The organism is Limisphaerales bacterium (assembly GCA_014382585.1).
Lineage (GTDB): Bacteria > Verrucomicrobiota > Verrucomicrobiia > Limisphaerales > UBA1100 > JACNJL01.
In genome coordinates this window covers 57,672-115,342 of sequence record JACNJL010000035.1, presented here as the reverse complement: position 1 = coordinate 115,342, position 57,671 = coordinate 57,672, and the positions used below count along the sequence as shown (strand labels likewise).

General features: G+C 58.0%; 47 protein-coding genes (2 of these 47 cut by a window edge). 23 read left to right on the top strand and 24 right to left on the bottom strand.

The features are described from left to right. From H8E27_06575 to H8E27_06550, 6 genes are all read right to left on the bottom strand, one after another. On the bottom strand, window positions 1-1,171 hold the 5' portion of the coding sequence (locus tag H8E27_06575) for a hypothetical protein (protein ID MBC8325274.1). 728 nt of this gene lie to the left of the window's left edge; 1,171 of the gene's 1,899 nt are visible here — the first part of the coding sequence; its start codon is at window positions 1,169-1,171; the stop codon falls past the left edge of the window. Continuing rightward, complete coding sequence (locus tag H8E27_06570; GenBank protein MBC8325273.1) at window positions 1,168-2,667, bottom strand: sulfatase; 1,500 nt, start codon at window positions 2,665-2,667, stop codon at window positions 1,168-1,170. Before H8E27_06570 ends, H8E27_06575 begins: the two co-directional genes overlap by 4 nt. A 6-nt stretch (window positions 2,668-2,673) precedes the next feature. After that, window positions 2,674-3,126 carry a transporter gene (locus H8E27_06565; protein ID MBC8325272.1) on the bottom strand — a complete coding sequence of 151 codons (453 nt, stop codon included), beginning with the start codon at window positions 3,124-3,126 and terminating at the stop codon, window positions 2,674-2,676. A 55-nt stretch (window positions 3,127-3,181) separates the two neighbouring features. Next, window positions 3,182-5,971, bottom strand: a complete 2,790-nt coding sequence (gene rapA / locus H8E27_06560; GenBank protein MBC8325271.1) for an RNA polymerase-associated protein RapA — start codon at window positions 5,969-5,971, stop codon at window positions 3,182-3,184. Continuing rightward, on the bottom strand, window positions 5,968-7,224 hold the full coding sequence (locus H8E27_06555; GenBank protein ID MBC8325270.1) for an MFS transporter: 1,257 nt from the start codon (window positions 7,222-7,224) through the stop codon (window positions 5,968-5,970). Before H8E27_06555 ends, rapA begins: the two co-directional genes overlap by 4 nt. 100 nt (window positions 7,225-7,324) lie before the next feature. Continuing rightward, on the bottom strand, window positions 7,325-7,636 hold the full coding sequence (locus H8E27_06550) for a DUF3817 domain-containing protein (protein ID MBC8325269.1): 312 nt from the start codon (window positions 7,634-7,636) through the stop codon (window positions 7,325-7,327). A 78-nt stretch (window positions 7,637-7,714) separates the two neighbouring features. Here H8E27_06550 and H8E27_06545 point away from each other — a divergent pair, with 78 nt between their 5' ends. Continuing rightward, window positions 7,715-9,226 carry a sulfatase-like hydrolase/transferase gene (locus H8E27_06545; protein ID MBC8325268.1) on the top strand — a complete coding sequence of 504 codons (1,512 nt, stop codon included), beginning with the start codon at window positions 7,715-7,717 and terminating at the stop codon, window positions 9,224-9,226. An 86-nt stretch (window positions 9,227-9,312) separates the two neighbouring features. Here the strand turns inward: H8E27_06545 and H8E27_06540 are convergent, their stop codons facing one another. From H8E27_06540 to H8E27_06510, 7 genes are all read right to left on the bottom strand, one after another. Continuing rightward, window positions 9,313-10,749 carry a hypothetical protein gene (locus tag H8E27_06540; GenBank protein MBC8325267.1) on the bottom strand — a complete coding sequence of 479 codons (1,437 nt, stop codon included), beginning with the start codon at window positions 10,747-10,749 and terminating at the stop codon, window positions 9,313-9,315. Between the two features lie 107 nt (window positions 10,750-10,856). Further along, window positions 10,857-13,094, bottom strand: a complete 2,238-nt coding sequence (locus H8E27_06535) for a c-type cytochrome (protein ID MBC8325266.1) — start codon at window positions 13,092-13,094, stop codon at window positions 10,857-10,859. A gap of 118 nt (window positions 13,095-13,212) precedes the next feature. Continuing rightward, entirely contained in the window at window positions 13,213-13,797 is a 585-nt protein-coding gene (locus H8E27_06530; protein ID MBC8325265.1) for a DJ-1/PfpI family protein, read from the bottom strand. A gap of 12 nt (window positions 13,798-13,809) precedes the next feature. After that, window positions 13,810-14,748, bottom strand: a complete 939-nt coding sequence (locus H8E27_06525) for a sugar phosphate isomerase/epimerase (protein ID MBC8325264.1) — start codon at window positions 14,746-14,748, stop codon at window positions 13,810-13,812. Beyond that, window positions 14,745-15,494: a phytanoyl-CoA dioxygenase family protein gene (locus H8E27_06520; GenBank protein ID MBC8325263.1), complete on the bottom strand. Its 750-nt coding sequence runs from the start codon at window positions 15,492-15,494 to the stop codon at window positions 14,745-14,747. Before H8E27_06520 ends, H8E27_06525 begins: the two co-directional genes overlap by 4 nt. A 1-nt stretch (window position 15,495) precedes the next feature. Beyond that, on the bottom strand, window positions 15,496-16,644 hold the full coding sequence (locus H8E27_06515; GenBank protein ID MBC8325262.1) for a VCBS repeat-containing protein: 1,149 nt from the start codon (window positions 16,642-16,644) through the stop codon (window positions 15,496-15,498). Beyond that, on the bottom strand, window positions 16,645-18,072 hold the full coding sequence (locus H8E27_06510) for a sulfatase (GenBank protein MBC8325261.1): 1,428 nt from the start codon (window positions 18,070-18,072) through the stop codon (window positions 16,645-16,647). 118 nt (window positions 18,073-18,190) lie between these two features. Here H8E27_06510 and H8E27_06505 point away from each other — a divergent pair, with 118 nt between their 5' ends. After that, window positions 18,191-19,357: a fatty acid desaturase gene (locus H8E27_06505; protein MBC8325260.1), complete on the top strand. Its 1,167-nt coding sequence runs from the start codon at window positions 18,191-18,193 to the stop codon at window positions 19,355-19,357. On the opposite strand, the gene H8E27_06500 is transcribed toward H8E27_06505, so the two are convergent. Next, complete coding sequence (locus tag H8E27_06500; GenBank protein MBC8325259.1) at window positions 19,358-22,207, bottom strand: DEAD/DEAH box helicase family protein; 2,850 nt, start codon at window positions 22,205-22,207, stop codon at window positions 19,358-19,360. Between the two features lie 111 nt (window positions 22,208-22,318). On the opposite strand from H8E27_06500, the gene H8E27_06495 reads away from it, so the two are divergent. Then, complete coding sequence (locus H8E27_06495; protein MBC8325258.1) at window positions 22,319-22,837, top strand: hypothetical protein; 519 nt, start codon at window positions 22,319-22,321, stop codon at window positions 22,835-22,837. A 6-nt stretch (window positions 22,838-22,843) separates the two neighbouring features. Here H8E27_06495 and H8E27_06490 read toward each other — a convergent pair whose 3' ends face one another. Continuing rightward, the gene (locus H8E27_06490; protein ID MBC8325257.1) at window positions 22,844-22,990 is read right to left on the bottom strand and encodes a hypothetical protein; all 147 of its coding nucleotides are present in this window, start codon (window positions 22,988-22,990) and stop codon (window positions 22,844-22,846) included. Window positions 22,991-23,064: 74 nt separating this feature from the next. Beyond that, the gene (locus H8E27_06485) at window positions 23,065-23,472 is read right to left on the bottom strand and encodes a hypothetical protein (GenBank protein MBC8325256.1); all 408 of its coding nucleotides are present in this window, start codon (window positions 23,470-23,472) and stop codon (window positions 23,065-23,067) included. A 155-nt stretch (window positions 23,473-23,627) separates the two neighbouring features. Here H8E27_06485 and solA point away from each other — a divergent pair, with 155 nt between their 5' ends. The 7 genes from solA to H8E27_06450 all read left to right on the top strand — a co-directional run bounded on the left by solA (window position 23,628) and on the right by H8E27_06450 (window position 31,439). Beyond that, window positions 23,628-24,764, top strand: coding sequence for an N-methyl-L-tryptophan oxidase (solA, locus tag H8E27_06480; protein ID MBC8325255.1), 1,137 nt, complete (start codon window positions 23,628-23,630; stop codon window positions 24,762-24,764). Between the two features lie 9 nt (window positions 24,765-24,773). Next, complete coding sequence (locus H8E27_06475) at window positions 24,774-25,877, top strand: mandelate racemase/muconate lactonizing enzyme family protein (protein MBC8325254.1); 1,104 nt, start codon at window positions 24,774-24,776, stop codon at window positions 25,875-25,877. Window positions 25,878-25,996: 119 nt separating this feature from the next. Next, window positions 25,997-27,958 carry a DUF1553 domain-containing protein gene (locus tag H8E27_06470; protein MBC8325253.1) on the top strand — a complete coding sequence of 654 codons (1,962 nt, stop codon included), beginning with the start codon at window positions 25,997-25,999 and terminating at the stop codon, window positions 27,956-27,958. 100 nt (window positions 27,959-28,058) lie between these two features. Then, entirely contained in the window at window positions 28,059-29,366 is a 1,308-nt protein-coding gene (locus H8E27_06465; GenBank protein ID MBC8325252.1) for a DUF1501 domain-containing protein, read from the top strand. A 9-nt stretch (window positions 29,367-29,375) separates the two neighbouring features. Further along, window positions 29,376-30,413, top strand: coding sequence for a hypothetical protein (locus H8E27_06460; protein MBC8325251.1), 1,038 nt, complete (start codon window positions 29,376-29,378; stop codon window positions 30,411-30,413). 374 nt (window positions 30,414-30,787) lie between these two features. Continuing rightward, on the top strand, window positions 30,788-31,219 hold the full coding sequence (locus tag H8E27_06455) for a hypothetical protein (GenBank protein MBC8325250.1): 432 nt from the start codon (window positions 30,788-30,790) through the stop codon (window positions 31,217-31,219). Window positions 31,220-31,262: 43 nt separating this feature from the next. Further along, on the top strand, window positions 31,263-31,439 hold the full coding sequence (locus H8E27_06450; GenBank protein MBC8325249.1) for a hypothetical protein: 177 nt from the start codon (window positions 31,263-31,265) through the stop codon (window positions 31,437-31,439). A 39-nt stretch (window positions 31,440-31,478) separates the two neighbouring features. Here H8E27_06450 and H8E27_06445 read toward each other — a convergent pair whose 3' ends face one another. Beyond that, window positions 31,479-32,660 (bottom strand): Gfo/Idh/MocA family oxidoreductase, encoded by a 1,182-nt coding sequence (locus H8E27_06445; GenBank protein ID MBC8325248.1) that lies wholly within the window; start codon window positions 32,658-32,660, stop codon window positions 31,479-31,481. 103 nt (window positions 32,661-32,763) lie between these two features. Between H8E27_06445 and H8E27_06440 the strand changes: the two genes are divergently transcribed. Together H8E27_06440 and H8E27_06435 are read left to right on the top strand one after the other, a co-directional pair. Further along, window positions 32,764-33,699 carry a PmoA family protein gene (locus tag H8E27_06440; GenBank protein MBC8325247.1) on the top strand — a complete coding sequence of 312 codons (936 nt, stop codon included), beginning with the start codon at window positions 32,764-32,766 and terminating at the stop codon, window positions 33,697-33,699. A 154-nt stretch (window positions 33,700-33,853) separates the two neighbouring features. Further along, window positions 33,854-35,164, top strand: coding sequence for a DNA polymerase IV (locus H8E27_06435; GenBank protein ID MBC8325246.1), 1,311 nt, complete (start codon window positions 33,854-33,856; stop codon window positions 35,162-35,164). On the opposite strand, the gene H8E27_06430 is transcribed toward H8E27_06435, so the two are convergent. The 4 genes from H8E27_06430 to H8E27_06415 form a co-directional block, all read right to left on the bottom strand. Further along, on the bottom strand, window positions 35,161-36,054 hold the full coding sequence (locus tag H8E27_06430; GenBank protein ID MBC8325245.1) for an amidohydrolase: 894 nt from the start codon (window positions 36,052-36,054) through the stop codon (window positions 35,161-35,163). The genes H8E27_06435 and H8E27_06430 overlap by 4 nt on opposite strands. A 69-nt stretch (window positions 36,055-36,123) precedes the next feature. Further along, complete coding sequence (locus H8E27_06425; GenBank protein ID MBC8325244.1) at window positions 36,124-37,443, bottom strand: hypothetical protein; 1,320 nt, start codon at window positions 37,441-37,443, stop codon at window positions 36,124-36,126. A 15-nt stretch (window positions 37,444-37,458) separates the two neighbouring features. Further along, entirely contained in the window at window positions 37,459-37,734 is a 276-nt protein-coding gene (locus tag H8E27_06420; protein ID MBC8325243.1) for a PQQ-binding-like beta-propeller repeat protein, read from the bottom strand. Next, window positions 37,709-39,364, bottom strand: coding sequence for a hypothetical protein (locus H8E27_06415; protein MBC8325242.1), 1,656 nt, complete (start codon window positions 39,362-39,364; stop codon window positions 37,709-37,711). The genes H8E27_06420 and H8E27_06415 overlap by 26 nt, the downstream gene beginning before the upstream one ends. Before the next feature lie 83 nt (window positions 39,365-39,447). On the opposite strand from H8E27_06415, the gene H8E27_06410 reads away from it, so the two are divergent. The 7 genes from H8E27_06410 (at window position 39,448) to H8E27_06380 (ending at window position 48,979) form a co-directional block, all read left to right on the top strand. Continuing rightward, window positions 39,448-40,341 carry a sugar phosphate isomerase/epimerase gene (locus tag H8E27_06410; protein ID MBC8325241.1) on the top strand — a complete coding sequence of 298 codons (894 nt, stop codon included), beginning with the start codon at window positions 39,448-39,450 and terminating at the stop codon, window positions 40,339-40,341. Beyond that, the gene (locus H8E27_06405; GenBank protein MBC8325240.1) at window positions 40,341-40,787 is read left to right on the top strand and encodes a D-tyrosyl-tRNA(Tyr) deacylase; all 447 of its coding nucleotides are present in this window, start codon (window positions 40,341-40,343) and stop codon (window positions 40,785-40,787) included. Before H8E27_06410 ends, H8E27_06405 begins: the two co-directional genes overlap by 1 nt. 24 nt (window positions 40,788-40,811) lie before the next feature. Continuing rightward, window positions 40,812-41,189, top strand: a complete 378-nt coding sequence (locus H8E27_06400; protein MBC8325239.1) for a sel1 repeat family protein — start codon at window positions 40,812-40,814, stop codon at window positions 41,187-41,189. Window positions 41,190-41,264: 75 nt separating this feature from the next. Next, the gene (locus H8E27_06395) at window positions 41,265-42,074 is read left to right on the top strand and encodes a sel1 repeat family protein (protein ID MBC8325238.1); all 810 of its coding nucleotides are present in this window, start codon (window positions 41,265-41,267) and stop codon (window positions 42,072-42,074) included. Between the two features lie 65 nt (window positions 42,075-42,139). Next, window positions 42,140-42,688, top strand: coding sequence for a hypothetical protein (locus H8E27_06390; GenBank protein MBC8325237.1), 549 nt, complete (start codon window positions 42,140-42,142; stop codon window positions 42,686-42,688). Window positions 42,689-42,730: 42 nt separating this feature from the next. Next, entirely contained in the window at window positions 42,731-44,083 is a 1,353-nt protein-coding gene (locus tag H8E27_06385) for a hypothetical protein (GenBank protein ID MBC8325236.1), read from the top strand. Window positions 44,084-44,179: 96 nt separating this feature from the next. Beyond that, window positions 44,180-48,979 (top strand): c-type cytochrome, encoded by a 4,800-nt coding sequence (locus tag H8E27_06380; GenBank protein ID MBC8325235.1) that lies wholly within the window; start codon window positions 44,180-44,182, stop codon window positions 48,977-48,979. Window positions 48,980-49,035: 56 nt separating this feature from the next. Here H8E27_06380 and H8E27_06375 read toward each other — a convergent pair whose 3' ends face one another. The 3 genes from H8E27_06375 to H8E27_06365 all read right to left on the bottom strand — a co-directional run bounded on the left by H8E27_06375 (window position 49,036) and on the right by H8E27_06365 (window position 51,573). Continuing rightward, the gene (locus H8E27_06375; GenBank protein ID MBC8325234.1) at window positions 49,036-50,550 is read right to left on the bottom strand and encodes a sulfatase; all 1,515 of its coding nucleotides are present in this window, start codon (window positions 50,548-50,550) and stop codon (window positions 49,036-49,038) included. Window positions 50,551-50,631: 81 nt separating this feature from the next. Then, window positions 50,632-51,216, bottom strand: coding sequence for a hypothetical protein (locus H8E27_06370; protein MBC8325233.1), 585 nt, complete (start codon window positions 51,214-51,216; stop codon window positions 50,632-50,634). A gap of 72 nt (window positions 51,217-51,288) precedes the next feature. Continuing rightward, window positions 51,289-51,573 carry a nicotinamide mononucleotide transporter gene (locus H8E27_06365; GenBank protein ID MBC8325232.1) on the bottom strand — a complete coding sequence of 95 codons (285 nt, stop codon included), beginning with the start codon at window positions 51,571-51,573 and terminating at the stop codon, window positions 51,289-51,291. A gap of 292 nt (window positions 51,574-51,865) precedes the next feature. Between H8E27_06365 and H8E27_06360 the strand changes: the two genes are divergently transcribed. From H8E27_06360 to H8E27_06345, 4 genes are all read left to right on the top strand, one after another. Then, window positions 51,866-53,260, top strand: a complete 1,395-nt coding sequence (locus H8E27_06360; GenBank protein ID MBC8325231.1) for a DUF1501 domain-containing protein — start codon at window positions 51,866-51,868, stop codon at window positions 53,258-53,260. Between the two features lie 359 nt (window positions 53,261-53,619). Continuing rightward, window positions 53,620-54,984 carry a Gfo/Idh/MocA family oxidoreductase gene (locus tag H8E27_06355; protein ID MBC8325230.1) on the top strand — a complete coding sequence of 455 codons (1,365 nt, stop codon included), beginning with the start codon at window positions 53,620-53,622 and terminating at the stop codon, window positions 54,982-54,984. Beyond that, window positions 54,984-55,682, top strand: a complete 699-nt coding sequence (locus tag H8E27_06350; GenBank protein MBC8325229.1) for a hypothetical protein — start codon at window positions 54,984-54,986, stop codon at window positions 55,680-55,682. Before H8E27_06355 ends, H8E27_06350 begins: the two co-directional genes overlap by 1 nt. Window positions 55,683-55,920: 238 nt before the next feature. After that, window positions 55,921-57,671, top strand: the 5' portion of a protein-coding gene (locus H8E27_06345; GenBank protein ID MBC8325228.1) for a sel1 repeat family protein. It continues 25 nt past the right edge of the window; only the first 1,751 of its 1,776 coding nucleotides appear in the window; it begins with the start codon at window positions 55,921-55,923; its stop codon lies off the right edge, out of view.

The window sequence follows — 57,671 nt, the reverse complement described above, 5'->3', positions numbered from 1 at the left end:
GCACGTACACGGAGCCGTCGGGCGCGTAGCTGAGTTCGATGCCGCGAAACCATTTGTCGGAGGTGAACATGAAATCCGCCGCGTGTTTGCCCACGTAACCGGCGCCTTGCCGATGCAGCGAATCCTGATTCATGCGCAGGCCGTGCAGGTTGAGAGTGAACACGTTGCCGCGGTATTTGGCCGGCCAATTGTCGCCCAGATAAATCATCATGCCAGTGTGCGCGTGCCCGCCGCCGGCCTTGTCCGTGCCGGAGGTCATGCCGGTTTTCTTGAGGTCACTCCATTTTTCCTTACCGACATCAAAGTGAAAATGATCGGCGGTCTGCTGGATCAACTCGTAGAGGTGCTTGTCAAAATGATTGCCGTACATGCGTTGGAAGCGTGCGCCGGGCACGGCGTGCCAGAGGTGGCCGATGACGGTGTTGATGAAGAAGAGCTGGCCGTGCTCATCCCAATCGTGCCCCCACGGATTGGTGGTGCCGTGGCAGACGACCTCGAAGGATTTGCGGGTGGGATGATAGCGCCAAATGCCACACTGGATGTGGGTGCGCTTGGCTTCGGGAGTGCCGGGGCGGCCGACCTTGGAGCCGGGGCCAAGGATGCCGTGCCGGCCGTACAACCAGCCATCGGGCCCCCAGCGGAGGCCGTTGACGATGTTGTGACGCACTTTGTCGGTGTCGAATCCATCCAGGATCACCTCCGGTTCGCCGTCCGGTTGATCGTCGCCGTTTCGGTCAGCCAAAAACAAAATGTTCGGTGCGCACGCCGCCCACACGCCGCCGAAGCCCAGCTCGATACTGGTCAACTGACTGGCGCCGTCCCAAAAAATTTTGCGTTTATCAAACACGCCATCCTGATTGGTATCTTCCAGAATGATGATGCGATCCTTGAGTTTCTTTTCAAAATTCGTTTCGCGCTCGGCATAGGTATAACACTCGGCAACCCACAAGCGGCCGCGGGTGTCCCACGCCATATCGATGGGCTGCTGCACCATCGGTTCGGCCGCGGCGAGCTGCACGTGAAAGCCCTTGGGCACGGCGATCGCCTTGAGTGCCTCGGCAGGTTTGAGGAAGGGGATGGTGAGTTCCTGCGTGTTAAAAGGCGCAGGGGCTTTGTCGTCGGCACACAGGGCAGCGGCGAAGAACAGGGCGGGGAGAATGCGGCGAATCATGGGGTGCGCTTCTTGGGTTTGTTTTTGTTTGGTTTGTTTCGGGGCGGCTTGTTGCGCCGGCGTTCGCCGGCTTCCTTTTCCAGTTGCTGCACGTAGGCCTCAACGAATTGGCGGTCTTGGCGTTTGCGGAAGGCTTCGAGCATGGGATCGTTGGATTTCACCAATGCGGCTTCAAGCGTGGCACAGAGTTGTTTTAACTCAGCCTGATGCCGCGGGGAATCGATCAGGTTATGCAGGCAATCGGGATCCTTGATGACGTCGTACAGTTCCTCGGGCACGCGATGTTTGTAAAGATCCAGGCGGGCGGCGAGTTTGTTGTCCGTCTTGGCCAAGGCCGCCAACCGGCGAAAGGTGGCCGTGCCGGTGGTGGCGGTGGCAAATACACGTTCTCCGTTGGACCACGGGTTGAAGAGGTACAGGTAACGCTTGGTTTGAATGGCGCGCATGGGATCGCGCGAGCGGCCGGAATTTTCGTTGTACTCCTTGATGATATAGTCGCGGCCGTCCTGTGGATCCCCCTTGAGCAGCGGCAGATAGGAACGGCCATCAAGACGCTTGGGGTGTTGGATGCCGGTGATGTCCAGCACGGTGGGCAGGAAATCGACCACCGAAATCATGTGCTGCTTGTCCACGCTGCCGGGTTGAGTGACGCCGGGCCAGCGCACCATCCACGGTGTGCGCGTGCTGTGATGGTACAGCTGCGTCTTGGCAAAGGGCAGCGGCATGCCGTGGTCGGACATGAACATCACCACGGTATTGTCCGCCTCGCCGCTGGCCTCGAGCGCCCGGAGTACCGCCCCCACGGCATCGTCGGCCCGGCGCACGCTGGTGTAATACAGCGCCAGTTCCTCGCGCACCTGCGGGTCATCAAACAGGAAACCGGGAATCGGCACCTCGTCGGCCGTGTAAATGCGAGAAGGTTGATGAGGGTCATTCGGGCCTTTCCAGAACGGCTTGTGCGGATCGGAAATGTTGACCACCAGACAAAACGGCTTCTTCGCCGCCTTGGCCTGCGCGATGCCGACGGCCGTGGCAGTGCCGTAGGATTTCACATCTTTGAGATGCGCCTTGGTGCCGTCGGGCAGCGTATCGAGATTGGCGTCCCACGCGTAGGGTTGGTAAGGCGACGAATGGCTCACCTTGCCGCGGATGCCGGTGAAGTAGCCGCCGGCTTTCATGAGATCCACGAGGTGCGGCCAGCCGGGATTTTTCACCTGATAAAAACCCTCGATCTTGTTGTTGTGCGAGTGCAGGCCGGAAAACATTACGTTGCGGCAGGGCATGCAGTTGCCCACGGTGGTGTGCGCGTGGGCAAAGCGCAGCGACTGCGTGGCGAGCCGGTCCATGTGCGGCGTGGTGCCGGGCAATTTGCAGCCGTACACGCCGACCGAATCACAGCTCATGTCGTCGACCGTGAGGAGCAAAATGTTGGGGCGCTCGGCCGCGGGCAATGCCACGGCCCATATAGCCGCGAGGCCAAGGAGAAGTCGTTTCATGATCGTTTACTGATCGGGCGTGCGCACGCCGACGGTGAGGAGGAGGTTGGCCCACAGCGCCTGATCGGCGGTTTGGATGGTGAGCACCAGATCAGGGCCGCGCACGGCTTCATAAAAATCCCATTTCGGGATCGGCTCAAATTTCATGTCCAAACCGGCTTCGTCGATGAGTTGCTCGTACTCGGCCCAGACCGGTGGCGGTCCGAACTTCGCGTAGGGATCGTCCTCGGGAATGCCCATCGTATTGGCCGCCTCGATCGGTACGGCACTGAGCAGGGCTTCCATTACCTGGGCGCAGGTCACCACGCCGGGCATGAGGTTGAGCGAAACAAGTTCGGCATTCGGCCCTAACGTGGAGGAGGCCGGGTAATTGCCGTCGGCAATGAGAATCTTGGAGTGATGACCGGCCGCGCCGATGATGCCGTTGATGTCCGGATGAATGAGTTTTTGGTGGAGCAACATGGTTGGTGGGATTGAACCGCGAAGACGCCAAGACGCCAAGGTTTTTTAGCGATTAGCCCCGAATGGCCTTGGGGTCGCCTTTCCAAATTAGCCGAACGGCATCGAGGCGCACGCGGGATTGGGAGAGCGCGGTGGTGAGCTCGGCGAGTTGGATACGGGTGAGGGCAATTTCCTCGGGGCGCACATGGTCGTTCACTGCGCGTAGGTGGGTGAGGCGGTCGAGCTCGGATTGCAACTGCTGAGTCATCGCGGCGGTGGCCACGGCGGTGATGGTTTGGGCTTCAGCTTCGGCGAATTTCTCTGCGGCATCAATCATCGCGGGGATGGTTTTGCGGCCAAGGGTGGGGTGATCCAACAGCTTGTACGGCGTGCCTTTTGCCAGCACGGGCAACTCAAGATCGAGCGATTCGTTTTTGTGGTTCACCAAAATTCGAACGGGCGTGGGCGGCAGGAAACGATCGGCGTGCAGCCGCGCGGGCGCGAGCACTTCGAGAACGAAGATGGTTTCGAGCAGGAGAGTTTTGTCCTCCTCATCGATCCACACGCCAAAGCTGCAGTTGCCCTGCTCGCTGCTGAGCAGCAAATCCACCGCGCCAGAAACCATCGGGTGATCGCTGGAAAGCAAACTCACATCTTCCCGCCCCAGTGCGTGGCTGCGGGCGAAGGTGCCCACGAGGCCTTCCTTGGGCAGCTCCGGAAAGCTGTCGGTCGTCACGCCGCGGCCATCGAGTAAGTACGTACGGTTGCCGAGATCTTCAACGTGCACGCCGAAGTGATCGAAGATGCGCATCATAAATCCTTCGAGTGTTTCGTCGGTGTCGGTTGCGCGGATGGCATCGACGAGGGCATTGGCCGAATGCGGTCGATGGGAATTTAATTCCAACAACCGATCGCGCCCGCGTTCGAGTTGTTCGGCGAGCGTGCGATGTTCGGCAGCGGTTTGGGTGATGAGTGAATCGAGTTTTTTTGAGTCGGAAAAATCCGCCGCCAACGCCAGCACTTTGTCACCGAATTGTTGCAGCAATTGATTTGCGCCGTGCAGGTTGCTTTCGAACGCCTCGAGCCCCTCGTGATACCAACGCGCGAGCACTTCCTGCGGACTGCCTTCAAGGTACGGCGTGTGGATGTGGATGGTCTGTGTTTGGCCGATGCGATCGAGCCGGCCGATGCGTTGCTCGAGCAGTTCCGGATTCAGTGGTAAATCAAACAGCACGAGGTGATGGACAAATTGAAAATTGCGACCTTCGCTGCCGATCTCCGAGCAAATCAGCAGCCGCGCGCCGTCTTCTTCGGCAAACCACGCCGCGTTGCGGTCGCGTTGCACCAGGTTTAGGCCTTCGTGAAACACCGCCGTCTTCACCGGCACCTGGCGGCTCACGGCTTTTTCGATGGCGAGCGCCTTTTCGCGAGAGCGGCAAATGAGCAGCACTTTGTCTTCGCCCAATTCGTGAAGCAACCGCCCGAGCCACGCGATGCGCGGATCGTAATTGAGATTGTATTTTTCGATGGGCTCGCCGGCGTCCGTGTCGCTGGCGAATTCACGCGCCGCGTGTGCCATCCAATCCACCGCATCACGGTCGGGCACCAACGGCGCGAGATGCGCCACGCGGCCGGGAAAGCCGCTCATCGCCGCGCGTGCATTGCGGAAAATCACGCGGCCCGGCCCGTGCCGGTCGAGCAGTGCTGTTAACAATGCATCCGCATCCATCGTTGAATCCAAGTCCGGCATTGCATCGAGCGATTGCTTTTGGGCATCCGTCAACGGCTCGCCCGCGTGCAGCGCATTGGCGATGGGGGCGATGTCGGTGAAGTGTTCCGCCTCGGCTTGGTACGCGGCGAAATCCGAATAGCGATCGGGATCCAGCAAACGCAGCCGCGCGAAATGACTTTCCTGCCCCAGCTGTTCCGGCGTGGCCGTGAGCAGCAGCAGGCCTTCGGCTTGTTGGCCGATGGCTTCGACGAGTTGATATTCGTTGCTCGCATTTTCTTCGCTCCATTCGAGGTGATGCGCTTCATCGACCACCAACAAATCCCAACCGGCTTCTTTTGCCTGCGCGGCGCGTTCGGGATAGGCCGCCAGAAAATCGATGCTGCAAAGAATCACTTGATCATCGAGAAATGGATTAGCCTCCGGCTGCGTTTTCGCGATGGACGCGCAGCGGGCTTCATCAAAAATGTGAACCCACACATTGAACTTGCGCAGCATCTCCACAAACCACTGATGCACTAGCGATTCCGGCACCAAAATGAGCACGCGCGATGCGCGGCCGGTGACGAGTTGCCGATGCAAAATCAAGCCCGCCTCAATCGTCTTGCCCAGCCCAACCTCATCGGAAAGCAACACGCGCGGTGCAAGGCGCTCGCCCACCTCCTGCGCGATGAAAAGTTGATGCGGGATTAAATCAATGCGCCCGCCAAGAAACCCGCGCTCCGGCGCTTTCCGAAAGCGATGCATCATCTCCAACGCGCGCCGTCGCAGGGCGAACACGCTCGTCGCATCCGTGTGTCCGCCGCGCAACCGCTCCATCGGTCCGTGCACGCTAATGAGATCGTTTAGCTGCACCTCCGCCATTTCCCAGCCATTACCAAAATAGGTGAGCACATCGTCCGCCTCGCGAACCCCCTCGATCACACGTTGATTGCCCTCGTGATCTTCAATGCTTTCCCCCGCCCGAAAACTCACCCGCCGCAGCGGCGCATTTTCCACCGTATAAACCCGCACCTCACCGGTGGCGGGAAACACCACTTGCACGCGGCCCTCGCCCGACTGCATCACCGTGCCCAGCCCCAGTTCCGGTTCGGGCTCACTGACCCAACGTTGTCCTTCGCGAAAGCGGTTCATGCGGTATCGTTCAAATGTCGTTGTGGATTGTCGGCGCGCAGGCTTAACAGCGCCAGCGCCGTTGGGATAAAGATACTTGCGATAAGAATCAACCGATAACTGCCCGTGAAATGGTGGCAGGCACCAAACAGAAGCGGTCCGAGTCCGCTGCCGATGACCATGCTGGACATGTTCACGCCGCTGATCGCGCCCAAATGTTTGCGGCCATAAAAGCGTGGGAAAACGATGCCGGTGAGGCTGATAAAGCCGCCGCTGGCGATGCCATTGCCGATCACATACGCGGGCACGCCGCCGGGTTGGTTGAGAAACAACATGCCCAGCACGGCTGAGAGGCAACCGAGATTCATAATGATCAGCAATGTTTTAATGCGTAGTCGAGTGTTGATCGCGCCGAAAATGAGGTTGGTGGAAACGCTGACGGCTGCGATGGGCACGAACAGCGACAAAATACGTTCGCGGTCAAATTGGAATTCCTGCCCCAACGAGAGGATGTGAAACGTGAACGCGGTGGCGAACAATCCGTAAAATGAAAACGTGAAGTTGAATACCCAAAACGAATAATCACGCACGGCTTCGTCCCGCGTGAATTCGCGGTGGATTTGCATGTCCGGATTGTGGTGAGGCTTGGCGGCAACTTTACCGTTGTCCATTTTCAAACCGTCATCTTCCGGTCGGTCACGAAAGAGCAACCAGGCGATCGGCGCCATCACCGCCAACGTCGCCGCACCCATCAGCATCCAGGCGCCATCGTGACCGTGCCGTTGAATGAGCCAATCTAATCCGCGCGGGGCAAGCGAGTAAGTGAACGAAACGAGAATACCGCTGATGGCCAGCGCCAGCCCGCGTTGAAAATCAAACCACTTACCAATGGCATTGCGGCAAGTCATGGACAGCACGCCCTGCGCGGCGGCGCGGATCATATAAAAGCCAAGCCCGATCACGAGAAACGAAGCGATACTTGCCGGTAAAATTTTCCCGAGCCCGCGACTCAGCGGGCCGGTTTGAGACAGGTAAAATAAAATCAACCCAATCGCGATCACCGAGGCCACCGCCATTTTGCGTTCGCCCACCCGATCGAGTACATTCCCCAACCACGGCAGCGTGAGCCCGCTCCCCACAGTGCCGATGCAATAAGCCAAGCTGAGTTCCACGCGTGACAGCCCCAGCTCTTCCATCAGCAAATCCGTGAACACACTGAAGCCCATCGTCTGGCCCGGGATACTGAAAATGGCACCAAGTGTTGCCGCGAACATGATGATCCATCCGTAAAAAAACGGGCAACGGCTCGGTGCAAAGGGCGTTCGCACACCCCAAAAATCCCGGCTGCGATGTGAAGAGTCGCCAGCGCCCACGTTATTCGCCGGACGCCTCATCGTCCATTTCGCGCTTTAAGTTCCCATCCATTACAAACGGCCCGAAGGGGAGCAAAGCGGCGATGAATAATTTCACCGCCCAACCCAGCGGCTTACTGAGCATCATTTTGGCATGAGCCAGTGCTGCGCAGTAAAGGAGAAACAAAACGCCGTGAATCAAGCCCGGCCAAAAGATGGCGTGCGCGTGGCCGAAACCATACTTGAGCGGCATGGCGATGCCCATGAGCACGAGGAATGAAATGCCCTCAATGGTACCGAGCACGCGCAACCGCTGGATGATCTTTTGTTTCACGGCGCGGGACTGTGCCGCAAACGCGTCGCGAAGGCGATTCGGGATTGTCAACAGCCGTCAATCGCTTAGCTTTGCGGCATGCAACGTCTGCTTTCGATTCTCCTGCTCACTTCCTATTGTGCGCTCGCCGTGGGGGAGTATCGCCCGCCCAACATTATCGTCGTGCTGGCTGATGATCTCGGCTATGGCGACCTGGGTTGTTACGGAAACAAAATCGTGAAGACGCCACATCTCGACCGCTTCGCGCGTCAGGGCATGCGCTTTACCGATTGTTACTCGGCGCACCCGAACTGTTCCCCCTCGCGCACGGGCCTGATGACCGGCCGCACGCCGACGCGAGTGGGCGTGCACAACTGGATTCCGATGCTCTCGCCAATGCACGTGCCGGCCAGCGAGATCACGATCGCGAGCATTCTGCAACAGGGCGGCTACGACACCGCGCACGTCGGCAAGTGGCATCTCAACGGCCGCTTCAATCTCACCGGCCAGCCGCAGCCCAATGACCACGGCTTTAACCACTGGTTCTCCACGCAAAACAACGCGCTGCCGAATCATCGCAACCCGTGGAACTTTGTCCGCAACGGCACCCCTGTCGGCCCGTTGAAAGGCTACGCCGCCGGCATTGTCACCGATGAGGCCATTCACTGGCTGCGTGCGTGGCGCGATAAATCAAAGCCCTTTTTTCTGTTCGTCTGCTACCACGAGCCGCACGAGCCCATCGCCAGCGATCCGCATTTCGCCAAGGATTATCCCAGCGACGATCCCAGCCACACCGCCTATTGGGCCAACGTCGCGCAACTGGACGCCAGCTTCGGCCGGCTGATGACCGCGCTGGATCAACAGAAGTTGAGCGACAATACCTTCGTGTTTTTCACCAGCGACAACGGCCCCGCGCGCACCGGCTTTCATCCGCATGGCGAGACCGCCGGGTTGCGCGACAAAAAGGGCAGCGTGTACGAAGGCGGCATTCGTGTGCCCGGCCTCGTGCGCTGGCCCGGCAAGGTGAAAGCCGGCGCCGTGGAATCCACCCCCATCAGCGGGGTGGATTTGCTGCCCACCCTTTGCAGCTTCACCGGCCTCAAGCCGCCCAGAGATCGGCACCTTGATGGTGCCAATTTTCGCGGCCTGTTTCGTGGTGAAACGGTCCAGCGCACCCAGCCGTTGTATTGGCATTTTTATGGCGCGCGCGGCGATCATCAAGTAGCCCTGCGCGACGGCGATTGGAAACTCATCGCCGCCATGGACGCCCCGCCCATCAAGCACCGCGCCGGTATTACCCTCGAGGATCAAAAAACCATCAAGACCGCTCCGCTTGGAAAGATGGAATTGTACAACCTCAAAACCGACCGGGCCGAGACCACCGACCTCGCCAAGACCGAGGCCGGCCGCTTCAATCGTTTGTCCGCCCAAATGAAAACGATTTACGCCGGTGTGCAGAAGGACACCCCCGAATGGCCCGCGTGGGAATTTGCCCGCTACGAAAGCCAGCGCATCCAGTGGCCTCCCTACCGCGGCGCGAAAAAAGTGCCCGCGCGCAAGCCCTTGATCCCCGGTGATTTCCGGAAGAACCCGTTACTAAACCGCCCTTAATCATGAAGTGCTGCCGGCGCCTCGCCGACAGACCCAAAGGGCTACTCACATGCAATTTCTGCTGGCGAGGCACCGGCAGCACGATGCTACTTCAACGCGCGGTTCAGCGTGTAATACGCCTCCGAATGCAGCAGCGGTTGGCCTTTGTGATTGCGAACGCCGTGGGCATGAAGTTCGTACACGTAACCCTCACGCATTTCGTCCACGGCCAAGTCGACGAATAGACCCGTCGCGTCCAATCCACCAAACTTCACTTCGTGCTTTTTCACATCCACCGGCTCGCCGCCGTATTTGGATTGGTACGGATACGTGTAGCTCTTGAGCGTGTAGCTCTTGGGCGTGATCGCCGTGCCGACATCGATCATCTGTGTGAAGCTCAGGCGAAACCCGTGCCGCGTGACGGACATGCTCTTCATCTCAAACGGCATCTTGCCGGTCCATTGCAGGCGTTGGAGGCCGTAACTTTTTGTGCCGAGCGAGTTCCAGCCGCGATTGCTTTGGCCGATATACATCGAGCCCTCCGCGCCCCATTGCAAGCGCAACGCGGCGCAGTCGAGTCCACCGCGAAAACGAAAACAGGCGCCCTGATATTCGCCGCCCACCTTTTCCAGGAATACGCGCGATACAAACGACATCGTGAACTCGCCGCAAAACAACTGCCCGGCGAATGGGCCGAACTTGCCTTTCGTGCTGTCGGCCAAAATATCCGTCGTGCTCATGCCCATCTTCCGGTACGGAAACCAAACGGCCGGCAGTTGATAAGCCGGGATGCGTTTGGCGGCCTCGGCGACGGTCAGGTTTTTCGGCAACGGCTGTTTTACTTGGAACGTCGCACCGGGGAGTTTCGTGAATTGCAGGGCGTCGGCGTGGCCATGAAACGCACCGCGCTTCACATGCATCAGCGGGCAGGTGGGAAACCAATTGCCTTGTTGATCGGTGGCAAACACATCGCCGGCGAGATTGGTGCCGATGCCCGAAGGCGACCGGAAACCGCCAGAGATTGGCGCCCACGAACCATCGGGCTTCACGCGCAGGCTCCAGCCGCGCCAGAGGTTGTTGGGATTCGGCCCCTTGCCGATGGAGCAATTGAGCGCCACCCACATATTACCCGCGCCATCCACGGCCGGGCCGTAGGCGTACTCGTGGTAGTTGCCCGTCACGCCCCAGCCCTTGGCGTGGGTGAGATACTCGTCGGCGCGCCCGTCGTCATCGGTATCGCGCAGTCGCGTCAATTCGCTGCGTTGCACGGTGTAGAGATCGCCCTTGTGCAGCGCGAGACCGAGCGGCTCATGCAGTCCGCTGGCGAATTGTTTGTAAACGGGCTGGCCAGTCGAAAGCTTCTCGGCAATCCACACCTCACCTTTCCGGATCGCAATAGCCATGCGGTCGCCCGGTAACGCCGCCATGCCGCTGACCTCGAGCTTCAGTTCCTTGGGGAAGGGGATGGTCGTGAGTTTGTAGAAATCTTTTTCGGCAGAGAAGCCGATGGTTGTCGAGAATGTGCAAACAATGAGTGCGCACAAAAGCCTCCCGCGGACTCGCAGGCTCGTCCCTCCATTGGGGGGCCTCGCGCTGGAGGGACGAGCCTGCGAGTCCGCGAATTGCCGGGCGCGTTCAATTGAATTTAGTTTCACCATTGCAGTTCCACCTCCAAAACCGTTTTGCCGTTGGCTTTCAGCTTCACCGGCGCGTGGAGTTCCATTTGTTTGCCAACCGTCCGCATCTTTACAGTGGGGGTGATGACGGTAAAATGTTTGTCAACAATCCACTGCCCAAGTTTCTTTGTTTGGAAGTCTTCTCCCACCGCCAACCTCACAGCCAGTTCGCCCTCGCCGCCGGTGAACTCCATCCGCCGCTGCATTCCTTTGCCCTGTGGCGTGAGCGTATCGGTGATTTCTATTTTGCCATGGCGATAGAGAAACGTCGGGGTGCCGTTCTTGGCCAGGCGGTAACCGCGGAATTGCAGTTCACCCTTGGGCCACGGTTTGCCGTCTTGATAAACCGCAACAGCCGGGCCGGATGGGAGCTTGATGAGGTCTGTGCCAAGCGGTTTGGCCAGCGGCGTGAAGCGATCGTCCCACGTGCTTTCGGCATCAAGAAATTTCCCGCGCCACAGAGTTGTCCAACCAACGGCTTCAGAATCAAACGCCGCATGCACTCCAGCCGGAAAACCGATCGCAATCGCGTGCGTGCCGGCGCCTTCCATGAAGGTGCGAAACACGATGGGCTGCTTGTCGGGCTTCAGCTCGAAGCCGCCTTTCTTTTCCAAACCCTCGGGCAGGCGGGTTTGCTCGAGCTCGTTGAGGTACACCCAAATACTGTCGATTTGGCGCTCGGTGTTGCTCCCAAAAATTTTACTGACCGCCTTGCCCTCCGGCCAAAAGGACGGCATCCGCGTGCCGGGCCGGAAAGCAGCGGGGTTGATCAAATAATCACGAAACCATTCCGGACGCAATCGGCTGGGCGCATGGGCGAGGTCGAGCGCTTGGATGCCGAGCGATTTGTGGCCGGCGAGTTGGTGGCAGGTGATGCAGTTGAGCCCTTGCACGCCCATCAAATCGCGGCCGTATTTGTTGCGGCCTACCTTGTTTTCGGTGCCATGGCGCGGCGTGGGTTTCACATTGGCCCGCGCGTCGGCGGCCGTTAGTATTTGAGTCAGCCGCTTGGCATTGGCCTCGCCAAAGTCTGGCATGCGCGTGGCGAGATAGGGCCGGACAGCGCCTTCGCCCCGGAGGACCTTGTGCAGGGCGGACTCCGTGAGCTTGGCCCCGACGCCGGTGAGCGTGGGCGGCAGTCGGCCTTCGTCGCCGAGATCTTCGCCAAGACTGTGAAAGAGATTGTCACGTTGGGGATTCGGTCCACCGAATGCTTTGCGGTCATGACAAGCGGTGCAGTTGAACAGGCGGAGTTCCCGATGCACGTGCGTGGTCAGGGACGGGGCAACATCCTTGGCGCGCAGGGCGGCAGTGATGGCGGTGCGTTGGGCGGCGTTGAGATGAAACTGCGGGACGGCGGCCACCGGCTGGGGCGCGAGGCAGCCGCGGGTGGGATTGAGTTCACTGAGCGGTTTGGAGAAATTTAACTGGGCCGGTTGGTCTTTCTGTTTTGGCATTTGGTGGCAGTTGGCGCAACGCAGGGTTTGAACCAACTGCTTGCCTTCGGCCCGCAACTTCAACGCGGCCGGTCCACGGGCAAGCCCATACATATCCAACGGCCCGGAGCGTTGCCGGAGGTACACCGACAAGTGAGCGGCTTCCTCTTCGCTCATGGGCGTGCGCGGCATGCGACCGGCCGGTCGGCTGTGCAGTGGGTCGCGCAGAAATTTGATGAGGTGGGCATGCCCGTATTTGTAACGCACATTGCCCAACGGAATGTCCTGTTTATTATCCAGAGCATCCGGCGCATGGCACTGGGCGCAGCCGAGGGTTCGGTATAGTTGCTTGCCTTTGTGGCCGTCGCCAATCATGGCCGCTTCCGGGCCCGTGACGGGATTAAGGGTCACCAAATAATGGCGAAGGGCGTCTACGGCTTGGGGTTTATTTTCCTTGTCCAAGCCGTGAAGCAGATCGGGCATGAGCGTGCCGGGCTTGAGCTTTTGCGGGTCCAGCAACCAATGCCGCAGCCAACCGGCCGATCCGGGATTGTGCGTGGTAAACAGCGTGGGCGCGGGCCGGCGTTGAAAGCGGTGAGCTTGGCCTTCGTCGGCGGCATGGCAGGCGACGCAATTGAGTTCGGTGATGAGCACTTCGCCGGCGGCAATTTGCGCGGCCGGCGTGTCGCGCGGGAATCGGTCAAAGCCGGGAACCACCGGTTGCGCCACCGCGAACAACGGTAAGCAAATTGCGATGATGAATGCTCCACGAATCATGATCGCGGGAAGAAAGGGTTTGGCCACCATCGCGGACTCGCAGGCTCGTCCCTCCATTGGAGTCCTTCGCGTTGGAGGGACGAGCCTGCGAGTCCGTGTAATTGCCGACCAGGCGCCATTATTCAGTTGATTGTTTTGCGCGGGCTTCATCGAGGAGTTTCATCCACGGGCCCATGTAATGGCCGTGATCCCAGAAGGTGCGGCCGCTAATGAGATTGCCGTCGATCACGCAGGGTTCATCGACGAAGGTGCCGCCACAGATTTCGAGATCAAACTTTGCTTTGGGCACGGTGGCCATGCGCCGGCCTTTCACGCAATCGGCGCGCGCGGGGATTTCCACGCCGTGACACACGCTGGCGATGGGGGCATTTTTCTCAAAGAAATAACGCGTGATGCGGAGGAGATCCTCGTCCTCGCGAATGTATTCCGGCGCGCGGCCGCCACTGTAAAAGATGCCGAGATACTCCTCGGGCTTGATGTCGGCAAAGGCGATGTCCGCATCCATCGTGTAGCCTTCCCATTCCTTGGTGATGGTCCAGCCGGGTTTATTTTGGTGCATCACCATTTGGTAGGTGCGCTTCTCCGGCGCGGCAATCACCGGTTCGTAGCCGCCCTCGATCAGGCGGAAGTAGGGGTACATCGTGTCCACCGTCTCAGCGGCATCGCCGATGATGATCAGGACTTTGGGTTTGGTGTCGCTCATGAGTCCGGAAGGTTACGCCATGGCGAGGCACTTTTCCAAGTACGTTCGCGCGCGGTTAATTTCAGTGGTGCATTGGGCGGCGGTGTCGAGGATGGGGATGCCGCGGGGGACGGGGTGCATGAAGATGCTGGTGACGCCGTTGTACCCGATGGCCTTGAGGGCGCCGAGAATGGGCGTGAAGTCGAGCTTGCCGCGGCCGGGCATTTGGAGGAGTTCCTGTTCCTTGGGCAATTTCTTGGAGCAGCCCATGCCGTGTTGCCAGGCGTAGAACATGGCGATGCGGTTGCCGAGGGTCTTGATGAGCGCGGCGTGTCCGGCGGCGTCCAGGCCGAGGCTCTCGAGATGGTACGGGGCCAGCGCGATGCCGAGGTGTCGTGAGGGCGCCAGTTCGGCCAGCCACTTGAGGGAGTCGGGCGTGTTAATGAGATTGCTGGAATGATTCTCGATGGCGATGGTTACGCCCGCCGCTTCGGCCGTGGCGAGGTGCGGCTTCATTAGCTCGGTGAATTGTTTGACCTCAGCTTTCAGCTCCGCGCCCTTCAGATTGCGGCGACCGCGCCCGCCGCAGACGATTAGTTTGGTGCCGAATTTTTTGGCGAACGCCATTTCCTTTTGCAGTCCGAACGGTCCGAGATCATAGCGAGTGATGCAACCCATTCGCAGGGTGCCCTTCGCGGTCTTGTGCCGGCGCAGCATGGCGGCGAAGGCGTCATGGCCCATGGCCTCGATTTGTTCGCGTTGATTGCCGTGCACGGCAGGCCAGATGTCGATGGTGTCTGCGTCGGTTTTTGCGACTTCCGGCAAGATCTCCTTGAGCGGCAGCTTGCCGTACATCGATGAAGACAGAATGTACTGGAGCCGAAACTTCGGCGTCGCGGCGGTCGCGATCGCGGGCAGGGCAGCTGCCGTGGCGGTGGTTCCGAGAAATTGTCGACGGGTGAAGGCGTTCATTGCGTTAGGATTCTGTGGCCGTTTTCCAAAAAAGGCACGCCCAAGTGCATCGGCTCGGTTTCATTTGGGCGACGAAGGATTTCCGGGGAATATTGGGTGACGTACGCGCGGCGCATTTGGTTGGTGGTATTCGGACCGCTGCGATGGAAACTGAGTGAGCTGAACACCACCACGCTGCCCGCGGGCACAATCGCCGGCACCCCGGACGCTTCACCAAAGTAGCCGGCCTTGTCGCCGGTGGTTTCATCGTGCACATGCTCGACCAACGTGCGGATGCCGATTTGCGAAAAGGGCATCACGTGCGCCGTGCCGTTGGCGAGTGTCATGTCGTCCACCGCCGTCCAGCAGGTGACGTAGGGCGTGTGCGGAAAACCGAGATAACCGCTATCCTGATGCCACGAAAACGCCATGCCTTGCTCGGCGGCTTTGACGACGTATTGGTCGTAAAAGAGAAACGCCGTGTCGCCGAGGGTCGCGCGGCAAATCTCGGCCATCAGTTCGCTGAACACAAACTCGCCCAGTCGCGGCGCGTGGTCGTATTGTTTGGCGATGTGATAGCGTTTGCCGCGATGGCTGATGTGGACGTGATCGGTGCCCTGCCGATCCATCTCTGCATGCATCGCCTCGATCAGGTGATCGCATGCCTCGCGCAGAATCTTCAGCTGCTCCTCCGGCACGGCGCGTTCGAGGATGAAGAAACCCTCTTCCCGAAACTGCGCCTGTTGTTCTTCGGTGATGATCGGCACGCTACTTTAGGGGGTTTTCGTACCACACCACGTTTTTACTTTGTTGGCCGGCGATGAGCGCGTCGAGATCGCCGTCGCCGTCCATGTCCACAAGGCGGATGTCGTAGGCCGCTTGGTCGTTGTGGATGATGTGGGTGGTGAACTTGCCTTTGCCATCATTCTCAAACCACGCGGCTTTGCGGCTGAGATAAGCGCAGGTGATCGCATCCATGTCGCCGTCGCCGTCGATATCGCCCACCTGCAGGCAATGCGGCGAGGCGAGGTCTGTATTGATGTTGTGAAAATTCCAGCGGGGATTTTCGTACCACAACAACCCCACGCCGTGGCCGCGGCTGGCGATGATGTCCAGCTTGCCATCGCCGTTCACGTCGGCGGGCATGATGTTGGTGGCTCCGGCGTGTTTGCCGGGCAGGCGATGTTTCTTAAACGGCTTGGTAGGGTCCTCGCCCGCTTCCCACCACGCGAACCATTCGCCCTTGCCGGATTTATCCTGCGCGCCGCCCTTCGCGGCGAGCGTGATATCGAGCCGCCCGTCGCCATTGAGATCGCCGGCACCGAGGTAATGGCTCAGGCCGGGCGCGTCTTCCTTGGCGAAGACATTCCGTTTCCAGCGCTGCGCGGTCTTGGGATTCTTTGGGATGTCCAGCCACACGGCGGAGTTGGGGAACTTGCCCGTGGGCTGGCCGCTGTTGGCGAGCAGATCGAGTTTGCCGTCTCCGTTGACATCCGCCTTGAGCACGCCGTGGATGCCGATGATTTCATCCTCGGCAATCCGCGCCTTCCATGGTCCGCCGGTGGGGTTTTTATTCGGCTGCTCAAACCACACAATGAGGCCGGGCTTGTACCGGGCGCCGATGAAATCCGCATCGCCGTCGCCATCCACATCCATGGTTTCGCCGTGGATAAATGTGTGGTCCTTGTGGTCGGCCAAAATATGGATACGCCAGTCCGGCGCGACGAACAGGCGCGTGACACCGCGGCTATTGGAAATGACATCCAATTTGCCATCGCCGGTGAAATCAGCGGCGACGGCAACATTGTTATGTTGGCCTTCCCAAACGACATGGCGTTTCCAGTTTCCTTTTACCTCAGCGGCGGGGAGCGCCGGGGCAAGAATGATCAGTAGAGTGAGTGTAATCAGAGGTTTCATTTAACGGGTGTGTTTTCGGGTTTGGTCGAAAATGGTTTTGAGTTGCTTCACTTTGTCGGTATGCGCTGCGGACTGGGCGAGGTTGGTGATTTCTTTGGGGTCGGTTTGGTAATCATACAGCTCCACACCGTATTTGCCATCGGCCCATTCGGTATAACGATAGCGGTCGGTGCGAATGGAGCGGCCGAGGGGTTTGACCTTGCCGGTGAAGCCGGGCAGGCGCGGGCGGATGCGGGTGGTGCTGTAGGCGGCCTGTCGGACGGTAGCCTTGGGGTTGGCAAGCAGAGGCGCGAGGCTGTGGCCTTTGAGATGTTTGGGCAACGGCAGATTACAGAGATCGGCGAGGGTGGGGTAAAGATCGGTGAGTTCGGTGAGTGAGCTGGTGGACTGGCCGGCGGTTTTCATGCCGGGCACCGAAATGATGAACGGCACGCGCGCGCTGCCTTCAAAGAGATCGCTCTTTTGCCAGAGGCCGTGTTGGCCGAGATGGTAGCCGTGGTCGCTGAGAAACACGACGATGGTGTCGTCGTCGAGCTTGAGTTTTTTCAACCCATCCAGCACGCGGCCGAGGCAGGCGTCCATCAATGTTGTTGAGGCGTAATAGGCGCGGATAATCTCCTTGCGTTGCTCAAGTGTGAGCTCGCGTTGGTTTGGCCGATCGGGCAGGGCGGCGGGCGGGATGTCGTCGCGGTCGCCGGGCAGTTCGAGGACGGGCTTGATTTTATCCAGCGGATAATGCCGCGCATGATGCAGCGGCGCGACGTACGGCGTGTGCGGGCGATAAAAGCCGACGGCAAGGAAGAAGGGTTTGCCGGTTTTGTTCGGATGATGTTCCTCCATCAACTTCACGGCGGCGAGCGCGGCCTGTCCATCGGTATGTTCCTCGTCTTTGCTGTCGAGCAAGAGCCAGCTCATCGTGCCGCCGTACGAGCCGGCGCGCAGGGTGATCACTTCATCCTGCCGCGTGCGGTCGATGCCGATGGGATTGATAACCTTGTTCCAGGAAGCCTTGTCGTCCTCGCCATCGGTGCCGATTTGGGTGGGGACGCCGTAGTGATAAATTTTCCCGATCCGCGCGGCAAAATAGCCGTGGTTGATGAAGTGCTGCGAGAGCGAGGCGATGTCCGGCTGTTTATTCCGGAAATGACCGGCATTGGAAAGCACGCCGGTTTGCTCCGGATACAGCCCGGTCATAAAGGACGATCGGCTCGGGTTGCATACCGGATACTGGCAGTACGCGCGATCAAACCGCAGACCGCGTTGGGCGAGTTGATCGACATTGGGCGACTTTACCAGTGGGTGTCCGTAACAGCCTAAATCAGCATTTAGGTCGTCAACAGCGATCAGCAGGACGTTAGGCGCGGCGGCGTGAATTGCGGGTGAGGCCAAAATAAGCAGTAAAAACAGCTGGAAAACAATAGTGTTCATTAGAATCTGCGGCGAGGTTAGGGTGGTTGAGGCGGAATTGGGAGCATGTTTTTGTTTACATTATTCGGCCATTTGTTCACCGTCCACGCGCCTTTTGGCAGGGAACCAAGCAACATCGATGGAAAAGACCCGTAAATTCGTTCGGAACAATGTGCACTGGGGAAATCTCATTGCGCTGATGGGGACACTGGCAATCACGGTGCTCGTGCTGCCGGTTTTCATTTGGCAATACGGCGCGCAGCTTAACTGGTGGGTGCACGGCGGCCTCTTTGTGGGCTTCTATATTTTTTCCGGTATGGGCATCACCTTTGGGTATCACCGGCTGTTGGCGCATCTTTCATTTAAAGTCCGCTGGCCCGTCAAGATGGCGGCGCTGCTGGGCGGGGCCACGGCGATGCAGGATTCAGCCCTGCGCTGGTGTGCGGATCATCGGCGCCATCACAAACACGTCGATCACGAGGAAGATCCGTACAACATCAAAAAAGGATTTTGGCACGCGCACATCGGCTGGATCATGTTCAAGCCCAAGACCGATCCGCCCATGGATAACGTGAAAGATTTGGCCAATGATCCATGGGTGATGTGGCAGCATCGCTGGTGGATCCACCTCGGTGTGCTCATTGGTTTTGGTGTGCCGACGCTCGTAGGTTTTCTGGTCGACGGCCCCATCGGTGCGCTGGGCGGATTTCTTATTGGCGGTTGCGCGCGTTTGGTGGCGATGCATCACGGCACATTTTTCATTAATAGCCTCTGCCATTACCTTGGTAAACAACCCTATTCCTCCAGCCACTCGGCCAAGGATTCCTGGGTCACCGCCATCTTCACCTTTGGCGAGGGCTACCATAATTTCCATCACGAATTTCAGCACGACTATCGCAACGGAGTGAAGCCGTGGCAATTCGATCCCACCAAATGGACCGCATGGCTGCTCACCAAAATCGGCATGGCATCCAATTTACGGCGTGTGCCGAATGAAAAAATTATGCTCGCGGAAATCAGCCAGAAAAACAAAATGCTGGAGCAGAAACTTTCCGCCCACTCCCGGCCCGTTTGTGAAAAAGCCCAGGCCCTCTTTGCCGAAGCCGGCGCCAAACTGCACGCCGCCGCCGAAGCATGGGAATTGGCCAAAGGCGATTACGGCAAAGCCGCCCAGAAAAAAATCGACCTCACCAAGGAACAACTCGCCGAACTGCGCGCCCAAATGGAAGCCGCCGTCGAAGAGCTGCGCGCCGCGATGAACGAGTGGCACACCGCCCACCAGCAACTGGCCGGGCAGTTGGCGTAGTTACATAAACACTTCTTTCTGGTGCACGGTTGAATCCGGCAGCCAGTCTTTTTCGCTGGCCTCCTGAAGCATGCTTTTGGTTCCGTCGTGAGTGTGGAACCACACGTTGCCGGGGCTGACGTGGAGGTTCCAGTTTTTCTGAAAAATCAACGCGCGATCCTTATTGCGCGCGAGGATTTTGGGCACCGCGTGCACCTTCAACACGGTGCGGCGGCGTTTGGTGACCTGGGAGCGTTTCTCGATGAATCGGGAAATGAATTCGGGCGTTTTCTCCAGGAGCCAAGTGCCTTTGAAGCGACTCTCGGAGTATTCAAAATCAGCTTGGCGCTGGATGACATAGCGTGCGTCTTTCACGGGCCCGAACACATCGGCCATGGCTTGGGCGAACAGGCGGCTAGTGGCCTCGTCTGCGTTCTCCAGAAAAATGCGTACGTAACCGCCCGTTCGTTCAGCAGCGTGAATGCTGCGCTCGGCTTCGGCCCAACTGATGTTTTCCAGCAGCTCGGCCTCGGCCAGCCCGCCAATCACCGCCCGGCCAATGGCTTGGGTGAGCGTGCCCTCGGTCCATTCCTGGCTGAGGGGTGACAGTGCCTTGAACCCCAAGCCGCCTCCGTATTTTTTTTCCACCGCCAGGATGGGCTCGGGATGATACGGCTCGCCGATTTTCCACAGACTGCGGAAGTGCGGTCGTTGGTCCACGCGCTCGAGCATGTCGCGGTTGAGCTCCACCATGTTTTCTTCCACGCCCTCCGGTTTGATTTCCGTGAACGCCGCGTGCACATGGCCCACGCCTTTCTCGATGCAGCCGTCGTCGGTCACTCCGAAGAGATGTTTGTGTTTTTTTCGAAACCGATGGTAATCGTCGAGGCCCTTTTTGAATTCCGGCGCAATGCAAACCACGTCCCAGTTGTTGGCCAGCTTTTCGGGTGCGTTCGGGTCCAGCCGGAACGATCGCCCGCGTAATTGGTTGATGGTCATCGACGTGGTTACGCAAGTGAGGTCGATGAGCACGTTGATCTTGTTGGCGTCCCAGCCTTCGCCGAGTAACCCGCGGGTGCCGACGAGGCAGCGCGTGATGCCTTGTTGAAATAGCTCGGTGATCAACTCCACGTACACACGCGGGCACCAGTCGCTACCCTTGCCGGTCAGGATGTGAAAGCCTTCGGTCTCGTGCCATACGAAGTCCACGGAGAATTTGTTGGCCGTTAGCCACTGCCGGGCGGCACTCTCCAGCTTCGGCCGCAGATCATCATCCACCAGCACGGTGGAGCCGGTGATGAGCACCGGGTCGAGCGCGTCGGTGGCCTCGTCGGTTAAGAGTTCCCGGAAGGCGGCAATGGCGCCGCCTGCTTCGTCATCGAGCACATCGGTTAATTCGGCGCTCACGGCGGAGGTTTTTTCGTAATCACAAATCACCACCGCGCGCACGGCGTCACCTAGCACGGATTGTTCGCGCTGAAGAATGGGGATCAGTGCGCGGGCCTTGGCGCGTGAATAAGCGAGGATGCGCGATACCGGCGAGGCGCACTGTTGGGTGCCGGTCTCGGTAATCTGAGTGCCCAACAGGCGCAGGCGATGGATTGCTTGCTTGGCCAGTATCTGGTTCGCCCGGTTGTCCGACCGCCGCAAGCCATGCCGGATGTACCATGTGAGAACGGGAAGTAACCGGGACAGCGGATCGGCCCAATAAATTTTATCCAGGAGATCGAGCTTCAAATCCGGGACTCCATCAGGCAGGGGAACGCCGCGGTCATCCAGCAGGAGTCTCCCCGCCGTGGCAAATGACGAGGCGCGGGCTTCGAAATCATTCCACGAGTTCGCCTTCATGATAATGAGGTCGCGCTCGGCCAATACTCGGCTCGTATAATCTATCATGCTCTCACGCACGGGTTGCCCGTTGTCATCCAAAGGAGGGTTGCACAAGTCTTCCACCAACTGGTCGAACGTCTCCGAAGTTTGCGTGATGTACTCCAACTCATCGCCCAGGGGGCGCACGAAATAAGCCAGGTCTTGGTACGGCGCGAGGAAACCATCCTTGACCACCGCAGGGACGGGCACCTCGTAATCCACCGGACCAAAATAGGCGCGGTACCGTTTGGCATCGGCCGTGTCCCTCTCGGCCTGTTCGGGCGGCGTGGCGGTCAGTCCCAGCACAATGGGGTCGCCAAGAAATTCGTTAGTAGCGGCCATCACCCGGCCCCAATGGCTCATGAGGTGGTGGCACTCATCGAGAATCACCAGCCCCAGCCCGTTGTCGCGCAACCGCTTTAGCGTGGCGAGTGCGGAGGCGTGCAGTAATTTCATCGTGTCGCCTCCCAGCGAAACCTCGTCCCGAACTTTTTTCCGAAAGAAACTCAGTCGATCGTGATAATAATGGGGATTCTTCGTTTGAAGGCTCTCGATCCAAACCTGCGCCTCGGCCGGATCTTTGGCCTCCCCTTTCTCAATGAGCTGATCCACCCAGCTGAAAACCGCCATCGTATCCAGCGTGTTATCATCGCGCGAGGGGAGGGTGACGGACTGATACGTAAGCGAAGTCAATAGCCCGGGTTGTTCCGTCTCCGTGCTGATCCAATGCTTGGGTAACGGTTTGCCGTCGGCTGAAAATAAATCTGTTCGCGCCGCCCACTGGCTTTGGATGGCGGAATTCGGGCAAAGCACCAGCGCCGGTTGCTTGATCACCTCAGCCCAAAGATAAAGCCCCGTCACCGTCTTGCCTGATCCCGGAGGGGCGACGATGTGGAGTTGGCGTTCGCCGTCCGCCAATTGTTGCCGGGCGATTTCTACCACTTCGGCCTGCGACGGCCGTAATTGGCCGTTAAACTGGATATCGGGAAAGGCGGCCGGCATCGGGGCGGCAGCGTACGCCATGGATGGGACAAGGCCAACTGTATTTCATATCGGGAATAATCATGAGTTGACGCGTGGCGTTGGGGTGGTCAAGTTTTCGCCGTGCACATTATGAAAAAGATTCTTTTTAACTCATTCACTTTACCTGTGTTGGCGGGCGCGTTGATCTTTGGCGCGTGCAGTCAAGAAACGACGGACACCATTGATGGCGAGCAGGTGGATCCCCCGCCCGGCGGTGGGGATGGGAACACCACCAAGCCTGCGGATAAAGGCGATGGCAATGCCACGGCGCCAACGGGGAGGGGTGGGGCCAACAAGGTGCCGCCGCCCGGGCCGGCAGGCGAATACACTATCAAGGAGATCATGCAACAGGGTTTTAAGGCCGACGACAATTTGAAGGATTTGATTCTGGACGGCACAGCGACCGCCGAGCAAAAGGCGAAGTTTGTGGATTACGTGGAAAACCTCGCCAAATATCAGGTGCGCAAGGGCAAGCAGGAGGATTTCGAAAAGCGCACCGGCACGTTGCTCAAAGCCGCCAGGGGTGCGGATTTGGCCGCCTTAAAAGATGCGGTCAACTGCAAGACCTGCCACGAGCCGCACAAGATTTATCCTCCGAAGAAACAGTAGCGCGGATTATTTCTTTTTGCCGCGATTGTTCCGGTGGTCGAGGATGCGCTGCCGGTTGAATTTTCCGCCGTAACTGTCGCGCAGTTCGTCGCAACGCTTGCGGGCGGCGGCGAGTTGCTTGGCAAACTGGGGGTCGCCCGCGAGGTTTTTCAACTGATCCGGATCGGTTTTCAGGTCGTGCAGGTATTCAAAAACGGGCTTTTTGAAACCAGTTTGAACACGGATAGTCAGGGTAATGAATCCTGTTCATCCTGAATATCTGTGTTCATTTCTTCATCTCCGATTAAATCCTCATCATCTTCTTCCGTGTTTTTGTCGGCTTTGCGCGCGCGGCGTGCTTCGAGGAAGGAGTTGATGCACATCATCACAAACATCAAACACAGCGCGGAAGTGAATCCCTTGGACAACATTGTTGCTGTGTTTTCGGCATCTTTGACAATGGTAACCAACGGGCCTAAAAATCCGATCACTCCAATCATTGTCGCCACATGCATCGCCAGCATTCGCATCGCCCCCCGCGCCGCCACCACGCCGCACACAAACATTGCCACCCCCAGTACTGCCGGAATCAGCGCCATGGGTTGCTCTGCGCCGGAGAAGTAATAGCCCCCCACGCCGATCGCCACCAGCAGCAAGCCGAACAGAATGGTCCATCGGTGAATCGTCATCGCGCGCCCCCTTCTCTAAAGGAGACTTTATAATAAACAGAATCCTCAAAAAGTCCATTCCTATTCCGGGCTTTTGGAGAAAAATGTTCACGGCGTACCTTCCTCCGCGCTAAGCTGCGAGCATGGCGTATGACGTGATCGTGGTGGGCGTGGGATCAATGGGCGCCGCCACGTGCAGTGAATTGGCCGCGCGCGGCGTGCGGGTGCTCGGGCTCGGGGCCGGCGCGCTGCCCAATCCGATTGCCTCCTTTGCCGGTCGCACTCGCGCGATTCGGCTTTCGTATTCCGAGCATCCCGATTACGTGCCGTTGCTGCGCGGTGCGTACAGGCGCTGGGAAAAACTTGGCGAAGAATGCGGCCAACAATTTTTGCATCTCACCGGCGCATTATATATGGGCCCGGAAACGGGCGAATTATTTTCCGGCGCGCTGGCCTCCGCGCAAATGCACGAGCTACCACACACGCGCTTCACCGGCGCCGAATTGCATCGCGAATGGCCGCAATTTTGTTTGCCGGAAAATTTTGTGGGACTTCACGAGTCGCAAGCGGGTTACGTGCTTTCGGAAGCTGCCGTGTTGGCGATGGTCAAAGCGGCCCAACGCCACGGCGCGAAACTATGTGGCCACGAGCCCGTGCTCGATTGGGCTGCCGCCGCGCAAGGCGTCACCGTGCGGACGGCCCAAGGTGAGTACGCGGCGGGCCATTTGATTTTCACCGCGGGCGCGTGGACGCCGGAGGTGCTGCGCGATTTGCCGCTCACCGTTACGCGTCAAGTGCTCGGCTGGACGCAACCGCCCGACCTCGTCTCCTTCACCGCCGATCGCTTCCCCGTGTGGGCTATTGATCACGCGGGGCCGGGATTCTACTACGGCTTCCCGCACACGCCCGATGGCAGTGGAGGGCCGGGGTTGAAAGCAGCGCTGCATTGCCCGGGTGCGGTTACCACAGCGGCGGCGGCGCAGCGTGAGCCATTGCCCGCCGATGCGGAAGAAGTGCGCGCCGTGTTCGCCCGCCATTTACCTGCCGGTGATGGGCCCTTGATCGAACAGCGTACGTGCCTTTACACAAACACGCCCGATGGGCATTTCATTGTGGATCGGTATCCGGCGCACGAACGCGTCACGCTCGCGTGCGGCTTCAGCGGGCACGGTTTCAAATTCGCCAGCGTGATGGGCACAGTGCTGGCTGACCTCGCCACGATTGGAAAAACAGATTGGCCAATTGGCTTTTTGGGGTTATCTCGTTTTGCTCATTCGTAAACGGTTTAAATGAAAATTACGCGCATCCAAGTTTATCAAGTCGATCTCCCGCTGCACGAGGGGAGTTACAAATGGTCCGGCGGCAAATCCGTCACGGTGTTTGACAGCAGCGTGGTGGCCCTCGAAACCGATGCCGGCCTCACCGGCTATGGCGAAGTGTGCCCGCTGGGCCCGTTTTATTTGCCGGCGTATGCGGAAGGCGTGCGCACAGGCATCGGCGAGTTGGGGCCCCATATGATCGGCGAAGACCCCACGCGGCTTGGCCCCATCAATCGGCTGATGGACAAAGCGTTGCAAGGCCATCCTTACGTGAAGAGCGCGCTGGATATGGCGTGTTGGGATTTGTTCGGGCAAGCGAGTGGGCAAAGCGTTTGCGAATTGCTCGGAGGCCGATTTGGCGATGACTTTGTTTTGTACCGAGCCATCTCACAGGAATCGCCCGAAGCAATGGCGCGCAGCATTGCCAGCTACCGCGAGGAAGGGTATCGCCGGTTTCAACTCAAAGTGGGCGGCGATCCCGATGAAGATATCCAGCGCATCCACGAAGCCCGCGCCGTGCTGGAGCCTTCAGACAAATTGGTGGCCGATGCCAACACCGGTTGGCTGATGCACGAAGCCGCGCGCGTGGTGCGAGCCGTGCGCGACGTGGATGTGTACATTGAGCAACCCTGCGCCAAGTACGAGGAAAACCTCGCCATCCGCCGCCGCACGGATTTGCCGTTTATAATGGATGAAAACATCGACAGCCTCGCACCGCTGTTACGCGGCCATGCCGAGGGTGCGATGGATGGGGTGAACCTGAAAATCAGTAAACTCGGCGGCCTCACGAAACTCAAGCAGGCGCGGGACCTGTGCGTGGACCTCGGCATCGCGATGACGGTGGAGGACAGCTGGGGCGGCGACATCGTCACCGCCGCCATCGCCGCGCTGGCGCACAGTACGCCGCCGGAGTTGCTGTTCAGTTCCACGGACTTCAACAGCTACGTCACCACCAGCCTCGCTGAAGGCGCGCCACAACGCAAAGGCGGCCGCCTCGCCGCCAGCACTAAGCCGGGCCTCGGCGTGCAGCCGCGGATGGAAGTGCTGGGCGAACCGGTGCGGGTGGTGGAATAATCGGTAAAAATGACTCGCGGATTTGCAAATGTGTAAACGTGCGGACGGCTAATTGGCCTGAATATTTGCAAGGGGCCTCCGTCGATTTATTGGCGGTTGCCGGTTGGGAAATTTTTGTGATGCGATACACGCTGGTTTTATTAGTGGGGCTGACTCTGCAACTTTCTGCTGCGGAAAAACCAAACGCGGCAGACATCACCTTCTTTGAGGAAAAAATCCGCCCGATCCTTGCGGAGAAATGTTTCAAATGCCATTCCGAACGCGCGCAGAAATTGAAGGGAAACCTCAAGCTCGATTCGCGTGAGGGTATATTTAAAGGTGGCGAGGAAGGGCCATCCATCACCGAGGGAAAACCGAACGAGAGTTTATTGATCAAGGCAATTCGACATAAGATTCCAGACCTTGAAATGCCGCCGAAAGAGAAATTGCCGGCCGCAGTGATTCAGGATTTCGAGCGTTGGATTACCCACGGTGCGGTCTTCCCCGAAGGTGCAGTGAAAGTGGAACAAGCGTGGTGGGACAGGATCGACCTTAAAACAATTGCGCCCCATGGGAAAGGGATCGCGGAGGTGGTTGATTTTTATGTAGACGCAAAGCTCGCGGCGGACAAAGTGAAACCGGCCCCCGCAGCGGATGATTATGAATTTGCGAGACGCGCCACGTTGGATTTGGCCGGACGCATCCCGATCGTACCGGAACTGAACGCTTTCATCGCCGGGAAATCAAAAACCAAGCGAAACGAATTAATCGATCGGCTGATGAAATCGGATTCATTTCTGCGACATCAGGTGGTGGAGCTGAACTGGCTGTTGATGGACAAGCAGGACAGCAAAATGGGCAAATACCTGACCACGGCGTTGAAGGATGGTCGGACTTGGGATCAGATATTTCGCGAGATCATTCTGGCGGATCAAACGGATAAAAACATGCGCGATGGTGCGGTGTTCATCAAGGAACGGGTTAAGGATCCGGACGTGTTGACGGTGGATGTGAGTGTGAAATTTTTCGGCGTGAATATTTCGTGCGCGCGCTGCCATGACCATCCGGAAGTACCCTCGTGGAAACAGGATAATTATTTTGGGATGAAATCATTTTTCAACCGCACCTACGATAATGGCGATTACTTTGGCGAACGGGAATACGGTCAAGTGAGTTTCACGACGACCCGAGGCGAATCCAAACAGGCCAAGCCAATTTTTTTATCCGGCGCGGAAATCCAGGAACCCCAATCCGTGGAGCCCGACAAAAAATCGAAAGAGGAGGAAAAGAAACGCAACGAGAAATTTAAAAAGGAAAAGCAACCACTCCCGCCGCCGAAATACAGTCGCCGGGCTCAATTGGTGAAGGCAGGGCTGAAGTCAGAAAACAACGGCTACTTTGCGCGGGCCATTGTGAACCGCATTTGGCATCAGATGTTCGGGTACGGCTTGGTGATGCCGTTGGACCAAATGCATGGCGCGAACACGCCCAGCCATCCGGAGCTGCTTCAATGGCTGGCGCGCGACCTGATTGAGCACGATTATGATTTGCGCCGCACCATTCGCGGGCTGGCTCAAAGCAACGCGTACGCCCGCACCAGTCGTTGGAGCGATTCGCAACGGCCGGCGCCCGTGTACTTTGCTGCGGCATTGCCACGCGCGTTAACGCCCCACCAATACGGGGCGTCACTGAACATCGCCGTTCAGAATCCCGGCGATGTCACGAAACAAAATCCGGAGGAACAAGCAAAGCGCATCGCCGCATGGGAAAAAAGCGGGCACGGATGGGCGTCCAAATTTGAAAGGCCGCGTGAACTGTTCCAAATCAGCGTGGACGAGGCACTCTATTTCAGCAACAACGACCGTGTGCGCAACGAGTTGTTAAATGAAAATGGCAAGCTCGTCGGTATGATTTTGAAACTCAAGGGCCGAGACAACCGCATTGAAACCGCCTGGCTCACCATCCTTTCCCGCAAACCTACCCAAGCGGAAATTGCGGCTGTCGAAGCTTATCTCAGCGACCGTGGCGATCGCCTCACAGGCGCTTGGAAACAAATCGTGTGGTCGCTGCTGACCAGCGCGGAGATGCGGTTCAATCATTGATTTTCCACCTCGGAGGAACAGCGGAAAGTCCTCTGAGTCTCCGGGTAAATTGACCTAAATGAAATCACGGGCGCGGGCGTCAAAATGGGGAGTTTTTAAAATGAAAACGGGCAATAATTTTTGCGGGTCGGCGGAGCATGATGTCAGCCGCCGGGCATTTCTCGGTACGATGGGTGCGGCGGGACTCGTCGGCACCACGGGCGCAGTGCATGCGCTTAGCGAGAAGGGGTTGACCAAGGCGCTGAAGCAGAGCAACAAGCGCGTCATTCTACTGTGGCTGGCGGGCGGCGCGAGCCAACTTGAGACGTGGGATCCCAAGCCGGGCACGGTGACCGGTGGCCCCTTCGCCGAGATCGCCACGGACATCCCCGGCGTACGCATTAGCGAACTAATGCCGCAAATGGCCAAGCGCATGAAGCACTCCTGTGTTGTGCGTTCCCTCAACACCCGCGACGGCGGCCATGGCGGAGGAGCGCAGATGATGATGCGCGGACGCAAGGATGAGCCGACCCTAAAGTATCCCGACCTCGGCGCGGTGGTCGCGCGCGAACTGGGCCAAATGGAAAGTCAGGTTCCCGATTACGTTAATTTTTACACCAGCACCGAGGGGCGAAATTCCGCGCGCGTGTCACCGGGCTTTTTGGGTGCGCGTTATGGGGCCATTCATTTGCATGACGGCGAAAAACTCACCCTGCCCAACATCAAGAAACTGGACACCATCACGCAGGGCGACCACGAAGCACGCGCGCAGTTGCGTCAGCTGTTGAGCGACCGCTTTGCACAGGGGCGAGAACTGCCGGTGGTGAAAAGCCACGCCGCCGCTTACGCCCGGGTGCACGGGTTGATGAGCAGTGAGAAACTTTTTGACGTGTCAGGCGAACCGAGAAAAATCCGCGAAATGTACGGGCTCACGCAGTTTGGCGAGCAAGTGCTGATGGCGCGGCGCATGGTTGAGGCGGGCGTGCCCTTTGTGCGCGTGAGCCGTGCTTGGTGGGACAGCCACGGGCAAAATTTTGAAACCCATCAGGAACTCGTGCCCGAATTAGACCGCGTGCTCGCAGCGCTGATCGACGATCTTAAGCAGCGTGGTATGTTTGACGACGTACTCATCGTGACGATGGCCGAATTCGGCCGCACACCGCGCATCAACGGCAGCCTGGGGCGCGATCACTTTGCCTCCGCATGGAGCGCGTCTCTGCATGGCAGCGGCGTGAAGGGAGGAGCGGTGTTTGGCAAAACGGATGCCAAAGGTGAAAAGGTCACCGAAGGCGAAGTTGGCGCCGGCGAATTTTTTGCCACCATTCTAGAGGCTGCAGGCATTGACCATCACAAAGAATACCACGTCGGCGCGCGCCCCATCCCGCTGGTCAACCCGGGCATCAAACCTATCCGCGAAGTACTCGCATAAAAAAACACGATGGCAGACGACAACGACACCAATTTCAAAATCCAAAAAGACATAGGCAGAAGCGATATTTGCTTTAGCATGGCGCGTGTGCCCGGAAGCGGCGAATGCTACGTGGGCAGCAGCGACGGCGGCCTGTATCTGGTGGATCTCGCCAGCGATAAGCCCGAATCCAAGCGGTGCGAAGGCGACGGCCACAGCAGCTTTGTGACGGGCACGGCATTAACGGATAAACACATCGTCACCGGCGCGTGGGACCGGCATCTTGCATGGACGGACCGCGAGAGTGACAAACTGATTCGGCGCCAAAAGGCTCACGCCAGGTGGCTGCGCGGCGTGGAGGCGTCCCCTGACGGCAAGCTCATTGCCAGCGTGGCGGATGACATGGTCTGCCGTCTGTGGGATGCCGAGACCGGCAAGCTTGTCCGAGAGCTGCGCGGCCATCAGGAAAAAACCCCGCACAATTATCCGAGTATGCTTTTCTGCGCCGTCTTCAGCCCGGATGGCAGCAAGCTCGCCACCGCCGACAAGCCTGGCCACATTGTCATTTGGGACGTGAACACCGGCAAGCAATTGAAGACCTGCGAATCGCCCGGCATGTATACTTGGGATCCCAAACAGCGCCGCCACTCCATCGGCGGCATCCGCAGCCTACGTTTTTCGCCCGACGGCAAGACGCTCATCGCAGGCGGGATCGGCAAGATTGGCAATATTGATCACCTCGGAGCCAAGTCGCGGATGGAATTTTTTGACTGGGAAAAAGGCAAGTCACTCAAGGTCATCGAGGCGGGCGACAAGTTCAAGGGGCTTGTCGAACACATGGAATATCACCCTGAGAAAAAATGGCTCCTTGCCGCCGGCGGCGATCACAACGGCTGGCTTCTATTTATTGATCCCGAGGCGATGAAAATCGTCCGCTCCGAGAAAGCTCCGATGCACATCCACGAGTTCAATCTCAGCGAAAAGGCTGACCAAATCTTCGCCGTCGGCCACAACAAACTTGCCCGCTGGGAATTGGAAAAACCCAAGGCTGATGAGGCAGCCGGTTGAGATGAAAAATCCGGGCGTGAGCCGGTTTAGCTTGGAGTAATTATTGCGCCGAACATGCAAACTTCACGCGTGAATTTTCATGCGCATTTGCCTTTCTTTGTTTTCCCCATTGGTTTTTGCATGGCCCTAGGTTGGCACGGCGTTTGCTTTACTATTATTATCGAGGGCTTAGTACAGCCAACAAGTCAGACAAGTATTTCGTTGAGGATACAATGGTCTGTGACATGCCTCGAATGAGGGGCGGGTTGCCATCTTCTGGTGCCCGCCTCTCTTCTATTTTGATCTTCTTTTTATCAAAGATTGCACCGGCGGCTTGGTCGAGTTAACTTCGCGCGATGAGGTTTTTTGTTTCGGTCTTTTTCGTTGGAATGGCAATGGCTTTTATTTTAGTCGGCTGTGATACACCCACGGGCGGCACGGGCAAAAGCGGTGGCGGCGATGAATGGTTAACTTCTCAAGCGGGCGAGGGCGGTGTGAAAAAAGATAACCGCGGGCGCATTACTTATTTCGATCTTTCCGGCAAAGCAATTGCCAACGCGGACTTGGCGGACATCGCGAAGCACACGCAATTGCGCGAATTGTATCTTGCCAAAACAGGCGTGACCGATGAAGGGTTAATGCATTTGCGGACGCTCACGAATCTGCGAATCATCAGCCTCGCCGACACACAAGTGACCGATGCCGGCCTCCAACACCTTGCGGCCATTCGGTCGCTGCGGCAGATTTTTCTGTACCCCACCAAAGTAACCGATGCCGGCGTGGCAGAACTGAAAGCCGCACGGCCCGACCTGCAAGTGCGTTATTAATAAGGCTTGAACCGCGCGCCCATTCGACTACAGTCCGCCGCGTATGCAGTTTTTTAAGGCATTTGGAGTCATCAGCGCGATGGGTATTGGGATGGGCGTGACCATTCTCATAATGGTCAATGGCGAAGGGCTCCTTTCGAAAGTGCCCTTTTTCGCCTATCTCGTTGGCTTCACCTTCATTTTCGCCAAATACGGCTGCCTCGTTGAGGAAGAGCACTAGGCGCGAAGCGGATATTTCTCTGGGCCTCAGCGTTTAAACTTAGTTCAGCTTCGCCAGTGCGTTGCCGCGTTCCTTGAGGGGAATGGGTACGGCGCGGCCGCTTTGGCGGTGGGATTCAAATACCGCGCAGATCATTTCCACGGTCATGCCGCCTTCGTCCAGATTGCAGAGGGGTTGGCGATCATCGTGCACGGCGCGGACCAAATCTTTGGCGGGGGTAATGTGGGAATGCACATCCTGCACGGCCTGAAGATTCGGTTCCTCCTTGCCGGGCCCGGCGGTGGTGAAGGGCGTCCAGGGGCGCGATTCGCGCGAAGGGCCGAGGGGATTGCCGGGCACCCAGTAGGCGAAGGGTTGGCGGTCGTTGCGGATGGCGAGGATGCCTTTGCTGCCGACGAGGTGCAGGCCGAAGCCGTGGTTTTGCGTGCCGTCGTTGGCGAGGGAATCGAAGTAGGCGATCATGCCGCGCTCCATTTCGTAGCGCGCGTGCAGTGCATTGCCGGCCAACGGGCCCAGACCTTCGTTGCCGTCTTTCACGTGCGCGCCGACGACGGGTTGGCCATCCTGAAACATCCGGGCCGAGCAGGTGAGTGGTTTGCCGCCGAAGTAGTGGATGAGATTCAACACATGCGAGCCGAGCACCCACAGATCTTCGCCGCCGCCGCGCCGGTCGCCTTTGCCGCGTCCGCGGATTTCGAGAATCTTGCCGAGATGTCCGTCAGCAATAAACTGGTCGATCACCGCGAGCATGGGATGCCAGCGATTGCGATGGGCGATTGCGATTTTGGTACCGTGCTTGTTGCAGGCGGCAGTCAGTGAATCGACCTCGGCCGGAGTGCGCACAAAAGGTTTCTCGATGTAAATGCCGCGCACACCGGCTTCGATGGCGGCGAGGGCCATGTCGTGATGTTGATCGGCGTGGCGCGGGCAGACGGCCACGATATCGAGCTTCACCTTGCGCAGCATCTCGCGGTAATCGGCGAAGCCCTGCGGGACCTGCAGGCGTTTGCGGGCATTGGCCAAGCCGTTGATGTGGGCATCGGCCACGGCCTCGATTTCGGTGTCCGGCAGCTTGAGCCAAACAGTATCCAACCCGTGCCCATAATCGCCGCGGCCGGTGTGGCCGATGACGCCCACGCGCAGTTTGCGGGGCGGATTCAGCGCGAGCGCGGAAGTGGCGACAGCGGCACTGCCGGTAGCCAGAAATGTGCGGCGGTTCATGAACCGAGGGTGCGCCAACCTCAGAGATTGTCAACCCGCCACCACTTCTGAAAGCCCCAAAAATAATCCGTGATAATCAGGGAAATCCGTGTCTCAATTTGCCATGCCGTTCCAATTGCCCACCTGTCAGGTTGTTCCGCTTCCGGATCATCAAGTCTCCCTACAAATCGATGGCGAAGAGCGGACGCGCTGGCATTTTGATGCGAAATATCCGCGCCCGTTTTTTTATCCGCTGATCGGCCCCTCGGGCGACACGCTTACGCGCATGGGGCATCCGGGCGCGCAGAATCATGATCACCACCGCTCGGTGTGGTGGGCGCACGCAAAGGTGGATGGCGAGGATTACTGGAGCGAAAACGGCGGCACACAAATCCGTCAACGCCAGTGGTTGGCCTATGCCGATGGCGATCACGAGGCGATCATGGCCACGCGCGCAGGCTGGATCAACAAGGCCGGCCGCGAAGTGCTTGAGCAGGAGATGGTCACTTCCGTGCGGCCGGGGCCGGCGGGCGAATGGTTTCTGGAATTGCAATCTACCTTCACGCCCAAGGCCGCGGCCGTGACACTGGAGCAAAGCAATTTTGGATTGTTCGCGGTGCGCGTGGCGGCGGGAGTGGCGGCGTACTGGGGCGATGGCAAGATTACCAGCAGCGAAGGGGCGGAAGGCGAACCCGCGATCTTTGGGCAATCGGCGGCCTGGATGGATTACACCGGTGCAGTGGCGGCGCGGCGCAATGGCAAACGCGTGGCGGTGACCGAGGGGATTACGTATTTCGATCACGAGGCGAATCCCAGCTATCCTTCGCACTGGCACGTGCGCGAAGACGGCTGGATGGGGGCTTCGTTGTGCCGGCATGAACCGGTGGTGATCCGGCAGGAAAAACCTTTGCGCGTGCGATATCTACTGCACATCCATCGCGAGGTTGTGAACCCCGCCGTGGCCGGGCGGTTGGCCGATCTATTCAACGCCAGCCCGGGCTTCACCGTCAGCCAAGCCAAACGCAAGCATCGGCAGTTCGAGGTGGCGCGGGAAAAATAATTTTTACCACAGAGGCACAGAAAACACAGGGATTTGCTTCGAATAAGTCTCTGTGCCTCTGTGATGAATGAACTCCCTCAGACCTCATTTGTCCCACCTTGTGCGGCACGTTTGACAGCGCGCGGTTTTGCGCGGAGAGTGGACGTGTTCCCCGATGGTTTCGAGGCTGCCCAGTCGCATTTTGCATGTGGATGGCGACACCTTTTTCGCAAGTTGCGAGGTGGCGCTAGATGCCTCGTTGTCGGGGCGCGCGGTATGGGTGGGGGGCGGTCGACGTGGGGACGGCATTGTGATCGCGGCCAATCGCGAGGCAAAACGGTTTGGCATTCACACGGGCATGGCGTGCTTCGAGGCCAAACGCGTGTGCCCGCACGGGGTGCTGGCTAAGCCGCAATATGACGAGTATCGGCGGTTGTCCAAGGAGATGTTCCAGATCATGGAGGCGTACACGCCGACGCTGGTGCCGATGTCGATCGATGAAGGGTTCCTCGACCTCACGAGCATGGACCGGCATGTGTGGCGCGACACCACGGAGGCGACGGCGGCGGATTATGTGAACGGCCTGCGGGACCGCATTCAAACAGAGCTGCGGTTGCCGGTCTCGGCTGGGTTGGGGCGCAGCACGTGGATGGCGAAGCTGGCAACCAGTGCGGCCAAGCCGGGTTTTGTGGAGGTGCCGCCGGATCGAGAACAGGAATTTTTGGCCGACCGCCCCGTGAGCGAACTGGCCGGGGTGGGCAAGCGCCGCGAACGTTCGCTGGCGGCGCTGGGCGCCTTGACCTTCGGCGACGTAGCGCGCCTGCCGTCGACGATGTTAAAACAAAAGTTTGGCATTTGGGGTCAGCAACTTTGGCTCTTCGCCAACGGGCATTGGAACGAGCCGTTGCTCCTGGAAGTGAAGGATCGCACCACGATTTCCAGCAGCACCACGTTGCCGTACGACGAGCCGGACTACGCGGCGGCGCTGATTTTTGCGCTCAGCGAAAGCACGCGGATGATCGGTCAGCTGCGGCGCGAGGGATTGCAGGCGCGGGAATTGAGCCTGACGGTGCGTTTCACGGATTTCACCGAGAGCGGCGCGATGCATCGCTTTGATCACCCGCAGTTTCGCAACTCCGTGATCAACACGGTCCTCGAGGGGCTCTTTGATGAAGTGATGGCTGGGCACGCGCAGCCGGTGCGCCAGATCCGTTTAGGATTCAACAATCTCAAGCCGCTCGACACCCAGCCCACGCTCTGGGGTAGCACCGAAGCCGAACGCTGGGGCGCGCTGGATGCGGCTATGCAAAAGCTCGAGGGCCAATGGGGTAGCGACACTGTTCTTACCGGCGCGCAGTACGCCCTGCGGCATCAGGACACCACGCACTCGAATCCCAAACCCAAGTGCCCGTTCGTGCCCGCCCGCGAAATGGCGCAGAAGTTATGGGGCGAGAAGTTGGAGCGGCTCAGTCGGCATCACTCTTAACTGAAAAATACTTTTTCAGCCGTGCGCCGCAGGAGCCATCGTTTGTCCTCGGCGGTTACAAAATCCAACTTGTCGCGCACCAGCGCGATGGAGGCAGCGTAGGTGTTTTCGCCGCCGAGCTGATACGGGCAGTCACTGGCCCACATGAGGCGTTGCGGGCCGTAGACTTCGAAGAGGCGTTTGACTTTTGGGATTTGCTCGTCGTACGGCGGTTTCTTGGCACCGAAGGCGTAGAACGCGGAAATTTTCACGTGCACGTTTTTGTGTTTTGCGAGGGCGCAGAGTTGGGTCAGTTCGGTTTCATGCTGCGTATCGATGCGGGCGCAGTGATCAATGACAACAGGAGTGTCAGGAAACCTTTCACACATCGGGCCGAGGCCGGCGATGAACTTGGGGTCGATGAGCGGGCACATTGCAATGCGTTCAGTTGCGCCGGTGCGCCACATAGTTTGCATAGGCGCGGCTTGAAGCCAGTCAGTATTGTTTTTGGGCAGGATGCGGTAGCCGGTGATGCCGAGTTTGCGGTTGGCAATCATGCGGGTGGGGATGTGGTTCAGCGCGGGATCCATCGCGCCGACAATGGCAAATACGCCCGGGGATTTCTTGGCGGCGTGAATATAGTAGTCGTTGTTGTAGCCGTGATAAGTCCCGTGGGAAATGAGGACGTGGCGCGTGACGTTTTCAGTGTCGCCCAGAGCGATGAGAGTTTCGGGCGTGAACGTGCGCGGCTTAAGGTCAGCCACCGTCTTGCCGGGCGCCAAGGGGAATCGATTCACCTCGTCAGTCCAAATATGGCTGTGGGCATCGATGTGGCCGGTGTGATTTGGGGAGAGCGTGGCGCAGCCGGTGAGTGCGGCAGCGCCCGTGAGGATGGCTTCGCGGCGGGTCATAACGCGATTAAAAATGAAATTCCAAAAGTAGAAAGAAAAATCGGTTTTTGCGTGGCGGGAATCGGGCGTTTATCGCGCCAAATAATCCTGAGCGATCCCGTGGCTGCGGCGCCAAAGCCAGAGCGTTTGTGCCACACCGGCAATGAACATGGCGCACACCGCCGCGTTGAGCCCCGGCATGCTTTGGCTTTTCACCGCAAAGAATAGTGAGGCGAACAGGGTGACGATGAAAAACACCACCGCTTCAGTAACCGCCGCGCTGCGCTTGTGGTGGATGAGCAATCCCTCAAAATAACAAGCCCAGGCAGTGACTGCCGGCATCAGTACCGCAAACCACAACGCGGATTTGCCCAGCGCGGCGAGCTCCGGTCGTAGCCCGATAAAGCGGTCGAACCAAATATCAATTAACGGCGTCGTGCACAAAACCAGCAACGGCACGCTCAGCGCGAGGCTCAGCCGCACGGTGAATCGCCGCAACTGGCGTAAGCCGCCGGGCCGGTCGAGCAGTGCCACCACCACTTCCGTGTAGGCAATGCCCGCGGCGCGTAGCATAAAGATGAGGCTGTTCACCGTGGGCCACACCGCCAGCGTGAGCAATGGCACATCCATCCGGCTCATTGCACCGGTGAGCATCGGCTGGCCCAACAACCCAATCGTAGGCGCGAAGGCAATCGGCAAATAAAACAAAATCACTTCGCGTTGCGTGATGGCCGGGCCTTTCCCGTTGCTTGCTTCGCGCAATGGGCCGGTGATCACCGCCTGCACTTTCCAGCGAATATACGCCGCCTCCGCCAGCACGCCGGCCGCCACGGCCGCGGTGGCCACCACGATGCCGGCGATGTCGTACAGTGCAAAGCCGATGGCCAGCACAATCACATCTGCGACCAATCGCATTGCCGTTCCCCAGCCGACTGCGCCGGATTGACCAAAGCGAATGAGCACGCCCTGATTAAAGCGCCGATGCGCGATGGCCCACGTCCACGGTGTCATAATTTGCAGGCCGATGCGGCCGGGCTCAATGATATCTGCCGGGGCTTTGAGGATGTTTAATGCCACGAAATCGTACAATGGCGTGAATGCAATCGCCACGTGCACGACCGTCAGCAACACGCTCATCCACGTCATCATCCGCCACATTTTTTTATATGCCCGCGAGTTGCGGCTCAGCGCTGTGGACGCAGTGAGGAGCATGATGATGGGCGACTCGATCACCAGTGCCAGCGGAAACACAATGCCACTGTATGCCGCCATGTGCACATCCGGATCGGCCAAGCGTGCGACCACCGCGCTTAGCAGCGGCAGCTCGGCACCCATGAGGAGCCAGCTGGCGGCTAGGGGCAGCCATGTGCGAAAGATCAGGGCTTGATCGAGAGGTTTACCGGAGTCCACGCGGGTTTTGAAAGATTACTTGGCAGGCGCGTGGCCGGTGTGTTGGGGGTTTTGGCCGCGCATGGGCCACGGGCTTTTGGCGGGGCCTTTGGAATCGGTCTTGATGGCGCAGACTTTTTTGTCAACTGACCCAACGTAAACTGTGCCATCAGAACCGATGGCGGGGGGGGAGGACACATTACCTCCCGTTACAAATTCCCACAGCTTGAGCTTTGCGGAGGGTTGAACGAGTACCGCTATAAATATTTTCATCTTTATGGCCGGTTTATTTACTGATTTTATCCACCTCATAGGAGCCAGTGGATTGGTGTGGGGTGAGCGGCCAGTTGTCGGTGCGGAAAGGGTAGGCAGGTAATTCACGGAGGTTAAGCAGGGTGCCATGGGGCAGGTTACTCCAAGCGTAACGTACGGCCACTGGTTCCTTGATCTCCTCAAGCCACACCACCAGTTGAGCGCCTTGAATGCGCGCGCGGCCGTGTTTGAATTCCTGATCTTTGCCGGCAATATAAAAGCCTTCGGCGACATCCTTATTGAGGCGCAGACCGCGCGCAGTTTCTCCCTCGAAACTGATATAGACTTTGCCATCTTTAATCTCGTGCGTCGCATAAATTGGCCCACGCCATTCAATGGGCTTATTGGATTTATGGGGCGTGGCTTTGTACACCTCAGCCAAGGCCCAGCGTGCCAAGCGTTCGCCCACCGGGCGCTTGTGGCCCGGGTGAATGCTGCCATTGGAATTGGTGTCGTAGGTGACAATAAGGCCGGTGTTCTTAAAGCGGACCCAAGTGAGGTGCTGAATCTCGCGGATGACATTGGTGTGGTGGTTCATGTCGTAAGTCATGGTGCGGCGGGTGCTCCAGCCGGCGATTTGTACCAGCCCCACCGGGAGATTCTCATTGCCAAAGACCCGCCGCCAATCGGTGATCACTGCAGGGAAGGTGCGGTGAAAGGGTTTCCAACTGGTGCCAAAGGAATTGTTTTCGCCCTGATAAAAGAGCGCGCCGGCAATGGTCATTTTTGAAATAGGCAGGATCATGCCATTCATCATGCCGCCGGGTTGGCGTTTATTAGCCGGAGTGGTGTAGTTGTTTTGATTGGGGCGGCGCGGTTCGCGTTCACCTTTCGCCTTGGCTTCTGCGCGTGCCTTCTCCCACGCCTTGAGATCAGCAGCGTAACGTTTGTCTGCACCTTCTTTTCCGCCGCCCTCACGCCATGCCTTCATCGCCGCATCAAATTGTTCGTGATAAGGCTGCATCTCCGGGAATTTCTTCAAAGTATCTTTCAGCACCCAGTGCTGCGCCATGGTGCCGCCCCACGAAACATCAATGAGCCCCACAGGCACCTTGAGCCGGCGGCTGATGCGTTGGGCAAAGTAATAGCCGACGGCGGTGCAATTCTCGACCTGCTCCGGGATTGCCTGACGCCAGTTACCTTCGTTGCTGATTTCATTGGCAATCGGAAAATCTTCCTTCGGATCAGGCCAAGCCACGTGGGGCAGTCGAATGAAGCGAATGTGCGGGGCATCAACTGAGGCAACCTCCAAATCGGAATCGAGTGAGGCGCGCAAGCTCCACTCCATATTGCTCTGCCCGCCGCACACCCACACCTCACCCACGAGTAAATTGGTGAGTGTGATCTTTTCCGCAGCGGAAGACACTGCCAGTTCGCGTCCCTTGAAACTGGTTGTAAGTTTGTCCAGTTGCAGTGTCCACTGGCCTTCGCCATTGGCCTTGGTGGTTTTGCTTTGCTCGGCAAAAGCCACCGTTACTTCCGCATTTGGCTTGGCCCAGCCCCACACTCGCACGGGTTTGCCGCGTTGCAGCACCATCTTGTCACCAAAGATGTTGGGTAGACGCAGTGTCTCCACAGCAGAAAGATTACAGGCAAATAAAATGAGGGCCAAAAAACAAACCGTGCGCATAGCGACATTCTATGGGGGAGGGTAGGGGGAAGGGAAAGGGTTAAATGATTGCCGCCCGCGTACGGGCGCGGCACAGTCCCCGTATGCATCGCCGACAATTCATCACCACCTCCGCAGCTGCCGTTGCTTCTGCGCCTTTGTTGCAAGCCGAGACGCTCGGGAAGAAAAGACGCAATCCCTTCTGCGTATTCACCAAGCCACTCCAAATGCTCAGTTATGATGATCTGGCCGATCTGATTGCTGAACTGGGCTTTGATGGTATCGAAGGAACCATCCGGCCAGGCGGACAGATCACACCTGAGCAGGTTCCTGATGAGTTACCAAAAATGATGGCTGCCCTAAAGAAGCGCGGACTGAAGATGACCATTATGGCTTCGGGCATCAATAACGCTGATGACAAATTAAATATCCAGCAGTTACAGGTGGCAGCCAAACTTGGGGTTAAACGATACCGGATGGGTTATCATAAGTATGATCTAAAAAAACCGATCACAGGCCAGATGGATGAGCTGCGGCCCGTTCTTAAGAATTTGGTGGCACTCAACAAGGAACTTGGACTTCAGGCCATCTACCAAAACCATTCGGGCAGCAACTATGTCGGTGCTCCCTTGTGGGATTTACATGAACTCTTCAAAGCTCACGACCCGAAGCATCTGGCAGTTGGTTTTGACATGAGCCATGCCACCGCCGAGGGAACGCGCGCGTGGCCGTTGCACGCGAATTTGCTCCGCCCCAGAATCGGAGCGTTATATGTTAAAAGTTTCCGATGGAAAGATAACAAGCGTGATAACTGCTCGCTCGCTGAGGGGATAGTCGACAAAAAATACCCGGGTCAACTTATTAAGAGCGGATACAGCGGCCCGATCAACCTGCACGTGGAATACCTGAAACCCTTCACCAAGGAAAATGTGCCCAACCAGATTGCGGCCATCAAAAAAGACATTCTTACCCTCAAAGAGTGGCTTAACTGGAGTTAATGATTGCCGTACTGCAACGTGCTAGTGAAGGCAAGGTTACTGTAGAAGATCGTGTTATCGGTGAAATTGAAACCGGCTTGGTTATCCTACTGGGTGTTGCTCAGGGAGACACCGAAGCCGATGCTGAATTTCTTGCCGACCGCAGCGCGGGCTTTCGGATTTTTAATGACGACGATGGCAAGATGAACCGTTCCATCCGCGACGTGAACGGTGCGGCCTTGGTGATCAGCCAGTTCACCTTGGCCGGTGATTGGCGCAAAGGACGGCGGCCCAGTTTCACCACGGCTGCGGAGCCGGCGGAGGGCGAGCGTTTGTACGAATATTTTTGCGAACAACTCCGCTCGCTGGAAGTGCCCGTGCAAACGGGTGAGTTCGGCGCGATGATGGACGTAAGCCTCATCAACGATGGCCCCGTCACCTTCGTGATGGACAGCCGCAAGCAATAATTCCAAACTGTCCGAGCACCGTTAATGATGGAAGAAAACGAAGTTAATCTGGAAGCCCTCACCGCCAAGGCGGAGGGTAGCGATGCGGAGGCGGTGGAGGCGCAATATGAGTTGGGTTGGCGCCACGCCTTGGGAATGGGCGTGGAGCTGGATGACGATGTTGCGGTGGAATGGCTGCAGCAGGCGGCTGCCGCCGGCCATATGCTGGCGCAAAATAATTTGGGCGCCCGGCATTTTTCCGGCGATGGTGTGGAGCAGGATTTGCTGAAGGCGTATCGGTTCTTTTTTCAGGCGGCGAATCAGGGCGATCGAAAGGCGGGCAAGAATCTGGATGCAGTGGCGCGGCAATTGAGCCCGGGTGACCTCGACGCGTTGCGCGCGGAAATGGGCGCGCCGGACTGATCTGTAACGTTCCGGCTTGATGGGCGTCTTCATTTTTGCTACTGTCCCCACTACTCCATGGGCGGCATTTTTGGCATGAAAACTAAATTAAATATTGATGCGGCGGCGGGATTGGCCGTGGCGTTTTTCCTGACGGGTTGCGGTTCCACGGGTACGCCGGATGCTCCGGAAATTGATGTTCCCCAGCCAAATGGGTTTCCACTTCCAACCCACACTCAGCTACCGATTGATCGGAGCAAAGCCGAGGCAGGCAACCCGGAAGCACAGTTTAATTTGGGGTTGCAGCACGATATTGCCGGACAATCAGTCACCGCCGCGGAGTGGTATCAAAAAGCTGCTGATTCGGGCTTGGCGGAAGCGCAATTTAATTTAGCGTTGATGCTCGAAAAAGGTACCGGTGTGAAAAAGGACATTCCACTGGCTGCAATGTACTACGAGCGTGCAGCGCAAAAAGGATTGGTGAAGGCACGCTACAATCTGGCGCTGATGTTGGCCGAAGGCCGCGGCGTGCTCGAGGATGATCAGGCCGCTGCCGCGTGGATGAAAAAGGCCGCCGATCAGGGCTATGCCGATGCGCAATTTCAAATGGGTTATTTGCACCGGGTGGGCGAAGGCGTGCCAAAGGATGATGCGGAGGCAATGAAATGGTTTTTGCAGGCAGCAGAAAATTTACATGTGGACGCACAATACTACGCGGGCCTGTGCTTTGCGCACGGCATCGGGAAGGAGCAGGATCTCGTACTAGCCTATAAATGGCTGAACCTCGCTGCGGCGGCAAATCACCGACAGGCCCAGCGTGACAAGGAAGTGCTGACCGACCAAATGATCCCCGAGGCCGTGGCCGAGGGACAACGTTTGTCAGTTGAGTTTCAATCCGCGCAATAAGTTTCCCTAGCCGTTTCGTCCGCGGACAGGCACACTGGGTTGGCCCTAAATGGAGGCCAGCAGTTGTGTCCAGAAATCAAATCATCATCGTTTCGTTAAGCGCGCTAGGCCTGGCGTTGGTGGTTTTATTGGCGCTGACGTTCAAGGGCAAGAAACCGCAGGATCTTCCACCGCCCGCGGAAAATAGCGGAGGCGGCGGCAACATCGCCACTAACACTCCCGCGCCGATTCAAACGAACACACCCGCGGTCCCTCCAACCGGCGTGCCGACCAATTCGGTGGTCGATCCGTTGCTGCGCGCGCTTCAGCAAGAAGAGAATCTCAAAGCCGCGCTGGAATCGCTGTCGGTGGATCACGGGTTTGATGCGGAAGGGAATCTGTTGTGGCTCGGGCTGGGCGGTCTGCCAGTCACTGATGCAGCCCTTGCCAAATTGGCCGGCGAAACAAAACTGCATGCACTCTATTTGTACGACACAAAAATCACCGACGAAGGCCTCAAGCAGTTGGCCGGTCTTACGGGCTTACGTTTGCTCCTGCTCACCGCCACATCCGTGACCGATGCCGGTGTGTCCGAGCTGGAAGCCGCGTTGCCAGAATGCGCCGTGGTGCGGTAAGTGGCTTTGACTTTGTGCGTATCATCTTTTACGTTTTTCCGTATGAAGCCCGTGATGATGTTTTTGTTGGCTGCTGCTCTGGGCTGTGGCGCTCCCTCATCCACCACCTCCGTCATGGCGGCACCCGTGTCGGCGCCGAAATTTCCGGAGAGTGGCGTGATCAAACAAAAACTGGCATCGGCGGCGAGCTCGGTGACGGCTGCTGGGGGTGGGCGTTATTTGATTTTTCATCTTCCGAAGCTGCGCCAGTTGGCAGTGTTTGATGTATCGCGCGCAAAAATTGTGAAACATCTCCGCATAGGCGCGGATGACATTTTGCTGGCTGGCGGAATGGACAAGTTGTTGATGGTGGCGCGCGATCATAAACTTATCCAGCGTTGGAATCTCAAGTCATTCAACAAGGATCTGACGTTGCCATTGGAGGAAACGGCATCCATTGATGCTTTCGTGATGGGCGCAGGCTCGGCGGGGCCGGCGTTATTGCTCACGCGGAAGGGCGCGCGTTTTTATAATCCGGATACGCTCAAGCAAGTTTCGTATGGCCAACCGGATAATTTCTGGATGGCGCATCCGAGCCATCCGTTGCACATTCGCGCCTCGCTTGATGGCGCTTCCTTTACCGCGTGGGCGCCGGGCATTTCGCCTTCGGGTATTCGGCTGCTTACTTTGATTGGCAAAACCCATCACGTGCGCAGCCAACATTCCAGTGCCGGTTACCTCATCCCCAACCCGGGTGGCAGCCTCGTGCTCACCAGCGGCGGCGTTTTCTCGGAGGAACTCACGCAGCTCAACAAGGTGCGCTTTGATAGCCTGCGCTGTTTGCCCACATATCATCCCGCGTACATTATGGGCGTCAAAGGCACGGGGCCATACTACGGCCAGCGCCCCAAGGCGAAGCCATCGATTTCATTTTTTACCGCGAACGATCGCCAACTCCTCATCACCCTGCCCGAACTTGAGGAACTGCACGGGGCATACTCCGCGCGATTGCCAATCGATCAGCGCATCCATTTTTTTCCAAATGCAAACCTCCTGCTCACGCTTACCCCTTCGAATGATGAGCTCATTCTCCGGCGCGTGTCGTTGGTGGAGGTGATGAAAGAGAAGGGGGTCGATTATCTTTTTGCCAGTTCCGTGCCACCCAAGCGCGTGACCGCCGGTGGCACGTACACTTACGAACTGCAAATCCTCTCCGCCCGCGGCCGCGCCCGTGCCACGTTGGATAGCGGCCCTGCCGGAATGAAACTGCGCCGCAATCGGCTAACGTGGCAAGTGCCCGCCACTCAGGAGCCCGGCCCCCAAAGCGTCATCCTCACCCTCACCGACGCCAGCGGACAGGAAGTATTTCACGCCTTCAAAGTGGAAGTCACGGCCGCCTCCTCGCTGAAGAAGTAGGGCGGGGCGTCCCCACCCCGCCGTGGCGCACTGGGACAGCACGCCCCACCTTTCTGTGGCTTTGACTTTCTAATTTTTCCCTTTTACTTTTGATGGATGAATTCCATTCGGTTGTTGCTGCTGTTTCTCTTTACGTTAGCCCTTCCGGCCGTTGCTCAAACTCACATTCCCAAGAGCCCCGCGAATCGTCTGACTTACCTTGATGATCCGAGTCCGTTTTATCCGCATCGGGATTTTCCCAAGCTCATCACGCCGCAGTGGGTGGGGGAAGACGGGGTGGAGGCGGTGGTCACTTTGGGCATCGATGACATGCGGGCTGCGGCGGGGTATGAGAAATTTTTGCGGCCGATTTTGGAGCGCTTGAAAAAAATCGATGGCCGCGCGCCGGTGAGTATTATGACGTGCCGCATTGCGCCGGATGACCCGCAGGTGCAGGCGTGGTTGAAGGAAGGGGTGAGCATCGAGGTGCACACGCTCACGCATCCGTGTCCTCTTTTGCAGAAGGGCAATTTCAAGCTTGCGGCAAATGTCGTCCACGGCGGGGTGGATTTGCTCAGTCAAATTAAGGGGAACAAACCGGTCGCTTATCGGATGCCGTGTTGCGATTCGATGAACAGTTTGAGCCCGCGCTTCTTTGCGGAGATTTTTAACCAGACCAGCGAGGGCGGGCGGTTTTTGAAAATCGATTCCTCGGTGTTCAACATCACCACCTCCAAGGATAAATCCCTCCCGCGCGAGTGGGTGCTGGACAAGGACGGCACCGAGCGCTTTGCCAAATATCTCCCCCGCAAGGCCACGCCCAAACATCGCAAGGGGATGCGCACGATGGGTTCGTACGTCGGCACGATTGAGGATTATCCGTATCCTTATGTGGTGAACCGCCTATGCTGGGAATTTCCCTGCACGGTGCCGAGCGATTGGGAGGCGCAAAATCTGCTTGGCAATCAAAGCCCGCGGATGCTCGAAGACTGGAAACGCGCCCTCGACGTCACCGTGCGCAAACAAGGCGTGATGAACCTCGTCTTCCACCCCCACGGCTGGAGCAGCTCCGACCAACTCGTCGCCCTCATCGACTACGCGCAAACGAAGTACGGCAAGAAGGTGAAGTTTTTGAATTTCAAAGAATGCGCGGAGCGTTTGGAGAAGAATTTGTTGAAGGGGAATCCGTTGCGCGATAAACGCGGCTGGGACAATGGTGTGCGAATCGTGGACTTAAACAATGACGGTTTTATGGACGTGGTGATTGCCAACAAGAAAACCAAAATCACTCGCCAATGGAAGCCGAAGGAAAGCAAATGGCGAGAAACTAAAACCCCATTCGAATTGTCGTTTGTTCTCGGGCACAAAACCATTGCCGGTAAAGCGTTGGTTCCAGATGGTAAATTTCCTCAAAAAATATTGCAGGCGCTAAGGGGTTTGCATTCAAACGAATCAGCAAAAATGGGCGTGTTAAGCAAGGGCGGAGGTGCAGTGATTTTCACAAGTTCAATAGGTCCAGTTGTCCCAACGGTTTTCAAATGGGAGTTCATCAAAGGAGAATGGGTGTGGGCTGCCGGTAGTCTGCCTTTTGATTTTGATGATGTTTTCATGTTTCGGGATGTTGACAACGACGGAGTTTGTGAATTGATTTCGGCTGAATATGAAATTGATAAACGAAACTCAAAGTTAACGGGCAAAATGTCGAAAACAATGATTCACAAATGGAATCCCAAAAGAAAAGGATGGGAAAAGTTTCCGTTCAACATTCCTGAAAATGTTACCATCTTTAACGAAGTCGGCCGCGAACCCAGCCTCCGCTTCATCGACCTCAACAATGATGGCTTCGACGACATAGTTTTTTCCAATGAAAAACGCTGGGGCGTTTATCTTTGGGAGACGCGGGTGAATCCGGGGTTGGGATGGAAGCCGGGATGGACGATGGCGCGCGAGGGGAAGCGCGGGGACAAGAATGCCATCCCGATGATTTCGCGCGGGGGCAAGCAGCCGAATAATGGCGCGTGGTTTCATAGCGGGCACTTGTGGGTGCAGAACGAGGACACGGCGCATTTGCCGGATGTGGTGGATCGGCGGTCGTTTAAGCAGTTGCTGGATTTCGGCGGGCCGAAGCCGAAGGAGCCGGAGGAAAGTCGCCAATGCTTCCAAGTGCGCGAGGGCTTTGCGGTGCAGCTCGTCGCAAGTGAGCCGCAAGTGCGCGATCCGGTGGCGTTCGACTGGGGCGCGGACGGCAAACTTTGGGTGGCCGAGATGGGTGATTATCCGCTCGGCATCAAGGGCAAACCCGGCGGCGTGGTGCGTTGGCTGGAGGATGCCGATGGCGACGGGCGTTATGAAAAATCGACGGTGTTTCTCGAGGGCCTGAATTTTCCTAATGGCGTGATGCCGTGGGGCAAGGGCGTGCTCATCAGCGCCGCGCCGGACATCCTCTACGCCGAGGACACCACCGGGGATGGCCGCGCCGATGTGCGCCGCGTGCTCTTCAGCGGCTTCCGCGAGGGCAATCAACAGCATCGGATGAATGGCTTCGCACTGGGCTTGGACAACTGGATTTATGCCGCCAACGGCGACAGCGGCGGCACGATCACCAGCAAAGCCACGGGATCGCGCACTAATATAAATGGGCGCGATTTTCGTTTTAAATTGACCGGCGAATTCGAGGCCGTCGCGGGCCAAACGCAGTTCGGCCGCTGGCGCGATGACTGGGGCAACTGGTTCGGCAACAACAACCCCAACTGGTTGTGGCATTATCACGTGCCGTTGCGCTACCTCGCGCGCAATCCGCAGCTCGCCGTGGGGGCCACGCGCCGCAATACGTTTTCCAGCAACCGCTGTTTCCCCATCAGCGCGAAGATGGTGCGCCCGAATCAACCGCAAAGCTACGGCCACGTGACCAGCGCCAACAGTGCCACGCCTTATCGCGGCGGCTTGTTCGGCAAGGATTTTGCGCGCAGCGTGTTCATCAGCGAACCGGTGCACAATCTCGTTCATCGCGAAGTGCTCGTGCCCGACGGCGTGAGTTTCAAGAGCCACCGCGCGGCGGGCGAGGAGAAAAGCGAATTCCTCGCCAGCACCGACAACTGGTTTCGCCCCACGCAACTCAAGACCGGCCCGGACGGCGCGTTGTACATCGCCGATATGTACCGCCTCGTCATCGAGCATCCCGAGTGGATTCCCTCCGCGATGCAAAGCCGCGTGGACCTCCGCGCCGGCCACGACAAAGGCCGCATTTGGCGCGTGGTCCCCAAGGACGCGAAGCTTCGCAAAGTACCGCGCCTCGATAAACTGCCCACGCTGCAACTCGTTTGGGCACTCGACCATCCCAACGGCTGGCAACGTGACACCGCCCAGCGATTGCTCATCGCGCGCAACGACCCGAAAACCCATCAGCGCCTGGGCTCCATTGCCGCCAATATGTTGCGCGGAATCACTTCGCCCCAAGCGCGCATCCACGCCCTGCACACCCTCGCGGGCTTGGGCGCGCTCAAAAAAGAAATCCTCGCCCGCGCCCTGCGCGATGACCACGCCGCCGTCCGCGAACACGCCGTGCGCCTCTGCGAAGGCGGCCACGAAGCCCTCGCCCGCCAATGCCTCGCCGACAAATCCCCGCGCGTCCTTCGTCAACTCGCCTTCACGCTCGGCCAAGGCAAGGGCAAGCTCGTCACCGAAGGCCTCGTGTACCTCGCCGTGCAGCATCCGAAAAATGCTGACATTCAGTTGGCTGTAAAAAGCTCTGCCGCCCCGCACGCCGCCGCGATGCTCAAGCAAATCTTCACCCAAAAAGGCCGCCCACCCGTCGACCTCTCCAATCACCTCCTCCAACTCGCCACCACCGGCAAACAACTCGATGCCCTCACCACCGTGTTGGCTGACCTCACGTCCGACGTCCGCATCACGCCCGGCGAACTCACCATCATGGCCGGCCTCCTCGACGCCCTCAACGCCCGCGGCCAAACCCTCATCGATTTCCAAAAGACCGCTCCGCCAAAACTCAAAGCCGCCCTCGACAAAACCACAGCCCTGTTCAATCACGCCCGCGCCACCGCCGCCAATCCGAATGCCACACTCGCCGAGCGCCAAGCCGCCATCCCCCTCCTTGCCCGTGGCCTCACACCGATTGATGCCGACAAAAAAACGCTCGTCAAATTGCTCGCCGCCGAGCATCCGCCCGCGCTTCAAAAAATTGCTTTCGCCACTTTGCGAAAAGTTCACCAGCCGCATTTGGTTTCCGCGCTGCTCGATAGTTGGAAAACCTTCAGCCCGGCTATTCGCGCTGAAGCGATTGAAACTTTTCTAACCCGGCCCGCGTGGACGCAAACCCTCCTTGCCGCGCTCGAGAAAGGTACTTTGGCCGCGAACCAAATCAGCCCCGCGCACCGGCAGAAATTGACCCAACACGCTGACGCCACCCTCCGCGCGCGCGCCACTGAACTCTTTGGTAAAGTCGATCCCAACCGCGCCAAAGTTATCGCCCGGTATGCCGGTGTTGGAAAACTCAATGGTAACGCCGAGGACGGCGCGTTCCTGTTCAAAGCCAACTGCGCCGTTTGCCATCGATTCAAAAACCAAGGCAACCCCGTCGGCCCCGACCTCGCCACGCTCGCCGGCAAACCCATCGCCGATTGGCTCACCGGCATCCTCGATCCCAACCGCGCCGTGGAAGACAAGTACGTCGGTTACGTCATCATCACCCGCAACGCCACCGCGCACACCGGCGTCATCACCGCCGAGACCCCCACCAGCCTCACCCTGCGCACCGCCATCGGCGCCGAGCAAACCATCCTTCGCGCCAACATTAAAACCCTCCAAAGCACCGGCCTCTCCCTAATGCCCCCCGGCCTCGAAGCCGCGTTGCCGCCTGCCGCGTTGGCCGATTTGCTGGCTTACTTGCGCGGGGAGTGAGGTACGGATTTCACGGATTCACACGGATGATAAATCCGTGTCGACGTTTTGCGCCTCTACTTTTTCTTTGGGCTGGGTTTGCGGGGTGACCGGACGGGGTCTTGCTCGGGGACTTTGTATTGGGCGCGGAGGCGTTTAAGTTGGGCGAGGAGGTCGGACTGCACTTTTTTGTAGTCGCTGTTTCCGTAGACGCTGGTGAGCTCGTTGGGATCTTTGCCGAGGTCAAAAAGTTCCCACTCGTCGTTTTGATAAAAGTAAATGAGTTTGTGGCGGCCGTTGGTGACGCCGTAGTGACGGGCGACGCTGTGGGCGCCGGGGAATTCGTAGTAGTGATAATAAAAATGCGTGCGCCAATTGTTGGGCGTGCGGCCTTCGAGGAGCGGCACGAGGCTGTGGCCCTGCATTTCTGCGGGGATTTTTACGCCGGCGATGTCTAAAAATGTTTCGGCAAAGTCCAGGTTGGAAACAATGTCGGTGTTGCGGCTGCCGGGGTTGACGACGCCGGGCCAGCGGACGAGCAGCGGCATCACGAGGCTTTCCTCGTACATCCAGCGTTTATCGTACCAGCCGTGATCGCCGAGGTACCAGCCTTGGTCGCTGCTGTAAATGACGATGGTGTTTTTGGCGAGGCCGCTGGCGTCGAGATAATCGAGCACGCGGCCGAGGTTGTCGTCCACGCTTTGCACGCAGCGGAGGTAATCTTTGATGTAGCGCTGATATTTCCATTTCACCAACGCTTTGCCTTGGAGGTTGGCTTTGCGGAAGGCTTCGTTTTTGGGGCCGTAAGCGGCGTCCCAGATTTTCTTTTGGGCGGGCGTGAGGTTGCCGGGGGCGGCGTTGAGTTTGAGATCGTTGGGGCTGAGATGGCGCGCGATGGTCATCGCTTGTTTGTGTGCGGCGGAGGTGCGGCCTTCGTAATTGTCCCACAAAGTTTCCGGTTCGGGGATGGTTTCGCCATCGAACATATTCAAATACTTGGGCCCCGGCTGCCAGTTGCGATGCGGAGCTTTGTGTTGGTACATCAGCATGAATGGTTTGGATTGATCGCGATCATTCTTGAGCCACGCCAGCGCTTTGTCGGTGATGATGTCGGTCGTGTAACCGGTGTGCCGCACGGTGACGACATTGCCTTCCGCATCAGTCGTTTTCATGGGCGGATTATAATAAGGCCCTTGGCCGACGAGCACGTCGAAGTAATCAAACCCTGTGGGCGTGCTTTTCAAATGCCATTTGCCGATCATCGCCGTGGCGTAGCCAGCCTTGCCGAGCAATTTGGGAAAAGTTAGCTGCGAGCCATCGAAGGTGAGGCCGTTGCGGAAGTAACCGTTGAGGTGATTATACTTGCCGGTGAGAATCACCGCACGGCTTGGCCCGCAAATGGAATTGCTCACATAACATTTTTCAAAAAGCATCCCCTCCTTCGCCAGCCGATCCATATTGGGCGTGGTATTTATCTTGGAGCCATAAGCGCTGATGGCGTGCGCCGCGTGGTCGTCGGTGAAGACGAATAAAATGTTCGGTCGTTTGCCGGCGGGTGCGGCGGAGAGTGATGGCAGCAGAAGCAGCCCCAAGAGAAAAAGAGTAATGCGTTTCACGTGTGCGCCAATGCAACCATTCAATGGGTTTGGAGGCAAGACACGGAATTCACAAATTTACTCGGATTCTTCCTGAGCCGGTTCGGCCTCATCATTTTTGGGTACGAGCTTGGCGAGCACGAAGCCGGCAAGCGTCCAGCCCACGAGATGATCAAACACCATAAAGCCGGTGAAGGAATTGGAAAAGGCCCACCACGACCAGTTGGGGAGGATGGCGGTGACGACGGCGAACAGCGCGAAGAACACCGTGACGCCCACGCGACAGCCTGTGCCCGAGTGTGAAAGTTTGGTGAGCAAAAATGTGACGAATACCGCGCCGAGGAGATTGAAAACAAACTGGTACACCAGCGACACGCCAAAGGAGCTGCGGCCATTAAGCCGCACGGCGAGAAACATCGAGACGCCGGTTTCGCTTTGCTTTGTTGCAATTTCCATTGCCGCTTTATCATTCATGTCGGCTTGAGGCAAATGGTACACGCCATCGGCTTTGGCATTGGCCTTGATCGCCTCCACCATCGCGGATTCGTTTTCAAATTTGTTGAGCGAATCGTGAAACCACGGCAGGGCCATATGCGAAATGGATTGCCAGACAAAAACAACGAAGGCGGCCGCCAGCGCGGCGAGGAATGAGCGGGAGTTCATAGTGCGTTTGGGTGATCCGGTTCATCCGGAACGGGTTCGAAGCTAGGCAAAATTGCATCGAATGTCGAGCTATCACGCATCAGCGGATTTTGAGTTCGATTCAGCTTCGGCTTCGCTTTTGCTCCAGTTGTACCAGCCGCGGGCCTGAAGGACGGTAATGATTGCGGAACACAACATATTGGCGACGCTCTCCGTGAGCAGTCCGTAACTGAACCAAAACAAATTGGCTATGATCCCCATGATAAAGCCGGTGCGGTTGCGGTTTCCCAACAAATAAATGGAGAGGAATGAAAAAACCATGGCCGCCCAGTCGAAGCCGAAATATTGAAAAGAATGATCGCGCAAATAATCAAACACGCAGCGATTGATAACCGCAAGGTTCTCTTGAGGCCAAGGAAATCTCAACGCAGCATCGGAGTGCTAACGATGATGGGCAGTGTAATGGATCGGGTGCGGGCTTTTCGCGGAGGGCGAATCTCGGTTGAGACGTGGGCACTTTGCCGATGCCGATTTGTCAGGATACCGGCAAGCTGCTGTTAAACTTTTAGTGCAACTGAATGAGCCCGATTGGAAATCGATTTTTGCACGCTGGAAAAAATGAGTTTACGGTGGTTCGGCACCGTCCAAATAATCGGTAAAAAGACAAATTATGATTCGCATCACCTCCAATGAACTCACACACACCTGCGAAGGCGCTACGCGGCGGGAGTTTCTGCGCATTGGTGCGCTGGGCCTGGGTGGGTTGACGCTGCCAAACATGCTCGGGGTGGCGGGAGAAATCGGCGGCACTGTGCGCGACAAGGCGGTGGTGATGCTGAACCTGCAAGGCGGCCCGTCGCAAGTGGAAACGTTTGATCCCAAGATGTCTGCGCCGCGCGAGTATCGCGCGATGTTTGGCGAGGTGAAAACCAGCCTGCCGGGCGTCACTTTTGGCAGCCATTTTCCGATGCTCGCGAAGCTGGCCCACAAGATGGCCGTGGTGCGCAGCTATCGGCACGGCATTGGCAGTCACGGTCCGGCCGCGTTGCACGTGGCTGCGGGCGGTAATCCCACCGGCGCATGCATGGCCAGCCTCTATGCGCGGGTGGCGGGGATCACCAATCCCAAAACCGGCCTGCCCAACAACAGTATTCTTATCCCCGCGGCCATCAGCCCGGATTACAAAGCACTGAGTGCTGTGCCCCAGCGCGTGACGGCCACCGGTTCACTGCCGCCAGCGTACAAAGCGTTTGATCCCAGCAAGGGCAGCACGCTACTGGAGGATATGAAACTGAATTTGCCCGGTGGCCGCTTCGATAACCGCCGCGAGCTGCTGCAAAATTTTGATACCCTGCGTCGGCGTGTGGATGCCCAAATCGAGAGCGCCACCACCTTTGAACAGCAGGCGATCAACATCGTGCTGCGCGGCATGAGTGCGGCGTTTGATTTAACGAAAGAAGACCCACGCACGATTGCCCGTTATGACACGGCCAGCATCAAACCCGACGCCGGCACGATGAAACGCAACAGTTACGCCAAACAGTTTTCACCCGTCGCGCTCGGCAAACAAATGCTCATGGCGCGTCGGCTCGTCGAGGCCGGCTGCGGTTTCGTCACCGTCACCTGCACCGGCTGGGATATGCACGGCGGCGGCAAGGAATACACCATCACCGACGGGATGCCGGTGCAGGCTCCGGCGGTCGATCGCGCGGCCAGCGCGTTCATCGAGGATCTCATCCGGCGCGGGCTTTATGAGAAAGTGCTGCTGGTGATCACCGGCGAATTCGGCCGCACACCCAAGATCAATTCAAAAGGTGGCCGCGATCACTGGGGCAACCTTTGCACTCTCGCCTTCGCCGGGGGCGGTCTGAAGATGGGTCAGATTATCGGTGCGTCTAACAAAACCGTCAGCGAACCTGCGAGTGATCCGGTTTCCAGCAATCAACTCCTCGGCACCGTAATGCACTCGTTGCTCGATATCCCCAACCTCCGCCTCCGAACCGATCTCCCAGACGATGTCCAACGCGCGATTACCAACAGCCAGCCGATACGGCAGTTGATTTAGTTTTTCAGCACGATTTAATTATCCGGCAAACAGTCCTCATGCGGCAAAGGCCGCGCGCCATTGAGCCGCTTCGAGATTGCCGGTCCATCCATCGAGGTGATGTTGCTCGGAAACCATGCTATCCGCGCCAACGCCCCGCTCGAGCGGGATCCCCAAGAAGCATCGCCAAAACCGCCAGGGCCAACCGATTTGTCCGTCGCGAATCCCGCAAAGGCTGGGGTTGGTAAATTGGGTGAACCGCGAAATCACAAAGACGCTGAAAAACAATAAACTTGGCGACTTGGGGATTTGGCGGTTCAACAAAAAAACCCTTGCGCATCCTCGCGCACAGCCGATACTCGGCCGCCACACACGTTCTTATGTCACACAAAACATTGATCAAATCCTATACCCGACGCGACATCCTCAAAGCCGGCGCGGCCTCGGCCATTGCAGTGAACTTTCTCCCTGCCCGCGTATTTGGCGCCAATGAACGCCTTGCCGTTGCCGGCATCGGCGTGGGTGGCAAAGGCGGCAGCGACATCAACGGCGCGGGTAAAATTGGAGAGGTGGTAGCGCTTTGCGATGTCGACTTCCAACGTGGCGGCGGCGCGGCCAAGAATTTTCCCAAGGCAAAAAAGTTTACCGACTTCCGCGAGATGCTCGACAAGATGGGCAAGGAGATCGACGCCTGCACCGTGTCCACCCCCGACCACACGCACGCTCCCGCCGCCATCCGCGCGATGCGCCAGGGCATTCACGTTTATTGCCAAAAACCGCTGACCCACACCGTTTGGGAAGCCCGACAAATGCGCCTCGAGGCGAAGAAAAATAAAGTGTGCACCCAAATGGGAAACCAAGGCACCTCGATGACCGGTATGCGCGAAGGCGTTGAGGCGTTATGGTCTGGCGCCATAGGCACGATCAAAGAATGCCACGTGTGGACCAACCGTCCCGTGTGGCCCCAAGCGCCGGGCATTACCAAGGCATTACCCGAGCAAGCCGTGCCCGACCACGTCGATTGGGATTCGTTCATTGGCCCGGCCAAGATGCGCCCGTACAACGCCGGTTATCATCCCTTCAAATGGCGCGGCTGGTGGGACTACGGCACCGGTGCGATGGGCGATATGGCTTGCCACACTGCCAACCTCGCTTATATGGGTTGTAGCCTCACGCAACCGACGTGGGTCGAGCCCATCACCGTCGGCCCCATCAACCCGGAGACCTTTCCCGCGTGGGCCGTGATCAAACTAAAATTCCCCGCCATCAAAGGCCGCGGGCCGGTTGATTTCTTTTGGTATGAAGGCAAGCAAAACGGCAAAAAGAAACTGCCGCCCGCCGAGCTTTTCCACGGCAACAATCCTCCCGGAAGCGGCTCGCTCATTGTTGGCACCAAAGGCATTTTATACTCCCCCAACGATTACGGCGCCGCGTGGAAACTCCTCCCCATGCCCGGCGGCAAAGCAGCGCCGGAATTCAAAAAAACTGACCCCGTGCTCGCCCGCAATAACAAAGGCGATGACGGCATGAAACTCGAGTGGGCCGAAGCCATCAAGGCCAACAACCCCGAACTCGCGCTCTCCAATTTCAACCACGCCGGCAACTTCACCGAAGCCATCCTGTTGGGCAACATCGCAATGCGCGTCGGCGAAGGCTTTGATTGGAACGCAAAGAAACTCCAATCATCAAACCCCAAAGCCACCGCCTTCGCCACAAAAGACTATCGCGCCGGATGGGAAATCTAATGATGAGAGTAAATCTGTTCGCCACCTTCACCCTCGCCCTCGGCCTTACGGTCTTTGGCGCGGATAAAAAAGCACCGCCCATCGCCGGCACTTACAAAGGCGAAATCGAAGGCGATATAGCCACCGCGATTCTCAAAGCCGATGGCTCCATTATCGTTCGGCCGAATGCCGAGCAACCCAAGTTCACGCTGCGCGGCAAGTGGAAGCGCGATGGCAACACGCTCACCGTCAAGCTCAAAGACCCCACCGGCGACGAAGGCACGGGGGTGTTCAATTTGGATAAAGGCGATCTTGTTCTGGTAAAAATCATTTCGCCCGATGGCGAAGTGGAGGAATTCGGGATGCCCCAATTCAAGCGCAACAAACGACTGGCCGGCAAAGGCCCCGCCGGCGTGTACACTGGATGGTTCGATGAAGAGCGTCTCTCCCTGCAAGTGAAACCCGATGGCGCATTCACCGTCACCCCCTTCGAAGATTTAAAGGGCGGCCCAATCTATGTCGGCAAATGGAACGCCACCAAGCGAGGCCTGATCGCCACGGTGAAGTCCAAAGACGAAGAAGGCGAAGGGGATGCCACCGTCGAATTTATCACCACCGCCACCGGCTTGGCGATTATCAAAGTGGTTGATGGCGACGGCGAAGAGGAAACATTTGAAGCCCGCCTTAAACGTCAAAAGCGCACCGTCAATAAGAATTAGAAAACAGACAATAACGGGTTACCCAACCTGCCTGTTTCCCCCCTCCCTCGCTTCGGCGGGGGCGGGGTTTTTTGTGGGTTTTCCCAAAAAAAACAAACTTTGGCACAAGTGCTGCTCTATTATTACAAATACAATTGCCAAGGAGAATGACTGGATTTTTGCGTGAAAAACGGGTAAAAACGACCGTTTTCCGCGTGCAATTCATTTGTTCCCGCGGCGAAAAATACCAACTGCACTGATGGCCGAAGACAAACAGGCAGAAAAAACCGCCAAAGCGGAACTGAAAGAATTGCGCTCGCAAGCCAAAGACGGCGTGCTCAAAGCGCAGTTTTTGCTCGCCGTGAAGCTCGCCAACGGAGATGGCGGGGAGGCTAATGAGAAGTGCGCCAGGGAGGCCGAAAAATGGTATCGCAAAGCCGCCCGGCGCGACTTCCCTCCCGCGATGAATAATCTCGCCCTGTTGTATACCGGCGATGCCCTCGGCGCGCCGGATCTCAAAGCCGCGCTGAAGTGGTACCGTAAAGCCGCCGAACTCGGCTACGCCCGCGCCCAAGCCGTCCTTGGCTGGCGACTCGTGTGCGGCAACGGCGCGCCCACCAATCCCGAGGAAGGCGCGGCGTGGCTAACGAAAGCCGCCGAGCAAGGTTTCGCGTTGGCACAAAATAATTTGGGCGTGTGCTTCTCCGAAGGCACCGGGGTGGACGCCGATGAAGCTCAGGCCGTCGGTTGGTTTCGTAAAGCCGCCGAGCAGGGCAACACCGCCGCGCAATTCAACCTTGGCCTCCGCTGCGCGCAGGGGCGCGGCACGGAAAAAGATTTGGAAGTTGCCAAGGAATGGCTCACCAAAGCCGCCGAGAAAAATCACGCCGCTGCGCAGGCGCACTTGGCCGATTTGTTGGCAGGCGACGATGACGCCCAAGCCGCGCGTTGGTATCGTGCCGCCGCCGAGGCCGGCCACGCCGCCGCCCAAAATAATTTGGGTCGTTGCCTTGCCGAAGGCATCGGCGTGGAAGCGGATGCCGACGAAGCCGTGGAGTGGTATCGCCGCGCAGCGGAACAGGATTGTTTGCCCGCGCAATTCAATCTCGGTCGGAATCTTTTGGCAGCGCATTCGCCCGAAGCCGCACAATGGCTCGAATTGGCCGCGGCTGCCGATCACACCGAGGCGCAATGGCTGCTCGGGCGTGCGTTGGATGACGGCAGCACTCTGCCGCGCGATGCAGTGGCCGCCGTGAAGTGGCTGCGCAAAGCCGCCGAAGGCGGCGTGAATGAAGCTCAATTTCGGTTGGCGGTGAGCTTGGAACGCGGCGATGGTGTTTCTGAAAATCTTACGGAAGCCGTCGATTGGTACACCCTCGCCGCCGATGCCGGCCACGCGGCGGCGCAGTTTAACCTTGGCGCAATGCACGCGCGCGGTCGCGGTGTGCCTGCCGATGACGCCAAGGCCTTCAAGTTTTACAAACTCGCTGCCGAACAAAGTATCGCCAGCGCGCAGTGCAATCTCGGCGCATTTTACGAACAAGGGCGCGGCACGGGACAAAGTTTTGCTTCGGCTTTGCGCTGGTACGAACTAGCCGCCGATCAAGGCTTGGCGCGGGCGCAATACAATCTTGCCGTGATGCTGCATCTCGGACGCGGCACGGAGGCCAATTTGAAGCAGGCCATCACGTGGTATCGCCAAGCGGCGAAGCAGGGACACGCGATGGCGCAGCATGTGTTGGCGTCGCTTTATTATCATGGCGAAGGCGTGGAGGCGGACGCGGCCGAGGCGGCCAAGTGGTGCCAGCTTGCCGCCGAGCAGGAGGTGCCTGAGGCGCAATTGATTTTGGCCGATTGCTATCTGCGCGGGCGCGGCGTGCCGGAGGATTATGTGCTGGCGTATGTGTGGTTCAACCGTGCCTCATCGCACGGCCTTGAGATTGCCGAGAAAAACAAACGCCACACCGCCCGCTATATGATGCCCGAGCAAATTGCTCAGGCGCAGCAAAT

Excerpts from the sequence above, each read along its gene's own strand:
- H8E27_06530 (MBC8325265.1), bottom strand. The coding sequence starts at position 13,797 with ATGAGCGACACCAAACCCAAAGTCCTGATCATCATCGGCGATGCCGCT.
- H8E27_06460 (MBC8325251.1), top strand. The coding sequence starts at position 29,376 with ATGGCAGACGACAACGACACCAATTTCAAAATCCAAAAAGACATAGGC.
- H8E27_06380 (MBC8325235.1), top strand. The coding sequence starts at position 44,180 with ATGAATTCCATTCGGTTGTTGCTGCTGTTTCTCTTTACGTTAGCCCTT.
- H8E27_06495 (MBC8325258.1), top strand. The coding sequence starts at position 22,319 with ATGAAAAAGATTCTTTTTAACTCATTCACTTTACCTGTGTTGGCGGGC.
- H8E27_06395 (MBC8325238.1), top strand. The coding sequence starts at position 41,265 with ATGAAAACTAAATTAAATATTGATGCGGCGGCGGGATTGGCCGTGGCG.
- H8E27_06360 (MBC8325231.1), top strand. The coding sequence starts at position 51,866 with ATGATTCGCATCACCTCCAATGAACTCACACACACCTGCGAAGGCGCT.
- H8E27_06350 (MBC8325229.1), top strand. The coding sequence starts at position 54,984 with ATGATGAGAGTAAATCTGTTCGCCACCTTCACCCTCGCCCTCGGCCTT.
- H8E27_06450 (MBC8325249.1), top strand. The coding sequence starts at position 31,263 with ATGCAGTTTTTTAAGGCATTTGGAGTCATCAGCGCGATGGGTATTGGG.
- H8E27_06440 (MBC8325247.1), top strand. The coding sequence starts at position 32,764 with ATGCCGTTCCAATTGCCCACCTGTCAGGTTGTTCCGCTTCCGGATCAT.
- H8E27_06420 (MBC8325243.1), bottom strand. The coding sequence starts at position 37,734 with ATGAGGTGGATAAAATCAGTAAATAAACCGGCCATAAAGATGAAAATA.
- H8E27_06410 (MBC8325241.1), top strand. The coding sequence starts at position 39,448 with ATGCATCGCCGACAATTCATCACCACCTCCGCAGCTGCCGTTGCTTCT.
- rapA (MBC8325271.1), bottom strand. The coding sequence starts at position 5,971 with ATGAACCGCTTTCGCGAAGGACAACGTTGGGTCAGTGAGCCCGAACCG.
- H8E27_06370 (MBC8325233.1), bottom strand. The coding sequence starts at position 51,216 with ATGAACTCCCGCTCATTCCTCGCCGCGCTGGCGGCCGCCTTCGTTGTT.
- H8E27_06465 (MBC8325252.1), top strand. The coding sequence starts at position 28,059 with ATGAAAACGGGCAATAATTTTTGCGGGTCGGCGGAGCATGATGTCAGC.
- solA (MBC8325255.1), top strand. The coding sequence starts at position 23,628 with ATGGCGTATGACGTGATCGTGGTGGGCGTGGGATCAATGGGCGCCGCC.
- H8E27_06525 (MBC8325264.1), bottom strand. The coding sequence starts at position 14,748 with ATGAACGCCTTCACCCGTCGACAATTTCTCGGAACCACCGCCACGGCA.
- H8E27_06415 (MBC8325242.1), bottom strand. The coding sequence starts at position 39,364 with ATGCGCACGGTTTGTTTTTTGGCCCTCATTTTATTTGCCTGTAATCTT.
- H8E27_06400 (MBC8325239.1), top strand. The coding sequence starts at position 40,812 with ATGATGGAAGAAAACGAAGTTAATCTGGAAGCCCTCACCGCCAAGGCG.
- H8E27_06405 (MBC8325240.1), top strand. The coding sequence starts at position 40,341 with ATGATTGCCGTACTGCAACGTGCTAGTGAAGGCAAGGTTACTGTAGAA.
- H8E27_06505 (MBC8325260.1), top strand. The coding sequence starts at position 18,191 with ATGGAAAAGACCCGTAAATTCGTTCGGAACAATGTGCACTGGGGAAAT.
- H8E27_06570 (MBC8325273.1), bottom strand. The coding sequence starts at position 2,667 with ATGAAACGACTTCTCCTTGGCCTCGCGGCTATATGGGCCGTGGCATTG.
- H8E27_06435 (MBC8325246.1), top strand. The coding sequence starts at position 33,854 with ATGGTTTCGAGGCTGCCCAGTCGCATTTTGCATGTGGATGGCGACACC.
- H8E27_06355 (MBC8325230.1), top strand. The coding sequence starts at position 53,620 with ATGTCACACAAAACATTGATCAAATCCTATACCCGACGCGACATCCTC.
- H8E27_06510 (MBC8325261.1), bottom strand. The coding sequence starts at position 18,072 with ATGAACACTATTGTTTTCCAGCTGTTTTTACTGCTTATTTTGGCCTCA.
- H8E27_06515 (MBC8325262.1), bottom strand. The coding sequence starts at position 16,644 with ATGAAACCTCTGATTACACTCACTCTACTGATCATTCTTGCCCCGGCG.
- H8E27_06385 (MBC8325236.1), top strand. The coding sequence starts at position 42,731 with ATGAAGCCCGTGATGATGTTTTTGTTGGCTGCTGCTCTGGGCTGTGGC.
- H8E27_06455 (MBC8325250.1), top strand. The coding sequence starts at position 30,788 with ATGGCTTTTATTTTAGTCGGCTGTGATACACCCACGGGCGGCACGGGC.
- H8E27_06500 (MBC8325259.1), bottom strand. The coding sequence starts at position 22,207 with ATGCCGGCCGCCTTTCCCGATATCCAGTTTAACGGCCAATTACGGCCG.
- H8E27_06555 (MBC8325270.1), bottom strand. The coding sequence starts at position 7,224 with ATGTTCGCGGCAACACTTGGTGCCATTTTCAGTATCCCGGGCCAGACG.
- H8E27_06475 (MBC8325254.1), top strand. The coding sequence starts at position 24,774 with ATGAAAATTACGCGCATCCAAGTTTATCAAGTCGATCTCCCGCTGCAC.
- H8E27_06445 (MBC8325248.1), bottom strand. The coding sequence starts at position 32,660 with ATGAACCGCCGCACATTTCTGGCTACCGGCAGTGCCGCTGTCGCCACT.
- H8E27_06545 (MBC8325268.1), top strand. The coding sequence starts at position 7,715 with ATGCAACGTCTGCTTTCGATTCTCCTGCTCACTTCCTATTGTGCGCTC.
- H8E27_06430 (MBC8325245.1), bottom strand. The coding sequence starts at position 36,054 with ATGACCCGCCGCGAAGCCATCCTCACGGGCGCTGCCGCACTCACCGGC.
- H8E27_06470 (MBC8325253.1), top strand. The coding sequence starts at position 25,997 with ATGCGATACACGCTGGTTTTATTAGTGGGGCTGACTCTGCAACTTTCT.
- H8E27_06535 (MBC8325266.1), bottom strand. The coding sequence starts at position 13,094 with ATGATTCGTGGAGCATTCATCATCGCAATTTGCTTACCGTTGTTCGCG.